Source organism: Marivirga lumbricoides, from assembly GCF_014636295.1.
Lineage (GTDB): Bacteria > Bacteroidota > Bacteroidia > Cytophagales > Cyclobacteriaceae > Marivirga > Marivirga lumbricoides.
Window position 1 is genome coordinate 115,344 of record NZ_BMEC01000012.1, and the last position, 57,671, is coordinate 173,014.

The 57,671-nt window shown below is 35.1% G+C and carries 52 protein-coding genes (2 of these 52 cut by a window edge); 28 read left to right on the forward strand and 24 right to left on the reverse strand.

Annotated elements, in window-relative coordinates:
* The 3 genes from IEV85_RS17935 to IEV85_RS17945 all read right to left on the reverse strand — a co-directional run.
* A protein-coding gene (locus IEV85_RS17935; RefSeq protein ID WP_188466022.1) for a DKNYY domain-containing protein crosses the window boundary here: on the reverse strand, nt 1-967 show its 5' portion. The gene continues 86 nt to the left of window position 1, outside the view; 967 of the gene's 1,053 nt are visible here — the first part of the coding sequence; the start codon lies at nt 965-967; its stop codon lies beyond the left edge, outside the window.
* Nucleotides 968-1,096: 129 nt separating this feature from the next.
* On the reverse strand, nt 1,097-1,489 hold the full coding sequence (locus IEV85_RS17940; RefSeq protein WP_188466024.1) for a hypothetical protein: 393 nt from the start codon (nt 1,487-1,489) through the stop codon (nt 1,097-1,099).
* 269 nt (nt 1,490-1,758) lie between these two features.
* Nucleotides 1,759-2,250 carry a hypothetical protein gene (locus IEV85_RS17945; protein WP_188466026.1) on the reverse strand — a complete coding sequence of 164 codons (492 nt, stop codon included), beginning with the start codon at nt 2,248-2,250 and terminating at the stop codon, nt 1,759-1,761.
* 157 nt (nt 2,251-2,407) lie between these two features.
* Here IEV85_RS17945 and IEV85_RS17950 point away from each other — a divergent pair, with 157 nt between their 5' ends.
* The 3 genes from IEV85_RS17950 (at nt 2,408) to IEV85_RS17960 (ending at nt 6,064) form a co-directional block, all read left to right on the forward strand.
* Nucleotides 2,408-4,561, forward strand: coding sequence for a tetratricopeptide repeat protein (locus tag IEV85_RS17950; protein WP_188466029.1), 2,154 nt, complete (start codon nt 2,408-2,410; stop codon nt 4,559-4,561).
* A gap of 37 nt (nt 4,562-4,598) precedes the next feature.
* Complete coding sequence (locus IEV85_RS17955) at nt 4,599-5,252, forward strand: response regulator (protein WP_188466031.1); 654 nt, start codon at nt 4,599-4,601, stop codon at nt 5,250-5,252.
* Between the two features lie 113 nt (nt 5,253-5,365).
* Nucleotides 5,366-6,064, forward strand: coding sequence for a hypothetical protein (locus IEV85_RS17960; RefSeq protein WP_188466033.1), 699 nt, complete (start codon nt 5,366-5,368; stop codon nt 6,062-6,064).
* Nucleotides 6,065-6,147: 83 nt separating this feature from the next.
* On the opposite strand, the gene IEV85_RS17965 is transcribed toward IEV85_RS17960, so the two are convergent.
* Nucleotides 6,148-7,443, reverse strand: a complete 1,296-nt coding sequence (locus tag IEV85_RS17965) for a T9SS type A sorting domain-containing protein (RefSeq protein ID WP_188466035.1) — start codon at nt 7,441-7,443, stop codon at nt 6,148-6,150.
* Between the two features lie 131 nt (nt 7,444-7,574).
* Between IEV85_RS17965 and IEV85_RS17970 the strand changes: the two genes are divergently transcribed.
* Nucleotides 7,575-7,943, forward strand: coding sequence for a carboxypeptidase regulatory-like domain-containing protein (locus IEV85_RS17970; RefSeq protein WP_188466037.1), 369 nt, complete (start codon nt 7,575-7,577; stop codon nt 7,941-7,943).
* Between the two features lie 74 nt (nt 7,944-8,017).
* Here the strand turns inward: IEV85_RS17970 and IEV85_RS17975 are convergent, their stop codons facing one another.
* The 6 genes from IEV85_RS17975 to IEV85_RS18000 form a co-directional block, all read right to left on the reverse strand.
* Nucleotides 8,018-8,830, reverse strand: a complete 813-nt coding sequence (locus IEV85_RS17975; RefSeq protein WP_188466039.1) for a DUF2705 family protein — start codon at nt 8,828-8,830, stop codon at nt 8,018-8,020.
* Between the two features lie 2 nt (nt 8,831-8,832).
* Entirely contained in the window at nt 8,833-9,729 is an 897-nt protein-coding gene (locus IEV85_RS17980) for an ABC transporter ATP-binding protein (RefSeq protein ID WP_188466041.1), read from the reverse strand.
* Nucleotides 9,730-9,746: 17 nt separating this feature from the next.
* Nucleotides 9,747-10,370, reverse strand: coding sequence for a DUF4252 domain-containing protein (locus IEV85_RS17985; protein ID WP_188466043.1), 624 nt, complete (start codon nt 10,368-10,370; stop codon nt 9,747-9,749).
* An 82-nt stretch (nt 10,371-10,452) separates the two neighbouring features.
* A complete protein-coding gene (locus tag IEV85_RS17990) occupies nt 10,453-10,980 on the reverse strand; it encodes a DUF4252 domain-containing protein (RefSeq protein ID WP_188466045.1) in 528 nt (175 codons plus the stop codon).
* A gap of 3 nt (nt 10,981-10,983) precedes the next feature.
* Complete coding sequence (locus IEV85_RS17995) at nt 10,984-11,529, reverse strand: hypothetical protein (RefSeq protein ID WP_188466047.1); 546 nt, start codon at nt 11,527-11,529, stop codon at nt 10,984-10,986.
* Nucleotides 11,498-12,031, reverse strand: coding sequence for an RNA polymerase sigma factor (locus IEV85_RS18000; RefSeq protein WP_188466049.1), 534 nt, complete (start codon nt 12,029-12,031; stop codon nt 11,498-11,500). Before IEV85_RS18000 ends, IEV85_RS17995 begins: the two co-directional genes overlap by 32 nt.
* 266 nt (nt 12,032-12,297) lie before the next feature.
* Here IEV85_RS18000 and murI point away from each other — a divergent pair, with 266 nt between their 5' ends.
* Entirely contained in the window at nt 12,298-13,110 is an 813-nt protein-coding gene (gene murI, locus IEV85_RS18005) for a glutamate racemase (RefSeq protein ID WP_188466051.1), read from the forward strand.
* Here murI and IEV85_RS18010 read toward each other — a convergent pair.
* Entirely contained in the window at nt 13,097-15,085 is a 1,989-nt protein-coding gene (locus IEV85_RS18010; protein ID WP_188466053.1) for an ATP-binding protein, read from the reverse strand. The genes murI and IEV85_RS18010 overlap by 14 nt on opposite strands.
* 248 nt (nt 15,086-15,333) lie before the next feature.
* Here IEV85_RS18010 and IEV85_RS18015 point away from each other — a divergent pair, with 248 nt between their 5' ends.
* Complete coding sequence (locus IEV85_RS18015; RefSeq protein WP_188466055.1) at nt 15,334-17,208, forward strand: amidophosphoribosyltransferase; 1,875 nt, start codon at nt 15,334-15,336, stop codon at nt 17,206-17,208.
* A 269-nt stretch (nt 17,209-17,477) separates the two neighbouring features.
* Nucleotides 17,478-18,815, forward strand: coding sequence for a sugar porter family MFS transporter (locus IEV85_RS18020; RefSeq protein WP_188466057.1), 1,338 nt, complete (start codon nt 17,478-17,480; stop codon nt 18,813-18,815).
* A gap of 8 nt (nt 18,816-18,823) precedes the next feature.
* Here the strand turns inward: IEV85_RS18020 and IEV85_RS18025 are convergent, their stop codons facing one another.
* From IEV85_RS18025 to IEV85_RS18035, 3 genes are all read right to left on the reverse strand, one after another.
* Nucleotides 18,824-19,354 (reverse strand): hypothetical protein, encoded by a 531-nt coding sequence (locus IEV85_RS18025; RefSeq protein ID WP_188466060.1) that lies wholly within the window; start codon nt 19,352-19,354, stop codon nt 18,824-18,826.
* 190 nt (nt 19,355-19,544) lie between these two features.
* Nucleotides 19,545-19,871 carry an iron-sulfur cluster insertion protein ErpA gene (gene erpA / locus IEV85_RS18030; protein WP_188466062.1) on the reverse strand — a complete coding sequence of 109 codons (327 nt, stop codon included), beginning with the start codon at nt 19,869-19,871 and terminating at the stop codon, nt 19,545-19,547.
* Nucleotides 19,872-19,938: 67 nt separating this feature from the next.
* Nucleotides 19,939-20,349, reverse strand: coding sequence for a hypothetical protein (locus tag IEV85_RS18035; protein WP_229712644.1), 411 nt, complete (start codon nt 20,347-20,349; stop codon nt 19,939-19,941).
* Between the two features lie 121 nt (nt 20,350-20,470).
* Between IEV85_RS18035 and mce the strand changes: the two genes are divergently transcribed.
* Nucleotides 20,471-20,872 (forward strand): methylmalonyl-CoA epimerase, encoded by a 402-nt coding sequence (mce, locus tag IEV85_RS18040; protein WP_188466064.1) that lies wholly within the window; start codon nt 20,471-20,473, stop codon nt 20,870-20,872.
* Nucleotides 20,873-21,059: 187 nt separating this feature from the next.
* On the forward strand, nt 21,060-22,100 hold the full coding sequence (gene thiL / locus IEV85_RS18045) for a thiamine-phosphate kinase (RefSeq protein WP_188466066.1): 1,041 nt from the start codon (nt 21,060-21,062) through the stop codon (nt 22,098-22,100).
* Between the two features lie 466 nt (nt 22,101-22,566).
* On the opposite strand, the gene IEV85_RS18050 is transcribed toward thiL, so the two are convergent.
* From IEV85_RS18050 to IEV85_RS18060, 3 genes are read right to left on the reverse strand one after another with little or no spacing between them, the layout of a single operon-like run.
* Nucleotides 22,567-23,091 (reverse strand): hypothetical protein, encoded by a 525-nt coding sequence (locus IEV85_RS18050; protein ID WP_188466259.1) that lies wholly within the window; start codon nt 23,089-23,091, stop codon nt 22,567-22,569.
* Nucleotides 23,018-24,196 carry a DUF4221 family protein gene (locus tag IEV85_RS18055; RefSeq protein WP_188466068.1) on the reverse strand — a complete coding sequence of 393 codons (1,179 nt, stop codon included), beginning with the start codon at nt 24,194-24,196 and terminating at the stop codon, nt 23,018-23,020. Before IEV85_RS18055 ends, IEV85_RS18050 begins: the two co-directional genes overlap by 74 nt.
* A 56-nt stretch (nt 24,197-24,252) precedes the next feature.
* The gene (locus IEV85_RS18060) at nt 24,253-24,426 is read right to left on the reverse strand and encodes a hypothetical protein (protein WP_188466070.1); all 174 of its coding nucleotides are present in this window, start codon (nt 24,424-24,426) and stop codon (nt 24,253-24,255) included.
* 541 nt (nt 24,427-24,967) lie between these two features.
* Between IEV85_RS18060 and IEV85_RS18065 the strand changes: the two genes are divergently transcribed.
* Entirely contained in the window at nt 24,968-28,876 is a 3,909-nt protein-coding gene (locus tag IEV85_RS18065; protein ID WP_188466072.1) for an AsmA family protein, read from the forward strand.
* A gap of 11 nt (nt 28,877-28,887) precedes the next feature.
* Here IEV85_RS18065 and IEV85_RS18070 read toward each other — a convergent pair whose 3' ends face one another.
* The 3 genes from IEV85_RS18070 to rpsT all read right to left on the reverse strand — a co-directional run bounded on the left by IEV85_RS18070 (nt 28,888) and on the right by rpsT (nt 30,333).
* A complete protein-coding gene (locus tag IEV85_RS18070) occupies nt 28,888-29,256 on the reverse strand; it encodes a hypothetical protein (RefSeq protein WP_188466074.1) in 369 nt (122 codons plus the stop codon).
* A gap of 23 nt (nt 29,257-29,279) precedes the next feature.
* Nucleotides 29,280-29,981, reverse strand: a complete 702-nt coding sequence (gene radC, locus IEV85_RS18075; RefSeq protein ID WP_188466076.1) for a RadC family protein — start codon at nt 29,979-29,981, stop codon at nt 29,280-29,282.
* Nucleotides 29,982-30,078: 97 nt separating this feature from the next.
* Nucleotides 30,079-30,333, reverse strand: coding sequence for a 30S ribosomal protein S20 (rpsT, locus tag IEV85_RS18080; RefSeq protein ID WP_188466079.1), 255 nt, complete (start codon nt 30,331-30,333; stop codon nt 30,079-30,081).
* 221 nt (nt 30,334-30,554) lie between these two features.
* Between rpsT and IEV85_RS18085 the strand changes: the two genes are divergently transcribed.
* Nucleotides 30,555-31,541, forward strand: coding sequence for a phospholipase C/P1 nuclease family protein (locus tag IEV85_RS18085; RefSeq protein ID WP_188466081.1), 987 nt, complete (start codon nt 30,555-30,557; stop codon nt 31,539-31,541).
* Nucleotides 31,542-31,595: 54 nt separating this feature from the next.
* On the opposite strand, the gene IEV85_RS18090 is transcribed toward IEV85_RS18085, so the two are convergent.
* The 3 genes from IEV85_RS18090 to IEV85_RS18100 form a co-directional block, all read right to left on the reverse strand.
* Nucleotides 31,596-33,041 (reverse strand): trypsin-like peptidase domain-containing protein, encoded by a 1,446-nt coding sequence (locus IEV85_RS18090; RefSeq protein ID WP_188466083.1) that lies wholly within the window; start codon nt 33,039-33,041, stop codon nt 31,596-31,598.
* A 283-nt stretch (nt 33,042-33,324) separates the two neighbouring features.
* Nucleotides 33,325-35,766, reverse strand: coding sequence for a TonB-dependent receptor (locus IEV85_RS18095; RefSeq protein ID WP_188466085.1), 2,442 nt, complete (start codon nt 35,764-35,766; stop codon nt 33,325-33,327).
* Nucleotides 35,767-36,076: 310 nt separating this feature from the next.
* Complete coding sequence (locus IEV85_RS18100; protein ID WP_188466087.1) at nt 36,077-37,435, reverse strand: aminotransferase class I/II-fold pyridoxal phosphate-dependent enzyme; 1,359 nt, start codon at nt 37,433-37,435, stop codon at nt 36,077-36,079.
* Between the two features lie 422 nt (nt 37,436-37,857).
* Here IEV85_RS18100 and IEV85_RS18105 point away from each other — a divergent pair, with 422 nt between their 5' ends.
* The gene (locus tag IEV85_RS18105; protein WP_188466089.1) at nt 37,858-38,268 is read left to right on the forward strand and encodes a hypothetical protein; all 411 of its coding nucleotides are present in this window, start codon (nt 37,858-37,860) and stop codon (nt 38,266-38,268) included.
* 100 nt (nt 38,269-38,368) lie between these two features.
* Here the strand turns inward: IEV85_RS18105 and IEV85_RS18110 are convergent, their stop codons facing one another.
* Nucleotides 38,369-38,980, reverse strand: a complete 612-nt coding sequence (locus IEV85_RS18110) for a hypothetical protein (RefSeq protein WP_188466091.1) — start codon at nt 38,978-38,980, stop codon at nt 38,369-38,371.
* Between the two features lie 134 nt (nt 38,981-39,114).
* Here IEV85_RS18110 and IEV85_RS18115 point away from each other — a divergent pair, with 134 nt between their 5' ends.
* The 16 genes from IEV85_RS18115 to IEV85_RS18190 all read left to right on the forward strand — a co-directional run.
* Nucleotides 39,115-40,932, forward strand: coding sequence for a glycosyl hydrolase family 18 protein (locus IEV85_RS18115; RefSeq protein ID WP_229712645.1), 1,818 nt, complete (start codon nt 39,115-39,117; stop codon nt 40,930-40,932).
* A gap of 69 nt (nt 40,933-41,001) precedes the next feature.
* Nucleotides 41,002-41,538, forward strand: a complete 537-nt coding sequence (locus IEV85_RS18120; protein ID WP_188466095.1) for a Pvc16 family protein — start codon at nt 41,002-41,004, stop codon at nt 41,536-41,538.
* 11 nt (nt 41,539-41,549) lie between these two features.
* The gene (locus tag IEV85_RS18125) at nt 41,550-42,611 is read left to right on the forward strand and encodes a hypothetical protein (RefSeq protein ID WP_188466097.1); all 1,062 of its coding nucleotides are present in this window, start codon (nt 41,550-41,552) and stop codon (nt 42,609-42,611) included.
* Nucleotides 42,612-42,630: 19 nt separating this feature from the next.
* A complete protein-coding gene (locus IEV85_RS18130) occupies nt 42,631-44,220 on the forward strand; it encodes a phage tail sheath family protein (RefSeq protein WP_188466099.1) in 1,590 nt (529 codons plus the stop codon).
* A gap of 47 nt (nt 44,221-44,267) precedes the next feature.
* Nucleotides 44,268-44,705, forward strand: a complete 438-nt coding sequence (locus IEV85_RS18135; RefSeq protein ID WP_188466101.1) for a phage tail protein — start codon at nt 44,268-44,270, stop codon at nt 44,703-44,705.
* Between the two features lie 10 nt (nt 44,706-44,715).
* Nucleotides 44,716-45,228, forward strand: a complete 513-nt coding sequence (locus IEV85_RS18140; protein WP_188466103.1) for a phage tail protein — start codon at nt 44,716-44,718, stop codon at nt 45,226-45,228.
* Between the two features lie 4 nt (nt 45,229-45,232).
* Nucleotides 45,233-45,394, forward strand: coding sequence for a DUF5908 family protein (locus IEV85_RS18145; protein WP_188466105.1), 162 nt, complete (start codon nt 45,233-45,235; stop codon nt 45,392-45,394).
* Nucleotides 45,395-45,424: 30 nt separating this feature from the next.
* Nucleotides 45,425-46,099, forward strand: coding sequence for a CIS tube protein (locus tag IEV85_RS18150; protein WP_188466107.1), 675 nt, complete (start codon nt 45,425-45,427; stop codon nt 46,097-46,099).
* Between the two features lie 4 nt (nt 46,100-46,103).
* Nucleotides 46,104-47,891: a type VI secretion system tip protein VgrG gene (vgrG, locus tag IEV85_RS18155; RefSeq protein WP_188466109.1), complete on the forward strand. Its 1,788-nt coding sequence runs from the start codon at nt 46,104-46,106 to the stop codon at nt 47,889-47,891.
* A 9-nt stretch (nt 47,892-47,900) separates the two neighbouring features.
* The gene (locus IEV85_RS18160; RefSeq protein WP_188466111.1) at nt 47,901-48,194 is read left to right on the forward strand and encodes a PAAR domain-containing protein; all 294 of its coding nucleotides are present in this window, start codon (nt 47,901-47,903) and stop codon (nt 48,192-48,194) included.
* Nucleotides 48,195-48,209: 15 nt separating this feature from the next.
* Nucleotides 48,210-48,638 carry a GPW/gp25 family protein gene (locus IEV85_RS18165; RefSeq protein WP_188466113.1) on the forward strand — a complete coding sequence of 143 codons (429 nt, stop codon included), beginning with the start codon at nt 48,210-48,212 and terminating at the stop codon, nt 48,636-48,638.
* 55 nt (nt 48,639-48,693) lie between these two features.
* Nucleotides 48,694-52,434, forward strand: coding sequence for a baseplate J/gp47 family protein (locus tag IEV85_RS18170; protein ID WP_188466116.1), 3,741 nt, complete (start codon nt 48,694-48,696; stop codon nt 52,432-52,434).
* 24 nt (nt 52,435-52,458) lie between these two features.
* Nucleotides 52,459-53,193, forward strand: coding sequence for an adhesin (locus IEV85_RS18175; RefSeq protein WP_188466118.1), 735 nt, complete (start codon nt 52,459-52,461; stop codon nt 53,191-53,193).
* A gap of 7 nt (nt 53,194-53,200) precedes the next feature.
* Nucleotides 53,201-53,374 carry a hypothetical protein gene (locus tag IEV85_RS18180; RefSeq protein WP_188466119.1) on the forward strand — a complete coding sequence of 58 codons (174 nt, stop codon included), beginning with the start codon at nt 53,201-53,203 and terminating at the stop codon, nt 53,372-53,374.
* Nucleotides 53,375-53,396: 22 nt separating this feature from the next.
* Entirely contained in the window at nt 53,397-56,261 is a 2,865-nt protein-coding gene (locus tag IEV85_RS18185; RefSeq protein WP_188466121.1) for a hypothetical protein, read from the forward strand.
* A gap of 9 nt (nt 56,262-56,270) precedes the next feature.
* Nucleotides 56,271-57,671, forward strand: the 5' portion of a protein-coding gene (locus tag IEV85_RS18190; RefSeq protein ID WP_188466123.1) for a contractile injection system tape measure protein. Its footprint extends 1,353 nt past the window's final position; the window shows 1,401 of its 2,754 coding nt (coding positions 1-1,401); it begins with the start codon at nt 56,271-56,273; its stop codon lies off the right edge, out of view.

Below are 57,671 nucleotides of genomic sequence, written 5' to 3' on the forward strand. Positions count from 1 at the left end.
TAAAATTTTCAGGTTTTACTCCCTCTAAAAGTTTAATGTGACCTCTATAGTAGCTATAATGGTACACATGTGAATCATCTACCGCATAGTATTCTCCAATTGGCTTAAATGTAGCCGGATCAGCTTCAGGAAATATTTGCAATGGATTGGATGAATTATAGAAAACAGCATAAACATGTCGCTCGTCCTTACCAAAAAATTCTTCATCAAAACGTATGAGTTCAAAGCTTTTATTATCTATATCAGTGTCTGCTTTGTAGTATCTCACAAAAACAGAGTTTTGATCCTTTCCAATATAGCTTTCTAAGGCTTCAAACGAGTTAGGATCGGCATTATCAACGACATACTGATCAAAATATACATTGTTTTTATCTTTTGCGTAATTATGTCCTACCCATTCAAAAGATTCTCCATCTGAGTTATCGATAATCCCCCATTGAGTGTAGGCATTATTTTTATCTTTATAATATAATCCATTACTACCCTCTACTACTTCAAAACTAGGAGCGTGAGCACTTTCTATAATCTTGTAATCTGCATACACGTAATTTGAATCTTTGCTATAAAACAAAGTACCCTCAATAGCTGTAAAAGTATCTGGATCTGCATCCTTTAACGGTATACCATTCTTATAAACTTTTTCGGTAGTGATGTGATAGCCCTCGTTAGAAATATCATTACAGATGTTATACAGCATTCGTGGTAAGCCATACAACTGAATAATTATGAGCACAACTACAGAAAACCCTAAAACCCATGCTAAGGGTTCAGTACCATAAAACTTAAAGCCAAAAAGCTTTATAAGTAAAAATAAAAATATTGGATAGCTAAAAAATAAAAGTGCAGTAACAATAGAAGATTTACTATCACTAAATCCCCTGGCTGCAATCATCATCGGAGACATGATAACAATTGCGGGCCATGGGACGAGAAAAATTGTTGCTACAATATTTACAGCATAATTCATTCTTATATTTTTTCAATTTAAAGTATCAAAATTAGGTAATTTAAATTGCATGAGGATCACCTAATTTACCTAAACAAAACTAACCCTGTTAAAATATAAAAAGTATAGTGTAAATATTGATAGGAGCCATTATAACTGACCTTCTACATAAGAAGCCATTTGAGAATCGGTATAAGCTCCGAAAGAACTTCCTGCTAATTGCAGCTTAAGGAAGAATACCTTATCAGTTAATTCCATCTTTAATTCCTCCGTCTTATCCATATTTACAAGCTTAATGGTCTTCATGGATTCACTCAATGCTTCTTTGCCTATGTCATCCGAGCAAATCTTTTTCAAAAAACCAGCAATATCATCAAATACAATCTCCAACCTGCTTAACGGATAGCTATCATAAGCAGTAAAAGTATCCCAATCAACATCTACATTGATTTCGTAACCTGCTATTTCTTTAATCTTTGCTTCGAAAGCAGGTAATTTTTCTGTCTGAATTTCTTTAGCTAAACGCTTTTCCTGTAATCCCATTTAAAAATTATTTTGTGGTGTATTAATTAATTTAAAGCAAAGCTATCCGTTAAACACTCTCCATAAATCACCAAAAAAGCGCATTGAAAAAAATCATTATAAATAGTGAGAATAAATGAAGATTAGAATTTAGCTATAACTATAAAAGTCTCTGTACCTACATTATTTTAAGTAGCCGCTTTTCTGTAAAAGGAATAATAGTTGGAGATGCACAGCCTTCAAGCCATAATCAGATCAAATAATAAAATACTTTGGCGCAGGATTTCACTTTACTGTTTCTTTCTCATTTCTCTCTGTCTGAGATATTCTTCATAAATCACTTTGGGTTCCAGATTTACAGGAGAACCAGCAGGGTAAACCTGGAAACTTTCTTCAGGCCTTGCAATCAAATACACTCTAAATACCTGCTCATCAAACTCATTTTCCGATTTAAAAGCAGTATGTTTCCCGTTACCCGGTATCTGATAAGTAACATATTCATACTCTTTCAGTCTTTCTTTAGTATTTTTACCTACTTTTTTATATCTATAGATTTGCTCATTCAGAGGATCATCAACTCCGGAAATCCTTATAAGCATTTCTTCAGTATCTACTTCCCCAATTTTCAGTAATTCAACTTTCAGGTCTCTTGAGCCAACCTTACATTCAAATTGCTCTACATAAGCTCCTAATTTTTGAGCATACAGGGGAGCTTTAGACCAAAGCATACTGAAAAGACAGAAAGTAATAAAGAACCAATAACTTTCATTTCTCCACATCATTTTATTTATTAAGAGCCTGATTAAATTTTAAATAGTGCAAACTTACTCTGTGAGCTTCTGAAAGTAATCACCACAAAATAGCAGATAGCAAAATCCTTATAAATGGTGATTGAACATCATGCAGAAACAGGTAACTATGTAGCATAATTTTTTATGTATGTTTAAGTTGAACTACTTACTCCTTTCACTTTTGAAAAAGAAGGTATTCCTTGCCCCAATGGCGATGCTTTTCTTTTTAAGTAATGGTTATGCTCAAGCTTTTGAAGTAAATGAAGCTACAAAAAATAGAATAGAGGCATTAATAGATGATTTTGATGATCTCTATACTACGGAACCCACTCGCGCAAAAGGATTGATTCAGCAAGCTTTAGTAATTAGCAAAAAATATCAAATGCCTGTAAAAAAAGCTGAAAGCTATTACCGCCTGGGGAAGTGGTTCTTAAATGTAGGGGAATCTGACTCAGCGCTACATTATGTAAATAATGCTCTGAAAATATTCTCGAGATTCAATCAATTTGAAAATATGAGTCTGTGCTACAAAGAGCTAGGAACCATACATGATGAAATAGGTCAAAGAGAAGAAAGCATGAACTATTACACCGAAGGCCTTAAACTTGCAAGACAGCACGGGCTGGAAGATCAAATCGCCCCTTTCATTAATAACATAGGAATTATATTTTTAAAGCAATCACATTATGATAAAGCTTTAGATCATTTTAAAGAAAGTGCACAATTAAGCAAAAAAGGATATCAATACGCTATTACCCTTAACAACATGGGAGTGGTAAAATATCAGCAGAACCAGTTTAATGAAGCTGTTATTTATTATGAAAAGAGCCTGAAAGCTTGTAATGACATTGCTGATGAATACTGTAGCTTAACACCATTGAATGGACTGGCCAATATTTCCTTACAAGAAAAAAAATATTCAAAAGCCTTATCCACTACCCGGGAGATTATTGAGATACAAGAAAAGCTAGGCCTTGAAAAAGACTTATTGGTTAGCTTTAACCGGATGGGGTTAATTTACAACGCAATGTCAAATTTTGAGATGGCTATTGAGTATTATATGAAAAGTTTAATCATAGCTGAGAAAATCAGCTCTGTGCATACACCCTACATACATTCTAATATTTCCGATTGCTATCGAAACATTGGAAACTATAAAAAAGCACTTGAGCATATGGAAATTTTCTACCAAAAGTATGATAGCATCAACTCCGGTGAATATAAAATTAAAACCGAGGAACTGCTGACACAGTATGAAACTGAGAAAAAAGAAAAAGAAATTGCCTTACTGAAAAAAGATAAAAAGCTTAGAGAAATTGAGCTGGAAAAGAATAAAGCACTTTACGAACAGGAGTTGCTAAATCAGAGTCTTGCTGAGCAGAGAAATAAGTACGAGCTGCTTGAAAGAGACAGAAAAATCGATTTGCTTAACAAAGATAGTGAGCTTCAAAAAGCGAATATAATTAATCAAAAAAATGAGCTGGACAGACTTTCTTCCATTCGGAACATCACTATCACCAGTGCTATTCTGATCTTAATACCTATAGTAATATTGTTGATTGTTTACAGGCAAAAGGTAAAAAACAAAGAAATGCTGGCGCTTAAAACAGAGGAAGTAAATCGGCAAAAATCTCTGGAAATGATTCGCTCTTTTGAAATTAAAACCATCCGCGCCCATATTGAAGGACAGGAAATAGAAAAGAAAAGAATTGCCAAAGAGCTGCATGATGGAGTGGCCGGGAGTTTAGCTGCCATTAAAATGAGGCTACAGGCATTTGGTGAAACATTAAATGGTGAACCCAAATTTAGCAATCTGCTTATGAGTGTGGACAATGTTTATAAAGAAGTAAGAACAATCTCCCACAACCTTACCCCTCCGGGAATGCTGAAGCATTCCTTTGTAGATTTTCTTAAAAAATACCTGAATGAAATTTCCCAGGCAGGCCATTTCGATATTGAATATCTCTTTCATGGAGAGGCAGGACTGAATGAAATAACAGATGAACTTAAAGTGGAAATCTATCGCATTCTACAAGAGTTAATCACTAATGTAGTTAAACATGCTCAGACTAATTTTGTGGAAGTTCAACTGATTAAAGATAAAAATCATATCAACCTCATAGTAGAAGACCATGGAAAAGGTTTTGACCTGTCCGAAAAATCCTATGGACTGGGTCTTTCTAACCTTCAGTCAAGAATTAAAACATTGGGAGGCAGATTAGAGATCGATTCATTTAAAGAGAGAGGAACGATAGTAAGCATCGAAATTGAGCTAAAAGAAAAAGATGTTGTGTTTAGCTAGCTGACAAAAAATTTCTATACAAATAAGACAATAACGCATGAGCAAAAAAATTAATATTCTAATTGTTGATGACCATCAAATATTCTTGGAAGGCATCTGTGCACTTTTGGAAAGTATTCCTGAGCTTAACATAGTGGATACTGCCCTCAACGGAAAGATTGTTCCCCAACTTATTAGCCAGCATGAAATAGACATAGTAGTCACTGATATTAACATGCCTGAAATGGATGGGATAGAACTGAGTAAATTACTGAAAGATAAGTATCCGAAAATCAAAACATTGATCCTGAGCACTCATAATGATTCAGCTATGATCAGCAAATGTATCAAAAACAATGTGGACGGCTACCTTCTAAAAAATGCAGAAAAAAAAGAACTCCTCAAAGCATTAAAAACTATCTATGATGGAGAAAAATATTTTGCGGAGGAGGTTAAAACTGAGTTTATGAACCAGACCTTTTACCAGAAAAAGGACAGGTACAACACCATTCAATTAAGCAGAAGAGAAAAAGAAGTTTTAAAATACATTACTTTAGAATATACTACTCAGGAAATTTCCGATAAATTATTCATTAGTCAAAATACCGTAAATACTCACAGAAAAAATTTACTAAGTAAACTTAATTCAAAAAACACAGCAGGGTTAGTAAAATACGCTATGGAAAATCGACTTCTTGATGAAGAGGATTAATGATTTTTCAGTACACTCAGGTTTAGAAAAAATTAATAATATATCTCAACCCTCATTTTTATCAGTGGTTAAAAATAATATAGGGACTTTTTCTAATTTTAACTTTTTGAACTATGAAATCTTTATTGAACATTTATTTATTGGCAATTGCAACGTGTGCGTTCACAGCTTGTGATGATCCTTCAGGTGTAGATACCAATAACTTTACATACGATTTTGAAAGTAGTACAGAAGGATGGACAGCTAATTACTCTGATTATCCTGCAGAATGGGACAAGGATCGTTTCGAATTCACTTTTGAGAGAACTGATTTACCTGAAGAGACTAATGAAGACAGTAAGGCTTTAATGCTTTCGGGAAGAAATATTAGCGATGACTTGTTCATGTTCGTAAAAACTAAAATTACCGGACTGGAACCCAATAAAAATTACTCAGCAATTTTTGAAATAGAACTCGCCTCTCAATACCCTGAAGCATCAGTCGGTATTGGTGGAAGCCCGGGTGGAAGTGTATTTCTAAAAGCAGGAGGCTCAACCATTGAACCCGATACTATTATGGAAGATGGCAGCATCCGAATGAATATTGACAAAGGTGAACAAGCACTCAGTGGTAGCCAAATGAAAGTTTTAGGCACTGTAGGTATTGAAGGTAATGAATTTAATTACCAATTAATAACGCTGAGTAACACTAACGACCCTCTTGAAATACAATCAAATGCTTCAGGAAGCTTGTGGGTAATTGTTGGTACAGACTCAGGCTTTGAAGGAACCACCACTTTGTATTATAACAGAATTCACGTGAGGTTGCAATAATATAGAAATTAATAAAAGAGCAACATACCGATGATATGTTGCCCATTTTCTATTACCTCATTAAATGAATTATCTTTTAACTATTAAAGTATTACAAATTTTCGGGTAACAGTTGCTGTTTCTCTCAGCACATGCAAATAATAAACTCCTGACTCCAGAGTATGAGGTAAATTAATAGTAATCTGTTTTTCCTGATATAAAATCCCCTCCCATTTAATCTTTTTACCGAATGAATCATAAATTAGTATATTATCCAGTGTCTTTTGATCCACTTCATCCATAACAAAATTTAATTCATAATTCGATTTTACTGGATTGGGGTAAACAGTATAAGTAATGAGGGTGACTTCAGGCTCTTCAGGCTCCTCTTTGCACTCATTAATTTGTGCAGCCACTTCACTTCTTATAAGCGGTAGTCTATCGTAAACAAATTGGCCTGGACAACTTGTACTACAACCATCTCTATGTCCTGCAATTACTCCTAAATCATCATTTAAAGGATGGGGATTTTGCGCTTCCACATTTAAGTTATCTTTAGACCCTTTCCAGGCCAATAAGCCTTTTAATGTAGTATAAGCCTCTTCGGTAGCATCCTGCACTCTAAAATCACCTAACATACATGCTCCCATTGTAGTACTATTTGATCCACAAAAATGAGCCCCCAAAACCTGATCCTGAGGACCATCACCAGGGTCTCTGCCTGCAAACAAAGTTCCGTCAGGAGCTACTAAATAATTATAACCTATGTCCGACCAGCCATTTTCTTTAGTATGTAAAATATAAATATCCCTTACTGCCTGTACATAATCAGTAATGCTATTAGGATAAGCAGAATGGTGTACAATCATATTCTCTACAACAGTAAAGCTGCGCTCATAATTAGGAGCAGGCAAACCACTCCTCCATTCTGATTGCTGCACCAAATTGGGTAATTCGCAATTATTAATTGCTTCATAATTGGGTTTCCTTTCCCCGATGCCTTTACTTCCTCCAGAGCCATTGATTAAAACCAAATGCACTCCTTCAACTCCTTGCGGATGTATTAAGTTAATCTGAGTTTGAAGTTCATCAAAATGAATAAGTGTAGAATAGAAAAATCCTGAACCTTCAGGAGCATGAATTTCATTATCAAAATAAATTGTGTCATCCTCTGCTACAATTGCAAATTCAGAAAAATCCAATTGCTCTTCACTCTTTAAGGCTAAAGCTGTATATTCAAAATTGATTTTTTCAGTTAACCTTTGCCGGGAAGCATTCAAATTTAAATAAGCATTAGCATGTATGCCATTTTCATCCACCCGCAGGGTACTTATATCCTGCGAAGAGACCTTTAAAGCAGCTCCGACAATAAAAATAATTAGTAAAAAGAAGTATTTCATGTATTTAATATTTGCTTTATGCTATTTTATATTTGCTAATGTAGTCTAAGGAACACAATCAATTACCTTATGCTTCAATAACGAACAAAACGAAAAAGCTTACGTATTTATCAAAAATAAAATCAAAAACTATGAACAAAGTTAAAGTAAGTTTGCTGGCATTAACCGTTATTGCCTTTACTTTTTTTCAGTTTATTCCAAAAGACACTCAGTTTTTAAAAACTAACCTGCGCATTACTATTCAGGATGATTTAGGTAACGTGCAGGAAGGGGCTACTGTAACTCTTTATGAAAACGAGGAAGACTATAGAAGAGGAGAAAACCAAGTAGCTGAACCACAGACAACTGATTCTAGAGGAAGGGTTACTTTTAAAGATTTAGAAGATAAAATCTATTTTGTTAATGCTACAAAAGGCGATATGAACAATAACATGCTGGGCGTACAGACGGCCAAATTGGAAGATGGAAAACTTAATAAAGTAGCTATAGTAATTCAGTAAAATAAACATTTAAATCATAAAAAAAGAGCAAGGAGGATAGACCTTCTTGCTCTTTTTATTTATTGCCATTGCATTTAAGCTATATCACGCTTAGCAATTAACAAGTAATTGAAAAATAAACATAGTCCATACCATCCTAAGGCAATTATAAGACTGCCTATTGCTACATAATTTTGAATTTCCATAAATACATAGCGTTGAAATGGCACTTTCACTAAATTATTAACAGCATTTATAGGGAAAAGAGTGATTAACCAATGATCGTCTGATTTATAATTCAGATAAGCCACTAAAGAAGGCTCCACAAACAAAGCATAAAAGCACAAAGCAATTATTGCAAAACCGGATTTCTTCAATAGTAAAGAAATAAGCATAGCCAGGTTTAGGAATGTGATCAATTCCAGGAAATGGGCCAGCAAGAATTCGATGCCGGTGAAAAACAAATGTGGCTCAAAAGTATAAGAATGGATCAATCCCATAATAGTTCCTGCCACAAATAACACCAGCATATTCACCAGGCTAAAGGTAAAAATCATCACCTGTTTGGACCATAGAAATGATTGAGGGGACATGCCATCAATGATATTCTGGCGGATAGTTCTAAAAGAGTATTCATTAGTAACTGAAATAATGACTATAAAGGCCAGAAAAAATTTCAGATAAGACGCTAAATAAGTCAGGTTCTGCCACACATCAGGGAAATCGTAGAAAGGAATAATATTAGGACTTATTCCCTGAAACTCAACCCCGGAGTTTTCCATCCATGAGAGTATCAGTTTTACACTACTTAGTATTAATAGCAACAGAATAAAATATAAAATCGCTAACCTGTTAAAAGTTTTATAATTTTTGAGCTTTAACCACTCTATTTGCAATAATTTCCACATAATCAGGCTGATAAAAGTTCTAAGAATTGTTTTTCCAATGATTTATTGATGTAGGCCAGATGATTTAATACTATTCCTTTTTCTATCAGATACTGATGAAATTCCAGAATATTTACCTGATCATCAAACTGTACTTCCAAACGGTTTAAATTGTTCTTTTTAATCTGCTTCACTCCTTTATAAGCTTTCGCAAGCTCTTCCAGCTGCTCTATATTAAATGAACTAATCTCTACACCATCATTGCCTGATAAACTTTCAGCCACACTTCCTGTAAAAATCTTTTTACCGTTTTTGAGTACTGCAAAATGGGTACACACTTTCTGTACTTCATCTAATAAGTGGCTTGCCAAAATTATAGTTTTTCCTCCGGCTGCAATTTCAAGAATCAGCTGTCTGATTTCAGCTATCCCTTGCGGATCCAGGCCATTAGTAGGTTCATCCAATATAAGCACTTCAGGATCGGAAAGCAGCGCAGAGGCAATGGCTAACCTTTGTTTCATTCCAAGTGAATAGGTCTTAAAAGGAGATCGGCCCCGCTCATACAAGCCTACAATTTTTAGTACCTCATCAATTCTTTGTTGGGGTACATCCTTAATTCTACAAACTATTTTTAAATTTTGTACGCCAGACAGATAGGGGTAAAATGTAGGGCTTTCTAAGATGGCACCTATCCTTTTTCTCTGTGAAGCTATGGGTTGTTGATCAAACCACTGATACTCTCCTGAACTTTTTTGAGTAACACCTAAGATAATTCCTAAAGTGGTACTTTTCCCACTTCCGTTAGGGCCTAAAAGACCAAAAACGTTTCCTTTCTTTATTTCCAGATCTAATGCATTTACGGCCGTAATTTTGCCATAATGCTTTGTCAGGCCTGAAATCTTTAAAATATTTTCCCTCATAGATTGGTTGTAATGATTTAAATGGCTTGTTCAGTATTTTCACTAGAATCTATTTCATTCTCATTCTGAAGGGAGTCTTCCTCCTCCAACTCATCCATCTGCTTTCTCATTGATTTCATCTTCTCCCTTTGCTTCTCAGTTTCCTTTTTATCATTCAGAAAATCAGTAACAGGCCCAAGATTAATACCATTTTGCATGATTTGTGTCACCTGGTTAAGGTCTACCTGGCCTTCAAGAAAAATAAGATTGGCCATACCATTGGAAGTTATCGATGCAAAATAGAGATCTTCATTTTCTTTAGGAGTGTAAATGCTAACAAGAGAGCCGCTCATCCTTGCGGAAATAAGTTCCTCCCAGTCGGAGAAATCCTGCTCCTTTTGCCACTTTTCATACACAGCTGTTTTTTCCGGTGTATCCAGGTTTATTTGAAGATAATGTGCCTTCTTCACATTTTTTGTCGCCTTGAAAAAACTGGAATCATTGGCAATATTCACCATTCGAATGGTACTGGGATATAAATGAAGAGACAGGAAATGAATTTTCTCCTCCTCCAGGCTTTTTAGAGGGTCTGTCACATTATTTTTGCATGAAAGCAGAAAAGAGCAACATAAAAACAGGCAAAGTAAAGTTTTCAGGTTCATAGTTTTGTAGTTACTAACAGATAAGAATAAAGACTAAGCTAACAAAAGCTTAGTCTTTATGAAAATTTTATGTAAAAGATGATTATTTATTCTCATCCATATCTTCTAACTTCTCCAGGTTCTCCATCCCCGATATATTAAGTCCTTTAGCAATTTTAGACATTTGCTTCAGATCAATATTCCCGAAGATACTTGCTGCAACAAAGCTGCTGTCACTTCCTACTAACATGATCAGTTCATTGATCATGCCGTCTTTTTCCTTGATCAGGAAGCGCATATCAGAATCTCCATCGCGTACTGTCATTAATTCATCGTAGCCCTTGTTAAAAGATTTCTGTGCCTCTGTAAAGAGTTGTTTGCCTTGAGTTGTTTTCTGATTAGCAATCAATTTAATCCCTTTCAGTTTAGAAACAGCATCCATCACTGCTTTCTCTTCCTCTCCCTCTACCTCAAAATTCGAAAAAAGGGAGATCATTCTCTCATTTACTGATACTATTGTAAAATCGGTATTGCCTGAATACTTATTGTAAAAATCTATAAAGGCAGTGTTTTGTGCCGATACTAAAGTAGCTGTTAAATACAATGCGGTTAATATGATTATCTTTTTCATTTCTTAAATATTTTTTTGCGTGTCTTCCTTTTTTTTCTTCTCCTGTTTGAAAGAAGTTTGAATTTTATCCTGAGCTACCTGAAACAGCTGTAATGAGTTAAGATGGTCTTTTCCTGAATTCATCATATTCGCCATTAACTGTAAAGTAGCTTTGGTTTCTTCAAAAGCCTTTTCAGGATTTTCTTGTGTATTTTCCATTTCCACCAGTTGGTTGGTATCACTCAACTTACTCTGTGGTAATAGCCACCCCATATAAGCCAGGGTAATAACAACCAGAACTGAAGCGGCAATTTTCCACCAGCTCCATTTGTTTTCTCCAGATTTTGTCGATCGAATTTTTTGAAGAACCTCTGCGTCAAAATCATCCTCAAGACTTAGCTCGTGCTTTACGCTTTCGGTAGCTTCAAACCACTCTGCCAAAGACTGTAGCTCACCAGATAGCGACTCCCTATTGATTTTCAGCTCGCTTCTGAATTGCATTTCTTCTACATGACTGAGTTCACCTTGCCAGTATTTTTCAAGCCATTGATTGAGTTTTTCTGATGCCATGATTATTAATTTTTAACATTGTCTCCTTCAAAAATTTGCGCGATCTGAATAAATCTGATTTTACCTGCGCCTCTGAAATCTCGAGTGTTTCAGCTATTTCCTGATAGCTATTCCCCTCAATTTCCCTTAAAATGAATACTGTCTTTTGCTTCTCGCTCAAACGATCCATCACCTGCTGCAGTACATTCCACTGATCCTGCCATAAGGATATGGTGCCCGGGTTTTGATCAGTTGAGTGTACAACTTGAAATGATTCCTGATGTTTCTGAGCAGTTTTACTTTTTCTCAACCTATCCAGGCAGTTATTCTTTATAATTTGCATGCTCCATGCATCAGGGTTTTCTACCTTATCCCACTCTGCTCGTTTATCCCAAATTTTAATCAAAGTTTCCTGAGTTGCATCTTTTGCCTCGTCTTCCTGCTTCAGGAAAAAGTAAGCAAAGCGATACAGCTTATTCTTCTTGCTTAAAAATGTGGTCTTAAAGTAGATTTCTTCGCTCATTTCAATAGGAAGATGTACAACAGGACTAAAAGTTACAACAAATCAAAAATAATTTTATAAAATCCGAAACAAATAATCAAAACTATCTAAATTACAACCACTTACACACCTCATTTATTTGAATATTTTCTGTGCTAACTCATTTTTATAGTCCGCCTACATCACAATTACCAGGTAAAACCTGAAGCAATTCTTCCTGATTAAGATTTCAAAAAATTTAGAAGAAAGAAGCCTGAAAAACCTAATCATCTTTACATATTTGTGGTATGATAAAAAGTAACTCAGCTCCAATAGGCATTTTTGACTCCGGAATAGGAGGCCTTACAGTGGCGCATAAAGTAAAGGAATTAATGCCTAACGAAAGCATGGTCTATTTTGGAGACATTGCTCACTTGCCATATGGAGATAAATCAGCCGCTGCCATTCAGGCCTATTCAATTAAAGTAACTGATGTTTTACTTCAGCAAGGATGTAAACTTATATTAATTGCCTGCAATTCTGCATCATCCGCTGCTTTTGAACTTGTAAAGGAATATGTAGGATCAAAAGCAAAAGTTTTCAACGTAATTGATCCCGTAGTAAATTATGTGGCCCTGAATTATAGTAACAAAAAAATTGGACTAATTGGTACCAAGCAAACTGTAGGATCCAAAGCTTACGAATTAAAATTATTCGCTTTAAATAAATCTATCATATTAAAAAGCCTGGCCACACCACTTTTAGTACCTATGATAGAAGAAGGCTTTTTTGAAAACAAAATCAGCCATGAAATAATAGATAACTATTTAAAAGAAGAAGAATTACAGGACATTGAGGCCCTGATTTTAGGATGCACTCATTATCCTTTAATTAAGAATGAAATAGTCTCATTTTACAAAAATGAAGTGGACATACTTGATTCTGCAAGCATTGTAGCAGAAAAGTTAAAGGAATACCTGGAAGAAAACCATTTACTTTCTACTAAAAATCAACAAAGAGACCGCTTTCTTGTGTCGGACAAAACTGCCTCTTTTGAAGCTTCAGCCAAAATGTTCTTTCACGATGAAGTTAAACTTGAGCAATACGCTATTTGGGACTAACCGGTATTTTAATCGTAAAATGAGAGCCCATATTTATTTGTGATTGAATAACAATCTCGCCATCCAAAAAAGAAATGGCCCTGTGCGCAAGAAATAAACCCAGTCCGGAACCCTGTGTTTTATTGCTTATCTTAAAATAGGCTGTAAAAATTTTATCAAAGTATTCAGAAGGAATACCATAGCCATTATCCTTTATATGTATGTAGAAAAAGTACTTGCCAATATCGGTACTTATTTCAATTTCCGGATTTCCATGATTTTGATAAAGCATGGCATTTTCCAGTATATTTTCAAGAACAATCCGCATTAATGCATTATTAGCCCGAACTAAAGCTGCTTTTTCCGCAATATCAATTTTTATTTTAGCATTAAAAGACTCCACTTCTATTGCCATATCTTTCAGGCATTTATTGAGCAACTCTTTCAGGTTAACTAATTCAATAGGGTGGTCATTGTTTAGATCATAGGCCATCTGAAGCTTAAAAAGCATTTTATCCATACTTAAGGCCGTAAAATGTACCTGATCAAATAATTTCTCAAGTTCTTTCTTATCCTGATTAAGTTTAGACACATTATTAAGTCCTAATAATGTTCGGATGGGACGTCTGATATCATGTGAGGCACGGTATAAGTAGGTGTCTAACTCTTTATTTATAGCCAGCAAACTATTGGTACGCTCAGAAACCTTGGCTTCCAATAATTCATTCAACTTATCTATTTTGTTATTCTTCTGCCGCAGCACAAAAACATACCACAGCACTATTATTAAAGCCAAAGCAATAATTATTAAAAGAGCTGTTCTCAATTTTAAATGTGTAGCTTGCAATTGATTACTTTTCTCAAGCAACTCCAATTTATTAATCTCCCTATCCAACATGTACTTTTCCTGCAAATGAGCTATATCATTCCCTTTATTTACAGAATCGCGAATTTCATCAAGCCTCATAAATTTTATCAGGTACTCATTGGCAGCTTGTACATCATTATTAAGCAAAGCTAAATCAGCTCCAATTTTATAATATTCTATTCTGGAGTTGTTGTTGCTAATGCCATGTTCTTCAAAAATTTTTGTTATTTCATTAAATTTGGTTTGCAGCGCCTCTTTGTTACTTTTCTTTAAATAAATTTTACACATATAAATACCGGCATTAAAGGCACTATAATAAATCTCCGCTTTTAAACTTGTATCATAATCTCTCTTTAGCAAGGGTAGTGCTTCATCATATTTGCCAAGATTATAGTAATTAACAGCTTTATTTCCATAAGAAATATCTGTTATTACAGAGTCTTTCATTGCCAAAGAAAATTCAATGGCTTTATTAGTGCTATTTAGGGAACTCTCATAATCCCCCATTCTTCTTTGCAGAAGGCCTTTCACACTGTAAAGACTTCTTACAATCTCAGAATCCTGCCTATTAATCAATTTCACTGTTTTCATTAACTCCAGCCCCTGCGATGAGTAGTTAATACCAACTTTCTCATTACTACCCATTAAATTAACCATAGAAATACGCAAGTAGGTTTTAGCCAGTTGCTTAACCATGTCCTCGTTTTCAAAAAGCATAGCAGCTTTTAAATATTGCTCGATGGCAAGTACTAGTTTTCTCTGGTTTAAAAAATACTCCCCTAGTTTATAATGTAGAAAAGCTACATATACTGATTTTTCATAAACCCAAGGAATAGTACTTTGTAAGAGGTAAGCGGCTTCATCCAACTTCTTCATCTTCTCGCCTTTAGCAGCCAATACTAAAACATCCGCCATTTCTCCATCTGAAATCTCATTATCCCTATAGATCTCCTCCAGAAACCTTGACACCAATGATTTATATGGCATTTGGCCTTCCACACTATCTACCTGTTTAGCAAGTTGATTTTCATAAATCGCTATGAGAGAATCATAGGAAAGCTGTCCAAATGATATCTGAGGAATGGTGTAAAGCAAATAAATTAAGATACTGATAACAACCTTACGCACAGCTTAATAGTTTTGGTGAACTTCTTAAAACAATAAATTTTTACCGTTTTAGATGAACTAAATTATTGTCTCTACAAAAGTACCATTAAATTCATATGAATTAATGTGGAATCTCAACTATTAGTCGTACAAAAAGTGTACATACATCGAATATATTACTCGCACTTTTTAAAGATTATACTTGTTAACAAGAAAAATATTGAACTACAACATTAATAAACTTAACTTTGTAACTTAATGGTGAAAATATGAGTGACAGCATCAAACATGAATGTGGAATTGCCCTAATCAGATTAAGAAAACCACTTCAATTTTATATAGATAAATACGGCCCTCTGTATGCTATGAACAAGCTTTACCTGCTAATGGAAAAGCAACACAACAGAGGTCAGGATGGTGCAGGAGTAGGAAATATTAAGTTAGATGTTGATCCGGGTCATAGGTATATCAGCAGGTACCGATCGATAGATTCCCAACCGATCACCCACATATTCAAGAAGATTTCAAAGAAATATAAAAAAGCCAGGAAAGAGGGCGGAAAATGGTTCAACCAGGCCCAATGGCTTAAACAGAATTGCGCTTTCACCGGAGAACTCTGGTTAGGCCATTTGAGATATGGTACCCATGGTCAGAATGCCATAGAAAATTGCCATCCTATGCTTAGGCAAAACAATTGGAAAAACAGAAGCTTGATGGTAGCAGGTAACTTTAACATGACCAATGTTGAAGAACTGTTTGATATTCTTACCGATTTAGGACAGCACCCGAAAGAGAAAGTAGATACTGTGACGGTGATGGAAAAGATCGGCCACTTTCTTGATGAAGAGAATCAAAGAATTTTTGACCTTCATAAGGAAAACTATAATAACGCAGAAATTACTCAGATCATTGAAAATCAATTGGACATGCTGAGAGTATTGAAGAGAGCATGCAGAGATTTTGACGGAGGATATGCAATGGCGGGTATTACTGGTGCAGGGCATGCTTTTGTTGCGCGTGACCCATCAGGCATAAGGCCTGCCCACTATTATACAGATGATGAAGTGGTAGTGGTAGCTTCAGAGAAAACTGCCATAAAAACAGCCTTTAATGTAGAGTATGATGAAATTAAGGAAGTAGCCCCGGGAAATGCTTTAATTGTAAATAAAGACGGAAGCTACTTTATGAAAGAATTCATCAAACCTTTGGAAAGAAAATCTTGTAGCTTTGAGCGTATATATTTCTCCAGAGGCTCTGATCCAAACATATATCATGAAAGAAAAATGTTAGGTAAACTTCTGGTGCCTAAAATTCTTCAAACCATAGATTACGATTTACAAAACACTGTTTTCTCTTACATTCCTAATACTGCGGAAACTTCATTTTTAGGAATGATGGAAGGAATGGAGGAACACCTGGCTAAAAGGCAACTTCAGGAGCTTCGTACCGAACGAGAAGATGACCGAGTACTTGAAAAACTACTTTCCTTCCGCCCGAGAGTAGAAAAACTGGTTATTAAAGACGCTAAACTCAGAACTTTTATAACTGACGATGAACATAGGGATGAATTAGTAGCTCATGTGTACGACACAACCTATGAAGTAATAAAAAAGAATGTTGACACGGTAGTAGTGATTGATGATTCCATCGTTAGAGGAACCACATTGGAAAAAAGCATTTTAAAAATGCTGGATAGGTTAAGCCCTAAAAAAATAATTATTGTTTCTTCCGCACCTCAGATAAGGTTTCCGGATTGCTACGGTATTGACATGTCCAAAATGAAAGAATTCATTGCCTTCAGAGCGGTCTTGGCACTTTTAAAAGAGACTAAGCAAGAAAATATTCTGGAAGATGTTTATCAGAAATGCATTAATGGTGATGATTCGGAAAACTATGTGAAAGAAGTTTTTGCACCATTTGATTACGAGCAAATTTCTGCTAAAATTGCTGAGCTGGTAAAAGCAGATTTCATTAAAGCTGAAGTAGAAGTAATTTATCAAACAGTGGATGATTTACATACTGCTTGCCCTGAACATTTAGGAGACTGGTATTTTACTGGAAACTTCCCTACCCTTGGTGGAAACAAAGTAGTAAACAGAGCTTTTGTTAACTTTATGGAAGGCAAAGAAGTAAGAGCTTATTAATTATTGCAGATGAATTAGTTGGTGGCTTAAATTTGCCACAACTAATTCATCCTTACTTTTCTTTACTATTCCACCAATTCCATATCCAATTAAGCTAAGCATCTTCTCAAGACCTTAATTCGGTTTCCTGATCTAATTTTTCCATTTGTTACTTCATGTAAGACACATGAATCAAGAGTTTGTCATAGTATTTATCTCTTTCAAATAAAAATCCCTATTTTTGAAACACACCAGTTCAGTATAAAAGCTGAATGCAAACGATTGAATTTATGAAGCAGAATTCCTATGTTTTTTTTCTTGCACTAGTAGCTGCTTTGGGCGGTTTTCTATTTGGTTTTGACACGGCTGTAATCTCAGGAGCAGAACGTTATATTCAGAATATTTGGGAATTAAGTGATTTAATGCATGGTTTGGCTATAGCCATTGCGCTGTATGGCACTGTATTAGGAGCAATAGTAGTGGGTTATCCTGCCAATAAATACGGTAGGAAACCATTATTGATAGCAATAGGAATACTGTATACGGTATCTGCTTTAGGGTCAGCATTAGCCTGGGATGTTAACTCATTCATGCTTTTTAGGTTTTTAGGAGGCATTGGTGTGGGTGCATCTTCGGTGGTAGCACCTATGTATATCAGTGAAATTGCTCCGGCAAAAAATAGAGGAATGCTTGTGGCTCTTTTTCAATTCAATCTGGTTTTTGGTATTTTAATGGCTTATGTTTCTAATTATTTTATTGAAATAGCTGCAGTAACAGAAAGTTGGAGATGGATGCTGGGTGTAGAGGTATTACCCGCAGTAATTTATACTTTATTAAGTTTAAGAGTACCTGAAAGCCCAAGATGGTTGATAAATGAAAGAAACGATTATGACAAAGCCCGTTCTATTTTAGGAAAAACAGATCCCGAAGGAGTAGACAAAGCCATCTCTCTTGCAATTGAAGAAGCAAAAAAAGAAAAATCAAAAACCAGCTTTACAGAACTATTTAAGAAGAGATACTTACGCATAACATTTATGGCAATTCTAATTGCTTTCTTTAATCAATTATCCGGAATCAACGCAATTATTTACTTTGCGCCACGAATTTTTGAAATGGCCAATATCAGTGCTGAAAACAGTTTACTTTCCACTATGGGAGTGGGTGTCATCAACCTAATATTCACTATGGTGGGATTATCATTAATTGATAAGTTTGGGAGAAAGAAGCTGTTATACATTGGGTGCATAGGATATATTATTTCTCTTGCTCTTATGTCAATTTCCTTTTTAGGGGATTCCATACCCACTTCTATTTTACCCTTTTTTGTGTTTTTGTTTATTGCTTCACATGCCATAGGCTCAGGATCAATCATCTGGGCATTTATCTCTGAGATTTTCCCAAACAGTATTAGGTCATACGGACAATCAATTGGTAGTTTGACCCACTGGGTTTTTGCTGCCATAATTGCCAATGTTTTTCCTTTTTTCGCAAACACTTTCGGAGCATCAAGCATCTTTCTGTTCTTCTGTGGCATGATGGTGCTACAATTAATTTGGGCCATATTCATTATGCCTGAAACAAAAGGAAAAGCATTGGAAGATATCGATCAGGAAATTATTGAACATTAAATAATTTATTAAAAGCAAAATCCTACGCCTACATATATTGCTTCCGGAAAACTAATTCCTGTCCGGACAATAAAACCGGTTTCCGGGTTTTGATACCTGTAACCTAGGCCACCTGCTGGATGATGGTTTAAATAATCTCCTCGTGAAGGTTTAACATTTCCTACTATTTCGTAGGATTGCAAATCTTTTTTGTAATCTGCATAGTTGTACAAACTGACAAACCCTACACTAGCTTCTATATGATGATTTCCTGTTCCGCTTAATGCTGTAATGCCAGCCATTGCATGGGGGCCTCCCGAAGAAAACTCCACCCAGTAGCCACCACCTACCTTCGCCCACAAAGAATTAATAAAAGCACTGTTAGTTTTAAGTAATCTACGCTCATATGCGGCATTAATCACACCCCAAACTGGCACAAAGCCAATGTTCGCATAAATAGCATTCTTATTTTCCTTATCAAGAGTGTTTTTATAAAGAGTCTGGCTAAAACAGTTTATACTGATAAGTAATATTATAAATAGTGCTTTAAAAAAACGCAAGAATTTAGAAGTTTCAGGTTATTCTAAATTATACGTCTATGGTTTCTATAAAGTTGAAAGAGGTATAACTCTTAATGAGAAGAGAGCTTTTAAATATTTTAAAATTTATTAATAAAAAAAACCGAATCATTAAAATAATTCGGTTTTCAAATTCCAAAAGAATATTATTTCGTTGGAGGATTATTTCCTTTTATATAGAGAAACTCTCTCCACAACCACAAGTACGGGTAGCATTCGGGTTAATAAATTGAAAGCCTTTCCCATTTAACCCATCTGAAAAATCAAGTGTAGTACCTAGAAGATATAACATGCTTTTTTTATCAACAAGCAACTTCACCCCCTTATCTTCAAATACTTCATCTCCATCTTTAATGCTATCATCAAAGCTTAAGTCATACATCAAACCTGAACAACCACCGCCTTTAACCGATACTCGCACATTGTGATTAGGCGTATGTCCTTCTTCTACTTTTAATTTCGACAACCTGTTTTTAGCACTATCTGTAACTGTAATCATGTTATTTTCAATTTATATTTTTGCAGATATTACTCCATTTCCCGGAGCAACCTCTAATTATTTTTCTTTAAGACACAGGGTTTAGTACAACACTAAAGACCGTGATGGTATTACGATCCCTCCCATAATAAAGTTTATCCAATGAATCAAGTATGTTGCTGGCTCTAAAATAGGAAGTATGCAACTGCTTTTCATCTTTTGTCATCCACTGAATAGTATAAGAACTCTCTTGCTCCCTATAGTTCTTTACGTAATCCATCATCCTCTTCAAAGCATCAATTTTATCAAACCCATTTTCAGAATGAAATAAAAATGACTGATTGTGCCTTGGGTTAATTGTAATCAAGTCCAGTTTGGTTTTCCCATCCTGAAGGCTGAATTCAAAAACTAATTCGCTGCTGTTAAGGCCAAGGTAATCTTTAATTTCCTTTTGTATTCTGGCACTTTCTATATGTACATCTGTGGATGTCTCCATCATCAGTTTTAATTTAATAATTAAGGTATTAATTAAATGTTAAGCAATCAACTTTTTTATCCGTCAAAAAGTTTCTGCATTTTTGCAAAGTTAATCAATATCAACAAAGATTATATATAGCAGGATGTTAAAGGTAGAACATATAGGAATAGCAGTTAAGAATATAGAGGAATCCAATAAACTCTTTGCTAAACTTTTTAACAAAAATGCCTACAAAGAAGAAAGTGTCTCTTCAGAAGGTGTAAAAACTTCCTTTTTTCAAATGGGAGAAACAAAAATCGAACTCCTTGAAGCCACTGCTGAAGATAGCCCTATCGCCAAATTCATCAATAAAAAGGGAGAAGGCATCCATCATATTGCTTATGAGGTGGAAAATATTGAAGCTGAAATGACCAGACTAAAAGGCGAAGGTTTTACATTGTTAAATGAAAAACCCAAGCATGGTGCAGATAACAAATTAGTATGCTTTTTGCACCCTAAAGATACAAATAGCGTACTAATAGAGTTATGCCAGGAAATCAAATAGAGATCTACTGATGCTGAATTGAATTATAATGATTCAGTTTTCGCTTCCCTTTTCTGGTTTGAAAAGAAGGCTTATTACAGGCTGAAAAAAGAAACGCGCCAAGCAATAAAAATATAAGGGTCTTAAAAAGTTTTGATTTCATTGGTCAAATTTAATTATACATTTTCGTAAACACAAAAGATTTCAAATGAGTGCCACGGATAGAACAGAAATAAAAAAATTAGGAGAATTTGGTTTGATTGATCAAATCTCTGAGAAATTTGTAAATAAAAACAGTAACACGGTTAAAGGGATTGGAGATGATGCTGCTGTAATTGATATGGGCACTCATTATCAGTTAGTTTCAACTGACATGTTGGTAGAAGGCATCCATTTTGACCTTTCTTACTTTCCTTTACACCACCTGGGCTATAAATCTGTAGCTGTAAATGTTTCGGATATTGCAGCAATGAATGGAATAGCTGAGCAGATTACTGTAAGCCTTGCTTTAAGCAACCGCTTTTCTTTAGAGGCTGTGCATGCATTTTATGAAGGTGTAAAAGCAGCCTGCGAAGCGTATAATGTTGATTTAGTTGGTGGAGACACTACCGCTTCAAAATCCGGGTTAGTGATTTCAGTGACAGCCATTGGTAAGGTAGAAAAAGGCAAGGTAGCTTACCGATCTGGTGCTAAACTTAATGACATTATTTGTGTAACAGGTGATTTAGGAGCAGCTTATATGGGCTTGCAGGTGCTGGAAAGAGAAAAGCAGGTTTTCCTGGAAAATCCGGATATGCAGCCGCAACTTGATAAATACACTTACATTGTAGGGCGCCAGCTAAAGCCTGAAGCACGTATGGACTTAATCCACGAGTTACTTGATCTTAACATTGTACCTACTTCTATGATTGATATTTCTGACGGCCTTGCTTCGGAACTTCACCATATTGCCACACAATCTGGTGTAGGATTAAATATTCATGAAGATAAATTGCCATTTGCCACTGCTATGCAAGAAGCTGCTCTTGAATTTAAATTAGATCCTAACACGGCTATTTTGAATGGCGGAGAAGACTACGAACTTCTTTTCACTATCTCACAAGATGACTTTGAGAAAGTAAAAAAGCATCCTGACATTCATTTTATTGGCTACATTAATGAAAATTCAAACGGCTTAAACCTAGTAACCAATAATGGAAACCCTATTCCATTAAAAGCTCAAGGGTGGAATCATTTTGGAGAAAATTAAACTACAAAAGAGGCAAAAAAAACTAAATTACAGGCAATCTACTCCGGTTTGTTGGAAAGTCTGTTTTTCAGCAAATTAGTTCTCAAAAATTAGTAGGAGGGCATCAAGAGGCAAGTATTATGATAATAGTAGCCCCTGGATTGCATTTTTCATATAAGTAAACTTTTTATAAAGCTGGCACTACACATTTTAAAATAACATGTATTATTCTCTTTGAAGTGTTTTGTTTTTTGTAATAAAACAAGTTATTGACGAGCTAAAAGTTCTCGCCAGCCGGCAATTATTCAAAATGCGCTTTACTATTTTTCCGGTAAAAGGTAACAGCTCTCTACATTTAAGTAATGCGATTTATGATAAAAACCGAAGTAACTTGAACTATTTGAAGCGCCAGTATAAACAAGGTTTATGATCCTAAAAGATTAAATCAAACATAGATTTTCTAAAATATTGCAATTGCCGCTAACGGCTATTTTCTTGTATGATTCTCTGCAATCGCCATAATTTCTTTCAAATCCCCTTCAAATGTTGAACCTGTAATTGAAACGCTTATTACGTTTTGCTCTTTATTTTGAAAGTAAATGACAGGATAATCAGTGACCACTCCATACCTCTTAGCTAAAAATTTAGAATCAGTCAGCACGTTAGGATTCTTCAAGATTTTATCTTGCACGTTTAACCGGATATTTTTGATGGTATTATCAGAGATGACAATTTTTATACCCTCTATGGTTAAAAAATAGGGTATGCTGTCTAAAGTCATTCTTCTACAGCTTGAACAGCTATTGTTATTTGGAATTACTAAGATAGCAGAGGCATTTTTCAAGGCATTTGAAGGAAAATGATTTACAAAATCTACGAAATTTTTATCCTCATAATAATGTAATTGACTACAACCTACAACCATGATAAAAATGATGCTATAAACTATCAAAAGTCGGTTTGAATAATTGAAAGGACAAGAAATTCTCATTAGCTTTTTTATTTTCGTCATGGTTTATTGATATGAATAACCCTGCTGGTGTAATAAATGTATTTCGCGTATAATACGTATTTTCTGGCAAGTCGTACTCTCCAACTTTTTCAAACTGCTCATTCAAAATTATAATTGAAGGTATTTTGTAATCCCAGTTGACTCTCCTATTATTTTTGTCTAGATATTCTACTTTTCTATAAGCAAGCCTATAATAGAGCTTGTTCCATTTGTCATAAAGGATTTCCCTATATGAATTAGATTCTATATAAAATTTCTCGCTTTTCCCAGCTGCTGGATTCTCCCAGCTTGGAATTACTGAAAAATATTTAGAACCCGCATATTTCCATTGTACATTATTGCGTTTAGGATTGAATAGCAATATGTCTGAATGTATTGGAAAAGATACTATAATCTCTTCCCCATTATATAACATAGAATGATGGGAGAAGAATGCCCCATGAACTTTCTCATCAAATTTCTGAGGACCAGGTAATTCATATTTGTATTTTTTGCTCTCCAAATTAAGCTCTAGTAACAGGTCGCCTGACCACCAACCCTTTTTATTGTAATCCTTATCAGGCTTAGCCACTATATAAACTACAGGTTTCGCATACATAATAGGTCTATAGTCATAAACTACTGGAACGGAAATTTCCTTCTCACTTTTGTCTGGAAATGTTGAATATTTCTGGTATGCATTACCCTTACTATTTACCAGGTAAAACTCATACCTTTTATTATTAGTAACCAATAATGAATCTTTACTTATATACTGAAAACCAGTAAGTTTCCCTCCTATTCCTTCCGGCCCTTCTTTCTTCACTTTCAAGCGTTTCTCCAGCTTTCCTAGATTAAGATCGTAAATTTCTATTGCGTTAATTGCCCTATTTGACCACAGGAGCAATTCTTTACTCCCTCCTTCTTCTTGCACATATTGAGAATTGTAAGTTCTATATGGAGTATATTGATCAATCGGTATTCTTAAAATGGAATCTAGTTTAAATGAAACTAAATTTTCGAAGTCTTGAGGTTTTTGAGTGTCACCTATACTTTCCTTCTTTTCCGAACAAGAAACTAATACTATACATATCAGTAAGTGACAGAAATGCTTTTTAAAAATCATTCTTAGTTGGTGTGATTTGAATAAAATAATTGGAGGGTTAAACCCTCCAATTTTGATTAGCAGTCTCCGTCAGTTCCGTTAACCAGACAATTTCCAAGACCTGAACAACAATCGTTTCCATCGAATTCTCTGTCTGCTGCAGGTGCATCTATACTTTTATAGGCCATAGCGCTACTTGTTAGAAATGCCAATAAGAATAGTGCAGAAGTGATTTTCTTGAACTTTTTCATAAGATTATTTTTTAAAATTTAGAAATTATTAATCACTTTAATGCAAAACCAAAAATGAAATCTAATTCATGCAATATGCCTAAGCTAGCATTAGCATTCTACAGTCAAAAGAGGTGACATTGTTAGATTTTGATTAAAACATTAGCAAGATAAAAAAAAGTGGAGGGGAGGCAAAAAAATTATTGAAAATATATAAATAATTTGTTGCTGGAAATTTTCATTCAAAGTCAGACGCCCGATGGTGTGAACTTCCAGCTCATACCACTTCTTTCAAATAGTAAAAAATGTATTTTTATTAGCAGATAATACCTCAGAAGACAACCCGCCTCAATCTATTGAATTGATCCATTCTTTTAGTCTAAGGTCTTGCAAATAGTTATTAGCTACCCAATACCAGTAATCTTTTCTATTCAAAAACCAATATCTCTACAGTATACTCCATATTTACGAAATTCATTAGTTGTAAAAAACCTAAAACAAGTCTCAATACGTAGACATATATCTAGCACATTAGTTTGTGCATCATTTTTTAATCTACCAAATGACTTCATCAAAGGAAAAAAATGTAGGAAAAACTATACTTAAAGTTATCGGAATTATTTCTACAATTTTAATTGGCCTAACTATTATTATAAGCGTACTCCTCTTAACAGTATTAGAGCCCTACTCCGAAAGCTTCCTGAAAAACAAAGTGAGTGAAAGTACCGAAGGACTGTATGAATTAGAATTGGATGATCTGGATATTAATTTACTGGCACTCACAGTACGTTTAAAGGACATCCACTTAAAATATGACTCAGCAGTTCATCAAGAACTAAAAAAAAAGGGGAAGGCCAGCCCTTTTCTCATCAGCCTTACCACCAAAGAATTAGAAATTTCAGGTATCAACGTACTGGATTATCTCTTCAGCTCAAGCATTGATATACTTTCAATAAAAATTGACCATCCTAATGCTAAAATATTCCATGATGAAGATGTGCCAAAACAGAAAAAAAAACAGCAACAGAAAATCAGTGAAATCATCAATTCCATTAAGCTTGGCAGGTTTACTCTTGCGGATGCCAGCCTTTCCTATTTTAATTATGCAGAACAAACAGAGGTAGTTCACAAAATCCCTCAGTTAAATATACAGTTAAGTGATTTCACTGCAGATTCCCTCGATAGAAAAGATATAAGAAAGATGGTTGATATGAAGGATCTTTTGATAACTCTAAAAAACCAATCGTTCGAAACCAGCAATAAATCATACACTTTTTACTTTGATCTTTTCAGATATTCTATGGCAGAGGAAGAATTAACTATCAAGTCTTTTTCAGCTATTGGTGACCATTCTAAAATGTCAAAACCAATGATAGTACCTGAAATCAGGCTTCCGCTTTTCAAACTATTCGGACTTGACCTGATGAAAGCCCTGAAGACCCGGAAACTCTACCTAAAAGAACTGTTAATTGATAGCACTTATGTAAAGCTTCTTGAAATTCCTGACCTGGATGTAACTGTTGAAGATGTTTACCGAGGGGTGGCTCCCTTCTTTGAAACTACTAAAATAGATCATTTAAATATTGATCGCAGCGCAGTGAGCATGTACTCAAGACAAAACAGGGATATGCTCATCCAAAAAATAGAGAAGATTGATTTATCTATTGAAGATGTTTTCTTTGACTCCCTAAGTGTTTTTGATTCAAGAAATAACCTGGCGTTACAGGATTTAGAATTGAAGATTGAAAACTATCTCTTTACCCCGGAAAACAACCCTTATACTTTCAAATTAGGCAGGATGGAGATGAGAACTAAAGAAGACTTTCTTATTTTAAGGGATTTCGCCCTTATACCTGACATAGAACAAAATAAAGCTTTGGGGTACCAATCGGGGCAGGCTAGTGCAAAATTAATTAATATTGATATCCCTGAAATTAGTTTTGAAGGTATAGATATGATCCGTGCTTTTGAGCATTCCAATCTCGATATATTTAAGATAGCCATTCCCGGCTCTGATATATCTGTTAGCAAAGCGTTTGAACAAAGCTCTTCAGGAAGTGGCTTCTCTCCTGAAGCGATGTATGAAAGCTTTTCCTTTTATGTCAAGCAAATTAATATCCATAATTTCTTAGTAGGCAATACTGACTTAACAATTTATCAGTCAGAACAAAAAGAATTAAAGCAGCATCAGGCACAAAATGCAGAATTAAGGCTAACAGAAATTCATTTCGATTCTTTGATGGCTTATCAAAGCAAGAGAAAAGCTCCCTTGAAGGAGTTAGCTTTTGGCCTGCATAGGTACAGCTACCAATCACCGGACAGCTCATTCTTTTTAGAAACTGGACCTATAGAGTATAAAAATGAAAATTTCGGCATTAATCACATTCAATTAAAAAACTTCTCAACACAAAATGGCCTCGAAAAGGATTCCCTGACAGCCTCTTTAAAAAATCTTTCCATTGCTAATATTGACCTAGTTGAAGCTTTTAATAAAAGCAAACTTGAAATCGAAGAGATTTTAATTCAGCAACCGGATTTATTTGTGAGTAGAGAAATTAAAAAAGATACTTCATCTTCTGATAAAAATAAAGAAGCTCAAGAACTTCCTGGAAAATCAATCTTCAATTTTCTCAATCCTATCACTGTAAATGCGATAAGAATAGAAAAAGGAGAAGCTAAGTATGCAGAAAGACTGCAGCATGTAACCAATTTCCAAAAACTGAAAAATTTCACTATTGAAGTACAAAAACTAAATTTAAGTCCTAAAAGCATTAAGAATATTGAAGAAACTATTCCTGTTGAAAATATTCTGATAAATGCAGAAAATTACACTTTCAATTTCCCGGACAGCATCTACACCATCACCTTAGACAGCCTTTTTTACACATCAAAAAACACAAATTTAATAGCGAAACAATTCCAAATGAGTCCTGATTACCAATTGCACAAGTACCGGGTGCAAGATGACATAAAGAATGCTCACCGTAACTTATTCGAAATTTCTACCAACCAATTCAGCATTAGCAATATTGACTTAATTGATGCTTACAAAACTGGTAATTACAGATTTGGAGAAGTGTTGCTTAAATCTCCTGAGCTCACCATTCTTCAGGATAAAAATGTGGTAAATAGTAAGCAGGAAGAAGATAGCAAAAGTAGTAATCAAGAGGGACAGGAAACTGACAAAAGCAATGGAGAGACATTGAGTGCATCCATGCAACAACAGATCAATGAATACATTGATGTTTTCACTATTGATAGTTTAAATATAGAAGATGCCAGGTTTTCATTCGACATCTTAAAAAATGGTAGCATAAGACAAAGCCAGGATTTAGAACACCTCTCATTATTAATTGAAAGTATCAGGCTCAAAAGCCTGGACGCAAATGACCTGACAGATTTGCTGGCAGTAGATGACATTAGCTTGTTACTACAAGACTATAGCTTTGTGATGCCTGACAGTTTATATAAGCTAAGAGTAAAACAGTTAAGAGCTTCTCTTGCTAAGAAATTCATCCGAATTGATAGTGTGAATTTTGAACCGCTTTTCCTTATTGACGAATATGCCGATAAGCTTGATTATGCGCAGGATCGTTTTGATTTAAAGGCTAACAACATTAACCTTGAGGGGATTAGCTTCTATGAGTTTTTCAACTATCAGAATTATATAGTTGAAAAACTGGAAATAGATGGTTTTAATGGAAATATTTATAGAGATAGCCGTGTAGAGCAATCCCCTAACAGAGCTCCACGTACAGTTCAGCAATTGGTGAAAGATTTACCGATTCCCATTCACCTGGACACCCTTAATCTAAAAAATGCCAGCATTATTTATTCTGAAGTCTCTAAAGAGGGTTCACGCCCCGGTATTACTGCCCTTACAGATACAGACATTCAAATTACAAACATTACTAATGATTCCATCGCTTATACAGTGAATGATAAAATGAAAGCAAGCGCTGTAACCAGCTTTTTAGGAGATAGCAAGCTTAAAGTAAATTTTGTTTTTGATATGACACACCCTGATGACCTTTACACCTATGAAGGTCACCTTGAGCACATGAAGTTTCAGGACTTCAACCCCTTATTCACTAATCTATTATTTGTAAAGATGGAAAGTGGAGAAATTGAAAAAATTGACTTTTCTGTAACGGCCACTAAACACAAATCTGTGGGGATGATGAAATTCCCTTATGAAAACCTGGAATTTAAAATACTCAATAAAGATGATCCCGGCAACCCTGGTTTCTGGCTGAAAGCCACTAACTGGACCTTAAATAATCTTGTGATTAAGTCGAACAATCCGGGTAAGCTGTTTAACAGTTACAGGGAAGGCAAAATAGCAGTGGATAGAAATTATAGCAAGTCAGTTTTCAATCATATGGGAAATTCGCTTCTAAGCGGATTGATCTCCAGCACTATTCCGGAACCCCTTGAATCTATTTTAGATTGGTTTACTGACCTGCCTTAAATATTTAGTTTTTAATCTTCAGGATAAGGAATAAAAACAAAGTTGGTGAAGTCATTATCTATTACAAAAAGACAGCAGAATTCATCAGGATCTTTGTATGATTCTTTAAAAGCATCTACTTTTTCTGATGAAATAATCTCTCTTTGCACAAATTCATCTAAATAAGTGATATTGTAATTCCATTTCAAATTGAGTTCCTGCGCTCCAATCAATAATTTGCCAATAGGCTGTTCCACTCTACAGATCGGGAAGATAGGGTAATCTGAAAAACCTCTTTTTCGCACTGCATAAGAGGCTTCTTTTAAAGTATCTGCCACAAAAACGAAGTCTTCCGTGATAGTACCTAAATATTTTCCGCTTATTTCAGGGTTATTGTCCATATTTAATTTAATTCTTAAAACTTTTACATCATCGCATTATCTGCAAAACTAAAAAACTGATCATCGGCAAAAATAATATGATCAAGAACAGCTATTTCCAGTATTACTCCTGCCTCTTTCATTTTCTTGGTGAGAGAAACATCCTGACTGCTGGGTTGCTTATTGCCAGAAGGGTGATTATGTGCTAAAATAATTCCTGAAGCCAACTGCTCTATAGCTTCTTTAAAAATCATTTTCACATCCGCTACGGTTCCCGAAATACCTCCACTACTTATTCGCTTCATTTGAATCACCTGGTTGGCTCTATTCATCAGAATAATCCAGAATTCCTCATGAGGCAAATCCAATAAATGAGGTTTTAAAATATTAAAAGCATCGGTAGAGCTGGTGATCTGAGGCCTTTTCTTAGTTGCTGTCTCTTTTCTTCTTCTCCCCAGCTCCAAAGCTGCAACAATTGAAATAGCTTTTGCTTCCCCTATCCCTTTAAATTTCATTAAATCCTTTACAGTGTATTTAGCTAAAGCATTTAAATCATTCTCGGTGGCACTTAAAATATTCTTTCCTACATCTATTGCTGAAAGTGATTTTGTACCCGATCCAATTAAAATAGCAATTAATTCCGCATCGCTTAAAACCTCCCGGCCTTTTGTAAGTAATTTCTCTCTTGGCCTGTCAGCCTCTGCCCACATTTTAATGGCATTTACCTGATTATACTCTTCCTGCATTTATAAAGTTTTAGTTGCCAGAAGATAGGTAATTGCCACAAACTAAAAAAGCCTCAACCGATAAAGTTGAGGCTCCAAATATTTTTAAAGCGAGAATTTAAGCTAAACTAGCTACGTGCTTTGCTAATTTAGATTTATTATTATCAGCTTTTTTCTTGTGGATAATATTTTTCTTAGCCAATTTATCCAACATAGAAGTAACGCTCTTCAATAACTCTTCAGCTTTTGCTTTGTCAGTAGTGGCTCTCAACTGACGTACATAAGTACGAGTAGTTTTCGCCTGGTAACGATTACGTAAACGCTTAGAAGCGCTTGATCTGATTCTTTTTAATGCTGACTTGTGATTTGCCATGTTATTATATATTCAAATGAATTTCTTGCTTACTTTTTAGGATTGCAAATGTAACAGTTTCTTATTTATTTAACAAAATCAATTTAAATTTTAATAAGATTTTGAGGTAATTCTATTCTTTTACTATGCAAAATAATTGCAAAGTTAGTTTATTACCATAACTCTTACACTATAAAGTCTATCTTTTTGTATCTTGATTCTGTCAACCAAAACATTGAATTATGAAAAAAGTTTTACTTCCCTCCCTTCTTGCCGTGACAAGTTGCCTTATTCTACTTTCATTCAAATTCAAAAGTACTACACGCTGGGGTTTTTACGCACATCAGAAAATTAACAGAATAGCTGTATTTACACTTCCTCCTGAAATGCTTACATTTTACAAAACAAATATTCAGTACATTACTGAAAATGCTGTAAATCCTGATAGAAGAAGGTATGCGGTTAAAGGAGAAGCCCCAAGACATTATATAGATTTGGATGTTTATGGCGACAGCGCTGTTTACAAACTCCCCCGTTACTGGTATGATGCCGTAGAAAAGTTTACTGAAGATACTTTAAAAGCTTATGGAATTGTACCCTGGCATGTACAGTTCATGACTTATCAACTTACTGAAGCCTTTAAAGAAAAAGATCCGGATAAGATACTGAGGTTATCGGCCGATTTAGGTCATTATATTGCAGATGCTAATGTACCCTTGCACACCACTGAAAACTATAACGGTCAGCTAAGCGGGCAATATGGCATTCATGGTTTTTGGGAATCCCGGCTGCCAGAATTATATAGCGATGATTACGATTTCTTTGTTGGAAAAGCTTCTTATATTAAAAATACACAGCTTGAAATATGGAAAGCGGTAGAACAAGCGCATAATTGCCTGGACTCTGTATTCACTACTGAAAAACATTTGACAGAAAAGTTTAAGGCTGATGAGAAATATAGTTCTGAACTGAGAGGAAATGTAAATACGAAAGTATATTCTCGCGAGTTTTCCCTAGCCTACCATCGTCAGTTGTCAGGACAGGTGGAAAGGCAAATGAGAAAATCCATTAAAATGGTAGGAGATTTCTGGTATACCGCATGGGTAAATGCCGGGCAGCCCGATTTAAATATGCTTTTGGACTATTATATAGCAAAAGAAGAAATTGAAGAGTCAACTACTCCTGAAAAAACCTTCCCGCTTAGAAACCATGAAAGTGGGATTGAATGAACATATAAAAACACTCTTCCTGAAAGTCTATTTCGGAAGAGTGTTTCATTTTTTTTAGAAGTAGTATGAATAGTAGCCTTTTACACCTTTCTTATTCACGCCCTTAATAATTACTTTCCCCTTAATCTCCTCTAAAACTGACGCAAGTCTTTTAGGGTCATCAATAGGTTTTTCATTAATTGCAGTTATAATAAAGCCTTCTTCAATGTTCAATTTTCTGAAGAAACCATTTTTAATATCCACCACACGTACACCACTGGTAATATCCAATAGATTTTGTTCCACACGTGGCACTGCCTCGAACTCTACACCCAAAGCCTCAGAAAAATAAGCCACACGGTTTAATCTTTCCGTAGTATTTTGGCTATTCGTTAAGATCAGCTCCTTTTCTATTTTTTTACCATTCCTCTCTAAAGTAATGTATAGTTTATCTCCCGGGGAATGCAAACTCAGCTTTTCTTCAAATTCTGCATGAGAGCCAATTTTTTCGCCATTAATTTGCCTGATGATATCACCTTTTTGCAGTTTCATTTTATTAGCTGCACCTTCTTCCTGAAGATAGCTAATAACTACCCCATCCAAATCTTTCACATTGAGTTTATCCGCCAACTCAGGTGTTAGAGAAGCTACTTCAGCACCTAAAAATGCTTTCTGCACTATGCCATAAGTTATAATATCATTTGCTATTTTCTTAGCAATATCTATTGGCACTGCAAAACCATATCCAGTATAAGAACCTGTTTGAGACAAAATGGCTGTATTAATCCCCACCAACTGACCATCTACATTTACCAATGCACCACCACTGTTTCCGGGATTAATGGCGGCATCTGTCTGAATAAATGACTCAATCGGGAAATTACTTTTTAATATATTAAGTTCACGACCTTTGGCACTTACTATACCAGCGGTTACTGTAGAATTTAAATTAAAGGGGTTACCAACAGCTAAAACCCACTCACCTACTTCCAAATTCTTTGAAGAGCCAATTTCCATTACAGGTAAATTATTGGCATCAATTTTCAAGACCGCTAAGTCAGTAGAAGGATCCCTTCCTATTAAGCTGGCCGAATAAACTCTCTTTTTATATACTACTTCAATATTATCAGCATCCTCTATAACATGATTATTGGTAAGTATATAGCCATCTTGTTTAAAAATAACTCCTGAGCCTGAGCCTACCTGCTGCATACTGCCTGAACCGCCCAGCCACATGTCCAGCCATGAGCTTCTGCCGTATCTTTCAGAAACTGTTTTTATATACACCACACTTTCAGTGCTCTTTTTTGAAGCCACTACAAAGTTATCCACCGGAATTCTTTCGTAGTTATCAACTGAAGGTTCATGCTCGTGCTCGTAATTTGCTACGTACCCAGATGGAATTAAAAAATCATCCCCATCTAAATCAGAGAAATTATCAGGCATTAACTGAAAAACTAAGAATGCTCCGGCTAAGCCTCCGAAGAATCCGATAAATAATGTTTTCAAATTTGATCGCATAATTTATTTTGTTTATTAAAAGTAACTGTCTGCTTTATACAAAAACTAATCCAAAAAAACGATTCTTGTCTAATATGGTTTTGAACCTAATTAATACTACCAAAACTCACTTAAAATTATTGCATAAAATTAACCGAATCGAGCTATTTCTTTAGCCATACTAATATCGATTACTTCTTCACAACTACCTATAATAAAAAAAGATGCCAGATAATATCCGACACCTTTCTGTTAACATTATAACCTAAACTTTATAATGAATTCTTTAAATGCTTTTGTTTGATCAACCTCCTGCTCTATTTAATTCGTCCAGATTTGTGTTTCGTTGGTTAGACTTAAAGTCCTCTCCTTTGCTAAATCTGTATCTTAGAGAAATACCTACACTTTGCTGTCCGAAATACTGGTTTATTTCATTTATATTTCCCTGAAAGTTGGCTGACCCTTTAAATTTTCTTGTCCTGAAAATATCAGAAAAACTTAATGAGGCTTCCAGTTTCTTATCCATAAAACTCTTTTTTACTGCAAAATCCAATCCCCACTGCGCCTCTATTGAATATAAACCCCACACTGTATTTGATCTGTAATCCCCATTTAATTCCAACTTAAAATCTTTCGGAAGCATAAAAGTATTTCCTATCTGCGCCATACCTGTAGTAGCTTCTTTTATTTCGTTTTTATTGTTTATAATGGTTGAAAACTCCTGATAAAAAGCAGTGAAGTTTGCATTTACTGCCCACCACTTAAAAGGTTGTAGAGGCACAACCGCTGTAGCACTATAGCTTAGTTGATCATCCACATTGCTTTCTTTAAAAACTGTGGTGCCATCTTCAGGATTTTGCAAAGGAATTTCAGCAATAAAATCTTTTGTTAATCCATAATTTAATACCAGATTATATTTACCCATAAAAGTTTGAGTTACACTTACCGAATGTGTGTATTGAGGTTGCAGGTTCGGGTTACCTTGAGCCCATGTATAAGGATCCAGGTACAAAATAAATGGATTCAAATCACTATACTGAGGTCTGTCAATTCTTCTGCTGTAGTTATAATTTACCTGGTAAGCATCTGAAACTTTGTGTTGCAGAAAGAAACTAGGGAAGAAATTAAGATAATCTCTTTTGTTTACCTGGTTAGTAGTCAACAACTCTCCTTTAGAAACTGTGTTTTCAGCTCTTAAGCCTGCTTTGTAAGTTATCTTTTCGTTAATAGCCCCCGAAAAGCTTGTATAGGTAGCAAAAATATTTTCTGTATAGATAAAGTGGTTGGATCTGGTTTCATCCAGATTTTTTCCGGATTCTTCAATTTCATAAAACTGCAGGTTATTATCTGATATTACTGAACTTGCTTTTAAACCTGCTTCCAATTTCACTTTCGGGAAAAGTTTTTTCTCAAAATCTACCTGTGCAGAATAAATATCATACGAGAAAGGATTGTTAGTTTCCAGCCTCTCTATTTCAGAAGGAGAAGTGTCTCCATTGTAGAAATATCTATTGACGAAACTGGAATTTCCGTCATTGGTTAATTGAATATAATTGAAATCAGTAGTAAGCTTTGTTCCGTTAGTATCCAGCTTATATGTATAATGTAAATTACCCTGAGCATTCAGGAATTTATATTCCATATTGTTATCAGATTCTATTTCAAACATTTCACCATCCTGATTTAATTCTGATATAAAATCAAAGTCATGGTAAACATCTTGTCCGTAAAAATTAACCATTACACCTATGGAATGCTTATCATTTATATCATAATCAGTACCAGCTCTTAGCGAAGGAATTGTTCTGGCATTTAACTCTTTAGCATCCTGATCAAAAATAGTTCTAACACCTGAAGTTTGTTCCACCTCTCTATAAAATTTGGCATCTCTCACCCTTCCTCTTTCAGAAAAATCCGCATTTAAAAATGAGTTCCATTTATCCTTTTTATAGTTTAGCTGCACTCCTGCATTGTAATTCTGCATTTCGTTGTAGCGGTAGCCCGCATTTACACTCCCGTTCATACCTACCATCGTGTTCTTCTTTAAGGTAATATTGATGATACCTGAATTACCTTCAGCATCATATTTTGCCGATGGATTATTAATAATTTCAATATTCTTAATATTATCAGCTGACATTCCCTGAAGCATGTTTTGAAGGTCAGTTGCTGAAAGGTAGGTTCTTCTTCCGTCAATCATTACAAGTACTCCTGCTTTACCATTTAATTGAATATTTCCATCCTGATCTAAAAATACACCAGGTGACTTTTCCAGTACCTCGTAAGCTGTTGTTCCGGCCGCCATGGCTGTTCCTTCTACAGAAACCACCATCTTGTCAGCCTCCATTACCACCTGCGGCCTTAGTGCCTTTACCTCCACGGCATCCATCACCTGCACATCTTCCATTAGGATGATTTCATCCAATTTCAATTCAGGTGAAGTGGTGGTTAATTTAAAAGGCCTGGAGAAATAGTTATTAAACCCCACTGCTGAAATTTTTGCATAAAATTGCTGATCAAGCTTTAACTTTAATGAGAATTTACCTGACTCATCAGTAACCGTTCCTGTTATCATACTTGAATCAGCCTGGTCGTATATAACAACATTACTATAAGGTAAAGGGGTTTTCTTCTGATCTTTTATCGTCCCGCTCAACTGGCCGGACTGTGCCTGTGCCAATGCTTGAAAGCCAAAAATTAGTAGTAGGCTTGCTAAAAATGTTTTCATGTTCAATAAGGTTTTCATTATTCTGTAGTTTAAATGGTAGATGCACTCATGCCATCATTCGATGCACGATTAGTGCCATATTCTTTCAATGGCCTAAAACTTGTTTAAAAGGCATTTTTATTTAAACTATAAAAAGAATGTGTTCATTAGTGAACACGCTATGGTCATATTTCCGAACAGTGATGCATTTTTAAGACGTCAGGCAGATAGGGTAAGAAAATGAGATCTCTTATCCTTCAAATAGTAAAGGGGCTTTTAGTATAAAAACAGAAAAGCCTACTGAAATAAATCAATAGGCTTTTCTGTTTTTAAGGAAAAATTTATTAAGCTACTGAGGAATAACTCCTAATTCCTTTCCAACTATTTCTACTTCATCAAGAGCGTATTTAAGTTGTTCGCGACTGAAGCCTGCCGTAACTGTCATCCGCACACGGGTAAGTTTTCTTGGTACGGCAGGGTAAGGCACCGGATTTACAAAAATATCTCTCTGATGCAATTTGTATGTCATCTCTTTCACTTTATTGTCATCGCCAATAATAATTGGAAAAATTGCTGTTTCAGCATTCCCTATATTAAAACCTGCAGCAGTTAAGCGTTCTTTTACATATTGTATGTTTTCCCAAAGCTTATCTACGCCAGCTTTTTGTTCAGTAATTAAGTTAAGGGCCTCCTTTGCAGCAATTATAGAGGGAATATATGGCGCAGTAGAAAACATGAATGATCTACTCGTATATTTTAGATAATTTACAAGGCGCTTGGAGGCTGTAACATATCCACCTATTGAACCCACTGCTTTACTTAGTGTTCCAGTAACTATATCAACCTTACCCTCCAAATCTAAATGCTCCAGGGTTCCACATCCTGTCTTCCCTATTACTCCTGTAGCGTGTGCCTCATCTACCAAAACCCAGGCGCCATAATACTTAGCTACATCCAAAATCTCATTCAGATTAGCTATATCGCCATCCATTGAATACACACCATCAACAACTACTAATTTATTGATGTATTTGTTTTGACTAGCTTTAAGTACTTTTTCCAGAGAAGTTGAATCATTATGCTGAAAGAATTTCTTATTTGCACCTCTGCTACCGTCAATAAGGCTTGCATGGGCAAACATATCATATATTGCAACATCTTTATGTCCTAGTAAACCAGCTATTGTTCCGAAATTAGCTCCATAACCCGAATTATAAATAATTGCTGACTCCATCCCTTTCATCTGAGCAATTTTTTCAGCCAATTCATTTATAACTCTCATAGTTCCACTTAACAGTGGAGCTCCACCTGCCCCTCCGCCATATTGCGGTGATAGCTCTTTTACTTTTTCCCAAATTCGTGTATCCTGAGTTAAGTTCAGATAGTCATTTGAAGCAAAATTAAGCATCTCCCTCACTTCCTTCGTTTCCGGGTCAACTACCTGTGAAACTACTTTTGATCCATTTAGTGATTCTCTTTCATATAAAAACCTATTCTCGGACTTCATATCTGTGAACCAGCTATTCATCATATCCATCCGGCTCTCCCATTCTGCATATTCGAGTTTGGGGTCTCCTGTAAAGTTATAGAGCGAATATTTATTAGCATCTATTTCTCCATTTTTTGAAATATCGAAATATAAATGGTCTAAATTTTCATCATCAAAAAGGTGATAGTGTTTTCTTGGATTTGAAGTTTTATCTGACATTATGTAATAATTTTGGTTTGGCAATTTAACAGAATAAATGTAATGGTTTATTTTATCACATGTTAAAACATATTTATTTTAGAAATGTATTAAATCATACGTTTTTATCCCAAAATTCAACTTTACACTACATTTAACTACATCCAAACGGTAAAACAATAACATTATAAAGAATTGTTTATCAAAGCAATACCCCCAACAGAAGCCAGTCATTAATTGTTCTTCAAAACTTATTTTAAGTAAAGCAAATCCTTTTACCAAGTACTTTTTTATACAAATAAGTAGTTTCATATTACTTATTTTATTAATATAAATTAAAAAGCACCATTGATGTCGCTTTAGAACAAGTATATTGGTAATGATATGCGCATTTTTCCTAATACATTTGTACTTTTACATGTATCAAAAATAAAATTTATCATATGAAATTTGAGACCAAAAACAACCTTAACAGAGTAATCTGTAAAACCGAATTTCAACCAGACAACAATTTGATATTTTGTGACTGGGAAGGATTCGCTAATGTGGACGCTATTAAAGACTGGGGGCTAAAATTTGCCGACCTGGTAAAAAAAACCAACTGTGCTTATTTACTAAATGATGACAGTAAATCTACCGGCCCCTGGACACAAGCAATGGAATGGATTGAGTCTGTACTCATCCCAAAAGTAATGGACGCAGGACTAAAATATTATGCGCATGTTGTTTCAGCAAATACCTTTTCAGAAATGTCTGCTAAAGAATTAAATATTAAGATTGGAGGTTCTTTAGAAATGGCGACATTTAAAAGCTCGGAAGAAGCAAAAGAATGGATTAAATCAAAACAAAAATAAAATACTGTTATAGTAATTGTACAATTACTTTTACAATCTTTCTATATTCAACAAATCCTGAAGTTTACATAAATAAACTTCAGGATTTTTACTTTGTGCGTTATTTACTTAAGCCCTCCTCTACCTTGGACTCAGCTGCATCTTTTGCCTTTTGAATACTTTCTTCAAAGTCCCTCTTCAAAGGTGCTTTTTCTTCCAACTCCTCTTTCTTTTTTATAAATGGTTTAAAAAGGAAGAAAGGCTCTGATTTTTTAGTGTCAGGTAATTCCAGCAATAACAAACCTTTCATCACTTGTTTACCTCTTTTTGTCAATTTGTAGAATGGATAAATTTCAATGTCATTAACAACTTTACGTCTGTTTTTTTGATCGTAATAATTGGTATTGGGAATTATTCTACTTAATCCATCAAGCAGATAATCAGAGGCCACATATAGCTTTTCTTCAGTGCGGGGTGGGTTGGTTACAAATAATGCAAGATTTTGTCCTTCCATCATCACTATTAACCAACTCTTCTTATGCTTAAATGCATATACATCATATGGTATACAATTTTGGGCATTTCCACTAAAACTAACAGTAAGTGTTTTAAGATGCTCAATAATCTTTTTCTGACTCGCAATAGAATCTGACTCCTGAGAAAATGACAAAGTAGAAAATAAGTTAAAAAAAATTAAAGCTAAAATAAGTTTAAAAGAGGTTTTGGCTTTCATCAAACAATGCTATTTTTTATTAAAGTGACAATATAAATATATAAATTAAAAAATTATAGAATATTAAATAATCTTATACTATTTTAGACTTTTATTACAGTATTTCAATTCAAATAACCAAGACCTAAGGAATTTTGCAGTCAATAAGTAAAATAAAAGTATTTAGAAGTTTTCCATTTTTGTGTTTAATTATCATCCTAATTTTTTCAGTTTGCGAGAATTCAAATGCACAGGATGGCCTAAAGAATCTTATAAATCAAAAAATTGAAGAGGCTAAGAGAAATGACTCTGCTAAGCAGGTAATTATACCTCAGGAGAAAATCGAAAAAGCTAGCAATGATCAATTAACTGACTCACTTGCTCTTGCTGATTCCTTAGCTACCGATTCTGACCTTGCTTTTGACATGGAGGTTGTTCAGGATGAAAATAAACAAATTGACACTAGTTCTTTTGTAAGAAGAGCACTTTCTGTTAAAAAAAGAAAACCTGTAAAGAATTACAAATCCGAAAAAAGTTGGGACAAGTACTATTCAATATCTAATAATAATATATATAAAGAGGAACACCTTCTTGATGAAAACTTTAAAGTATTTGGTTGGCACCCTTACTGGATGGGTTCAGCATATAAAAGTTATAATTTCTCGCTCCTTTCTGCAATAGCCTATTTTAGTTATGAATTAAACCCTTCTACCGGAGGATACTATAATATACATGATTGGAAAACTACTGATCTTGTAGATTCTGCTCATAAGCATGGAACTAAGGTTTTGCTTAGCGTGACTAATTTTGGAATAAAAAATAACAATACATTTCTATCAAGTGCTGATGCCCAGAGAAACTTTATAGATATACTCATCTCCCTATTAAAAGAAAGAAACGCTGATGGTGTAAATATAGACTTTGAAAGCTTATCCTCTTCCAATAGAAATGAACTAACTAATTTTATCATAGACCTCTCTAACAGGTTAAAATCCAGTGATAAAAAATATATGATTACGCTGGCTTTACCTCCCATTGATTATAACAGAGTATATGAATTTGATCAGCTTAATCAGTATGTTGATTTATATATTATAATGGGTTACGAATTTTATGGAATAAATAGCTCAGTTGCAGGACCAGTTTCTCCGTTAGAAAGCGGGCAAACCTGGTGGGACTACAACCTTAATGTAGCTTTAGATGAATACCTGCTTGAAGGTGTCGCTAAAAAGAAAATCCTGATGGGACTACCTTATTACGGAGCTGAGTGGGAAACTGAAAGCCTGAAATTCCCTTCCAAATCAAAGAAATTTGTGAATTACCCTATGTACAGAAATATTCAGAAAAAACATGGTGATTTACCTTGTTGCGAGGACGAACCCAGCAAAAGTAAATTCTATGTGTATAGAGATGACAATAGCAATTACAAACAACTATGGTATGAAGACAGCCTGTCCTTAAGCAAAAAGTACGATTGGATTAAAGAAAAAGAAATTGGAGGTGTGGGGATCTGGGCACTTGGATACGATAATGGTTATGATGAGCTTTGGAGATTATTAGCGGCTAAATTTGCGCTATCACCGGATGAAGCAAGAACTGCTAATGTCAGAAATTTTTGGGCGAGATATACTCCAAGAAGAATTTTATCCCTCACTTTAAGAATAATTAAAAATCCAGCATACCTGCTAAAAAACCCCAGACCTCTTTTTGGATTATTCGGAGCTATATTCGGTGTAGGTTTACTAAGTTTTTACTTCCTTTTCCGCTTTGGTCACAGAATAAACAGATCATTCAATGTTGCCATTAAAGGCAGTTTAGCGCTTATGATTATCATTTTGATAGCGCTAATTTTTATAGGAATGAAATACATCGCATTTGATGCTTTTATGTATCTTATTTTAGGATTTATCATTGGAGCAATAATAATATTTATTCTTAGTAAAAGATTTTTATCGGAGAAGGATTTACCTTAAAAATATAATTATTATGATTATTTTTTTAAAAATTTTTGCTCACTTTGTATTTATTAGTATATTTAAAAAATGATTTATTCGGCAATTTCAACCATTTCCCAGGTCATCAATGACTACATCAGAAACAGATTTGCTACTGTGGAAGATAAGGTAGTTGTATCAAATCTGGTTAATCCTGACGGAAGTGTTGCAGTAACAGAGCCTGATAAAATCATACTAAGTTTGATAAACCTTCAACAGGAAACTGTAAGCCAACGAGGCAAAGGAGGAACTAACAGACCAGTTAACCTTAATATTTTCATTTTATTTTCAGCATCCTTTGAAGCAGAAAATTATCTTGAAGGACTTAGGTACCTATCAGGCGTTATTTCTTTTTTTCAGTCGAACAAAATCCTGAACCATTCCAATACGCCAGACATGGATTCGGAAATAGATAAGCTTTCATTTGAAATTGTGAATCAGGACCTCCAGAATTTAAGCCATTTATGGGGCACGGTTGGCAGTAAATATATGCCTTCTATATTATATAAAGTTCGAATGATTACTTTTAACGAAAGCTTTACCAATGATTTAAATGCACCTTTTACAGGCTTCGGCACTAATTAACCATTACCTTCATGATTGACTTATCATTTCAATACCGTCCCCTGCTCAAAGTTGATATACAACATGAGTATTTTGTAGAACAGCCTGCAAAAAACCTGCAGTTTATACCACTGCAGAAATCATTAAATGTTATTAATAAATTAGGTCTTCTATTAAAAAGCAGCGAAAGAGGCTTTGAATTGCTAATTGATCATAGAAGAAAAGACGCACTTAAAATGATATTAACTTCAGAAGAACATATTTCTTTGGACTTCTGGATGATATCAACCAATCCTTATTTCAATAATATCACTAAAAGCAGTGACCTTTCTCTTAATACTATTTTCTCTTTTCAAAATAAAAAGGCAAATGTTGAGAAAGTGACCTCATTGCATAAAAAAGAGTACGCCTCAGAAGCAGATTTAGTTTATTTATCTGACAATGAAATATCATTGAATAATACTTCGGGGATTAAAGTACTGGAAATAAAAGATGAAGAAAATACTGTGGTAGAGAGGTTAGAAAATCTTTCTGCCAGTCATAAGTTTATTCCAAAGTCGTTAAGTGAGGGTTTGTACAAAATATTTGCTGAAGGTAAAGAAATAGCTAATTTTGTTAGCCTGCCTTATAAAAGACCAAAGTACCCTGCGGCATTTATAAATCTTTTTCTTAATAGTACAATGAAGGAGGAAATAATTCAATCAATAGATGAAGGACTTCCCATTCCTCAGTTTGATTTTGTAATTGCATTTAATGCGCGTGAAACCTATTGGCGTTATATGCTGGTCTCAAAATATATTAAGGGGCTTGAAAAATCGGTAATTCTACAAGACAACAAAAAGGCTGATTTTAAAGGCCCCATGGAAATGAAGCTGCCAAATGGACAGGTGGCTCAAATGTTTGAATCATCCAATCCTCTAAAATTATTTGAGTTTTCACCACATGCTTTCCAGCTTACCAGAAAAAACGGTCAGCTTAACGCCACAGAAAAAATATTAATGAAGAGGCTCCCAATTCCGGCTATTGATAGTTTGAGGAGTCAACAGGATAAGAATAACAATAATTTTTTTTCAGATATAATAGTTTATTTATGATTTTATTAAACCCTAAATTATGGCAACAAACTTAGCAACACCCGGCGTTTATATTGAAGAGAAAAACGCCTTTCCAAACACAGTAGCGGGTATCCCGACATCAGTACCAGCTTTTGTCGGCTATACTCAGATTACTAAAAAAGATGGCAGGTCTCTTATAAACAAGCCTGTTAGAATTAATTCGCTTACCGATTATGTAAATACTTTTGGTAGAGGAATTGTTACAAAATTCAATATCCAATCAGCTGATAATGAGGAAGGAGCTGTAATTTCTGTAGCGGATAAAGAGTATAAACTTACTCCTGAGAATCCAAGCCGGTTTTTACTTTTTGATAGTATCAGATTGTATTTCGCTAATGGCGGAAGCACTTGTTGGGTGGTATCAACAGGTGGTTATCAAAAAGAAAACAATCCTGCTCCTACTCCTGCTAAAGATGATAAAGGAGGAAAAGGAAATCCGCCAGCTGCAAAGCAGGAAAGCGGAGTTGAATTAAATGCTATCTCTAAGAAAGCCCTATTAGATGGTATTCAGGCACTAATTATGGAGGAAGAACCTTCAATGTTAGTTGTTCCTGAATCTGTAATGTTAGAAGAAGCAGATTGCTTTGCTGTTCAGCAAGAAATGTTGACGCATTGCGGTTTCAAAATGAAAAACAGATTCGCCATTCTTGATGTGTATAACGGAAGCAAGCCAAGAACTTACGACAAAAATGATGTAGTTAACAGGTTCAGAGAAGGTATTGGACTTAACCAATTAGCTTATGGTGCTGCTTATTATCCATGGGTACATGCTTCAATTGTTGATAGTGAAGAAATCGGCATCAATTACATTTCCAATTTAAATGTTTTGGAAGATATTCTTTCAAAAGAGGCTGATGAAATCAGTTCTAATCCGAAAAAAGCAGAAGAGGTTAAGAATGAGCTAAAAAGAATCAATCAAAAAGATCAGGATATTGAGAAGCTTACTCAGATGCTTAATGTTATAAGCCCTTCATTCAAGAAGTTAATGTCAGGCATTAAAACACATTTAAACATTTTACCTCCTGCTGCCGGAATGGCTGGCGTTTATTGTATGGTAGATAATGAAAGAGGAATTTGGAAGGCTCCTGCTAATGTGAGTGTAAATTCTGTAAGTTCTCCTACTGTAAAGTTAACGCATGATGACCAGGAAGATTTGAATGTGACAGTAAGCGGAAAATCAATTAATGCCATTAGAGCATTTGTAGGTGATGGTACTACCGTTTGGGGAGCCAGAACCCTGGATGGAAACAGTGGCGACTGGAAATACATCAACGTAAGAAGAACCATTACTTTTATAGAGCAATCTATAAAATATGCTGCTAAAAAGTATGTATATGAGCCAAACACAGCAAATACCTGGGTATTGATCAGAAGTATGATCTCTTCTTTCCTTGGAGGAATCTGGAGACAAGGTGGATTAGTAGGTTTAACATCAGGAGAAGCTTATGATGTACAAGTAGGCTTAGGTTCTACTATGACTTCGAATGACATATTGGATGGTATAATGAGAATTACAGTGAAAGTTGCTGTTTCAAGACCTGCAGAATTCATCGTAATTACATTCCAGCAAAAAATGCAGGAATCTTAATTCAGTAAATTATTAAATAAAATATTCACTTATAATTATATAAAGTTATGGCAGACGAATTATGGCCAGTTCCTAAGTTCCACTTCACTGTTGAGTGGGGTGGCTTAGATATAGGATTTCAGGAAGTTTCCGGTCTGGAAATGGAGACTCAGTTCATTGAGTACAGAGCAGGTAATGATGCTGAATTGGTAACCCGCAAAATTCCCGGGTTAAAAAAACATGGCACTATTACTTTGAAAAAAGGTGTGTTTGAAGATGACACAACCTTTTACGATTGGTTTGCAGATGTTCAAACAAATACCGAAAGAAGAGAGGATGTTACCATTTCTCTTTTAAATGAAGAAAACACCCCTGTAATGACATGGGTTGTTAGAAATGCATTTCCAGTGAAAATTTCAGGTCCTGACTTAAAAGCAGATGCCAATGAAGTTGCTTTGGAAACCATTGAGTTGGCGCATGAGGGTATAGAACAATCAGCAGGTTAATACATAGTAAATGGCTGAGAAAGAAAGTGTTCAATTTCCAGTTCCCGGTTTCCGCTTTTCTGTACGAATAGCCGGAGCAGGAAATAATGACGCTGATGCCAGTTTTCAGGAAATTTCAGGAATTTCTACTGAAGTACCTGTTGAAGAAATACAAGAAGGTGGGGAAAACCGATTTGTTCATCGGGTTCCCCAACCTCTTAAATATTCTAACCTGGTTTTGAAGCGTGGAGTAGTAAACGAAAGTTCTGGTTTAACAGAGTGGTGTAAGAGAACCATCAACTCCGGTTTTGCCACACATGTTGAGCTTAAAAATGTTGTTATCACTTTACTGAGTGATACTAACAAACCAATTTTAACATGGACTTTCATTAATGCCTATCCCGTAAAATGGGAATATTCAGGTTTAGATGCGTCTAAAAATCAAATATTTATTCAAACAATAGAACTATCATTTCAAAGGTTTGAAGAAAACATACAAAATTGGAGAGCTGCTGTACAAAAATTAGCTTCTCTAATAAATTAATCTTATGCCAATAGAAATAAAAGAGCTTACAATTAAAATGACGGTGAGAGACCCTCATAATATACCTTCTGGCAAACGAGAATATGATCCGAATATGGAAAAAAGGATTATTGATGCCAGCGCTGAAAAAGTCCTGCGAATTTTGGAGAGAAAAACAGAAAGATAAATTGATGTTATACTTTTTTAATTAACTACTATGATCAATGATGCGACTCTTACTAAGGTTAAAATAATTGCATATGAAGATAGTGAAGGAAATAAGGCTAAAAAAGATGGTACTTATGAAGTAATGATTAACCCTTCATCTATTAGCCACAGTCATGGTATTACTTATCAAATAGATCAACCTCCAGGTGTTGTAGATGCAAATGCAAAATTTCAGAACATTTCTCCTCAAAACCTTAGCTTTGAAATCATATTAGATGGAACAGGAGCAACAGGTGTAAAAAAAGACGTAGACAAAGAAATTAAGAAACTAAAAGGCGTTACGTATGACTATTATGGAGAGTCTCACGAAACTGCTTATGTAAAGATAATGTGGGGAAGCGCTGTAAACTTTGCTGGAAGATTAACCAGCATGGATATAACACATACTTTATTTGCTCCTTCCGGAAAGTCACTGAGGGCTAAAGTTGCATTAAAGTTTATAAGCACGTCAGATCTTAAAAAGCAAATGAAAGAAATGGAGAAGGCTTCTCCTGACCTTACCCACTTAGTTACTGTTAAAATAGGTGATACGCTACCATTAATGTGTGAAAGAATTTACAAGAAAAGCCATTATTACCTCCAAATTGCCAGAATTAATAACTTAGTTGATTTCAGGAAGCTTGAACCTGGCCAGGAATTGATTTTTCCACCCATAAAGAAATAAGATAATGGCCCTTCAGCCTAATTTAGATAAGAGTTTAATTACCTATTCAGTATCAGCCGGTGGGAGTATAATAGACGGCACCTTTGCCCCTATTTCCATTCGGGTATCAAAAGAAATTAATAAAATACCTTCTGCCCAAATAGAATTTTATGATGGGAGCCCTGCTGATAATGAAGACTTCAAAATATCACATTCCTCTGCATTTAAACCGGGAACAGAAATAACTATCAATTGCGGATATGAATCTGAAGAGCAAGTTATTTTTAAAGGAATAGTAACAAAACACCAACTTAAAATCAGAAATGGTTCAGCTGTTTTACAAATAGAGTGTAAAGATAAGGCCTTAAAAATGACTTACGGTAGAAAGAACGAGATCTACCAGAAAAAAAAGGACAGCGATATTATCTCAGATCTTATAAAAAATAATGGTTTACAAGGAAAAGTAGAAGCTACAGAAGAGCAGATTGAGGAAATTGTTCAGCATTACACTTCAGATTGGGATTTTATGATGCTTAGGGCTGACATTAATAATCTTGTGGCAATAGTTAATGATGGAGAAGTTAATGTAGTTAAACCTAAAGCCGATCAGGCACCACTATTTGATGTTGATTATGGTACCAATCTGTATGATTTTGATGCTGAAATGGATGTCAAAAATCAATATAATGAAATTAGTGTTGTAGGTTGGGATCCAAACAATCAAGAAATCATTGAAGTTAGCAGTAAGCAAGCTCCGGAAATTCAACACGGAAACCAGAAATCTTCCGATTTGGCAAAGGTATTAGGTAATGGCAAAGCAACTCTACAAACAGGAGGCAAATTATCTGTTGCCTCATTAACTGCATGGGGTAATTCAATGCTTTTGCGTTCCAGGTTAGCTAAAATAAGAGGTAATGCCACTATTAGAGGAGATGCCTCCGTTAAACCTAATACCATAATCAACTTTAGTGGTATTAGTAATACATTTAATGGAAAGGCTTACGTAAGCGGTGTCTACCATATAATTGAAGAGGGCGACTGGAAAACAGAACTGCAAATTGGTTTAAAAGAAAGATGGTTTGCTGAAGATACCCCGGGTATTGAGGCTCCAAATGCCGCAGGCCTGAATTCTGGTATGCAAGGACTACAGGTAGCCATAGTAAAAAAAATAAATGAAGATCCTGCAGGTGAATATAGGATACAAGTTACCATTCCTACCCTGAAAAAAGACAACCTTTCCATTTGGGCAAGATTATCCAATTTTTACAGTACGAAGGAATCCGGTCTTTTTTTTATGCCGGAAATTGGTGATGAAGTAGTTCTGGGATTTCTGAATAACGATCCTCAATTCCCAATCATTTTAGGTTCTGTCTATTCTGCAAAAAATAAACCCAACTATACTCCTACAGATAAAAATGAAATCAAATCTTTATTAACGAAAAGTAAACTGGAAATTCAGTTTAATGATGAAGATAAAATTATTACTATCTCCACTCCGGGTGGGCATAAAGTAATTATGGATGACAAAGAAAAAGCTTTGACAGTAATGGATGAAGCAAATAAAAATTCCATCATTATGTCAGACAAAGGCATAACGATAGAAGCTGAGAAAGATATAATTTTTAAGGCTAAAGGAAACATTAGTATGGAATCTAAAGGTAAAACAGAAATTAAAGCCACTCAGGATTTCGCCAGTGAAGGAATGAATGTGACACTGAAGGGTAAGACCAAATTTGCCGCTGAAGGAGCGCAAGCTGAACTAAAAGGTTCAGCCATGACCACTATTAAAGGGGGAATTGTACAGATAAATTAAATAGTTAGTATGCCATTTGCCGCAGTAATGACCGATAACCATGTATGTCCTATGTCAACAGGACCTGTACCTCATGTTGGTGGGCCAATTATTGGCCCATGTATTCCTACTGTATTAATTGGAGGAAAACCTGCTGCTGTCATGGGAGATATGGCTGTTTGTACGGGTCCACCAGATTCTATCATATTAGGCTCTACTACAGTACTGATTGGTGGTAAGCCTGCGGCAAGAGTAGGTGATACTTGTGCGCACGGTGGAACTATAGTGGGGCCAGGTGTACCTACTGTAATGATTGGAGGTTAAAATTAATAGACTTAGATGAATCATAAGAAAACATTTTTAGGAATAGGCTGGAAATTTCCACCAACATTTGATAAAAAAATGGGAAGTGTAGTATTGGTTTCCGAAGAGCAAGATATTAGAGAAAGCTTACTCATTTTACTTTCAACCAGGCCGGGAGAACGATTAATGGCTCCTGATTATGGCTGCGCTTTGTCTGATTTCTCTTTCGAAAACATGGACTTTACATTAGTTAATCAAATTAAAAGCCGCATTGAACAAGCTATTTTATATTTTGAGCCACGCATAAATGTTGCTGATATTGAAATAGAGCAAGATAAGAGCGTAGATGGGCTTCTTAATATCAATATTGAATACATTATTAGAAAAACTAACAACAGAAGCAATATGGTATTCCCATATTACATTATTGAAGGAACAGATGTTCGGTATAAGCCCAAAGCTTAGTTACATCATTTAAAATATTCAACTCTTAAGGAGCAATAAATAATAGAGTACTTATATGCAGGAAAGTAAATTTAAAAATACAGGCACATCACAGCAGAAAAGGATGTTCGAGGCGCTTAAAGCAGACTATGTCAATATTGACGAGAAAAGCTTTGAGGATTTGCTTGTATTTACTTCCAGACTATCCAAACTGATCAATTTTTATAATGAAAATAACCAGATTGATGGAGACTGGTCTCACTTCTTTTCTGATGAAACAGTTATTTTAGCCACCATTATCGATTCAGAACCCACTGAAATTGAAAAGCGGTTTAAAAGCTACATTAAAAAAATCTCTCTTTTCAAACAACCTGCAAAAAAAAACAAATACATATTAAAATGTTTTGAAGAGGTTTATGCGATCGCTACAAAGTTTGAACATTGGTATAGCCGATTAAGAGAAATAGAAGAGTTTACACGCTTTCAGCTAAGTGTAAGAAGTGAAATCTCCAATGCTATCAGCTCGAAATTGGCAATAGCACTCAAAAAGCTGCATAAACTTTACGAGACAAAACTGGAATATTATGGAGTTGCTTCAAATCAACTTCTAACATTTACTGAATTTAGTTCCATATGGGAAGTGCAGGAGCCTCTTATTGATGAAGCATTTGAAGTCACTGAGGCTGAAAGCGACAATGCGGAGGATTTTCTCTTAAAAGAGCTCGAAAAGATATTTCAAAGCTTCTATGAAACATTACTTTACCTAAAGTCTAAAACTCCGGAGTACCTTAAGCAATCAATGGAAAGTGACATTCATTATCCGGAAATCGCCTTGTTCCTGGCGTTTTTAAAGCTTTATGAACATGCCAAAGATAACATCAATCAGCTTACTAGTAAACACATAGAGTTTTACTTTAAAGATATTCTAAGACAAGTTCCTAAAGAAAAAAAACTCGATAAAATCTATTTGCAGTTTCTTTTAAATGATGAAGCTTTATTCACCAAAATTGATGAAGGAACTCAGTTTATAGGTGAAGATCCTGCAAGTAATGAGGATATAATCTATGAAACAACAGAAGGTATTTTAATCAATAAAGCGCAGGTAAAGCAGATATTTTCTGTTTTCATAGATAAAGAATTATTGAACGTTGAGGGGAAAGCTGTTAAAAAGATTAACAACATACTTGAAGCAAAGTTACCTATCGATCAACTTTTACCTAAGCAGAAAAAGGAAAATGAGCTTTTAGCAAAATCCTATGCCGCTTTTGGAGAAAGTCAAAACAAAAAAGGTATTTCAGAAAAAACGATGAGCAGTGCCAAACTCGGTTTTGCCCTCAGCTCTCCCAATCTGTTTCTAAAAAGTGGATTTAGAGAAGTAGAGATCGTAATTCAATTAAATACTAAAAGCTTTGAGGATTTAAATAATGACCTGAATGCAATATGCAAAACAACGGGTGACAAATTTGATGAGCTTTTTATTAAGGCCTTTACCAATTCATTCAATTTATCCATCACGAGTGAAAAAGGGTGGTTGAAAATATCAAAGTATGTGGTTAAAAGAGATGAAACGCAGAATACGCTGACCTTTGCTTTTGATCTTCTTAATTCAGATCCCGCTATTATTTCTCATACTGCAACACTTCACGAGGGAAATTTTGATTCTGCACTTCCGATAGTAAAGTTTGAGCTAAATAGTGATTCATTCATTTATCCTTACACACTTTTATCCAGAATAGTGATAAATCAGGTTTGGTTTCATGTGAACGTTAGCAACATGAAAGAACTAAAGCTTTACAATAATATAGGACAATTAAGTCCGGATTCACCATTTTTACCATTTGGACCACAACCTAAAGCAGGCGCTTATTTTATTATAGGAAATAATGAGGTATTTAATAAGCCTCTTGAAGACCTGAAAATTAATATAGAATGGTTTGATTTACCTGTTCATAAAGGAGGTTTTGAGGAACATTATGCCAGCTACGGACTATCCATTGACAATACTTCTTTTGAGGTTGCTATTTCTGTTTTAGAAGATGGCAGATGGATGCCTGCAGCAAAAAATGAGCAGCAAAAGCTTAAGTTATTTCGAACTGAGGAAAAAGGAATGCACAAGGACCCTTCCGCTAAGGGTAAACTGATTGACACCTCCATTTTCTCTACTATAGATATAAAAAAAATCAAGCAATCTGCTAATTATGAAGAAATCACTGAAGAGCAGGAGTTGAATTCTACTTCCAGAAGAAGTTTTGTCAAATTAGAGTTAAATAACCCTCCAAATGGTTTTGGACATGATGTATACCCTTCCATACTATCAGAAACAGTAATGGAAAATGCACGCGGAGGCTTGTTAAAAAACAAGGAAAAATCTAAGAAATCTATTCCTAATCAACCTTATACCCCACAGATAAAAACTATTTCGCTAGACTACAGTGCTTCTTCTGCAGTTTCATTAATTGAAAACAGCAAAACCAGCAGTGCTTATTCAGGCGAACTTTTTCATTTACACCCCTTTGGACTTAAAAAAATTCAGTCGAAAGGAGGAAGTCAAAACACCTATTTATTACCAGACTATCATTTTGAAGGGGCTATGTATTTGGGATTTGCAGACCTAGCTCCTCCTCAGCAACTCTCCATATTATTTGAGATGATAGATGAGTATACTGAATCTTCAGAAGAAGATTTACCTGTGATTGAATGGAGCTATCTGGTTAACGATGAGTGGTTAACTTTGGCGCCTTCGCGCATTTTAAGGGATGAAACCAATCGCTTTTTACGGACTGGGATGATTGTAATTGATATTCCGGCTGATATCAAAAAACACAATACAATATTACCAGCTGATTTGTATTGGTTAAGAATTTCCGTAGAAAAAAATATAGAAACTGCCTCCAGTTTAATTAGCGTAGCTACCAATGTTACTCAGGCAATGCTGGTTGACAATAATCTTCCACAGGGATATCTTGAAAAACCGCTGCCGGCATTTGTAATTCAGAGGTCGATAAACAACATACCCGGAATTAGAGAAGTAAGGCAACCGCTACCTTCTTTTTCGGGGAGAGCAAAAGAGAGTGCAGAAAAATTTTATACCCGCGTAGGCGAAAGGCTGCATCATAAAAACAGGGCAGTTACTGCATGGGACTACGAGCGAATATTGTTAGAGAAATTTCCGGAAATAGCCCATGTAACCTGTTTATCTAACATGACTAGTAAAAGTACAGATGCTCCGGGCAACGTATTAATTGTAGTTTCTCCGCAAGCAAAATACTCTGCGAGCGCAAATGAGCCTATGGCTAGCAGTGAGCTGCTTTTCAAAATAAAGTCATATATCGGCAGCTTCTCTTCACCATTTGTGAAAATCGAAGTAAGAAATCCGAATTATGAAAGGATTAAAATTATTTGTGCAGTTAAATTTACTGATGGATACAATTATGGTTTTTATATTCAGAAATTAAATGAGCAGATTAATCAATATTTGAGAGGTACACTCTTGACACAAAGTAAAAAAGTGGAGTTAGGTGGAAGTATACATAGTTCTGATATTCTTAGTTATATGAGAACACTGCCTTATGTTAACTTCATTACTAAATTTTCGATGGTACAGGTTTCCCGGGACTTAGATGGGTATTACCAGTTGATAGATACGGCAAGAGAAGGGGGTAAATCTTCTTCATTAGTTGCCACGAAACCCTGGTCGGTTTTAGTACCTGCACCGGAGCATCAAATCTCTGTACTAATTGAAAAATCAGAGGAGCGATCAAGACAAGCTGGTATTGATTACCTTGAACTTGGTCATGACTTCATAATAGAAGAATAAACCAGATAGTAAGCTCAATAATATATGGCATTACAAAATAGAGAAACACTTAGAAATTACTTTAGAAAAGGCAATTTGCCTACTGAACAAAATTTCTATGACTTAATCGACTCCATCATTAACAGGGTGGATGACGGTATGTCAAAAACTGTAGATGAAGGTTTAATGCTTTCCCCTATCGGAAATTCCGAAAAACTCATCAGCTTTTATAAAAGCATTGAAGAAAAAAGCCCTGCCTGGAGTATAGATATCAATAAAGGGGATGCTAACCTTCATGTGAAAAACAGGTTAGGAAATAGCATTGTAACCATCAGGCAGGAAGGTAAAATCGGGATCAACAATAGCAATCCTGAAGATGAATTAGATGTTGATGGAATAATTGCCCAAAAAGGACGAAGAGGAACTGCCTATCAAGGAAAAATACCCGGAGATGGTCAGTGGCATACCATTGTGGATGAGTTAAATGGCTGCCACGCTTTTGAAATACTGGCGGGTATAGGTAAAAAGAAGACTGGTAAATATGCTTTAATCAGCGCACAGGCTCTAAGTACCTTTGGAAAATCGAGAAGCAGAATACGCTATACTCAAGCTTATTATGGCATGCGAAGCAACAGAATTTTGCTACGATGGAGAGGAGACACTTACAACTTTCGATTAGAAATGAGAACTAAAGCCAACTACGGAGAAGGCTTTTTTCTGAATTATTCAATTTCTCAGCTATGGCACGATCCATTTATGGACAACAGCCTGCAACAATAAAATCAGTATGAGCAAAGAGCAAAAAATACATATTTCCCTGAGCCTGGAAGATACCAAGTTGATATTTAAAGCACTGGGCAAAATGCCTTTTGAAGAAGTGTACGAATTAATTGGCAACCTCAATAACCAGGTAAATGAGCAAAGTTCAAAACCTCAGAAAGGTGACATGATGGACTATTAATTTAAAAAAGGAGAGGAAAGCAATGGAGCAACCAAAATTTATAGATTACCAGAATCCTGACAACAAAGGTTTGGACTTTGACTTTTTAAGGGAAGAAGGAATCCACCTTATTCAAAAATTAACAGGGGCTTTCTGGACTGATTACAATGAACACGATCCGGGAGTGACCATATTGGAACAGCTGTGTTATGCGCTAACGGAAATATCTTACAGAACACAATTTGATATAAAGGACATTCTCTATTCTGAGAATAAGACTGAACAATCTTTTTTCAGGCCTGATCAGGTGTTACCCTGCAATGCTTTAACAATTAATGATTACCGAAAGCTCTTATTTGACTCTGTTTTCGAAATCAAAAATGTTTGGCTATTCCCCGTGATCTCTCCTAATAGTGAACTGAACGGACTCTACAGAATTCTTTTGGATGTAGATGAAACAGTATCTACAGAAAGTAATAAACAAAGAGTTTTACAAAAAGCGCTAAATGTCTTTAATGAAAACAGGAATCTGGGCGAGGATATAGAGGAAATAAACATATTGAATCCGCTGGATATAAAGCTAGTGGCAGATATTGATTTAAATGGAGAAGTTGCAGCTGAAAAAGTACTGGCGCAAATATTCTTTAAGGTTGATGAGTACCTTTGCCCAGAAATAAAATTTTATTCCCTGGAAGAGTTACTTGAACAAGGCTATTCTTTAAATGATATTTTCAATGGCCCTTTATTAAAGCACGGTTTTGTAAAAACAGAAGAGCTTCCTGCTAAAATTGATAAAATACTGATCTCTGAGATCATGAAAATCATCATGCAGATTAATGGTGTATCCAGTGTTAAAAATTTAAAGCTGGTAGCAGATGGTGTAGAATACGAAAATCAAATAAATATTGGGCCTTATCAATTGCCTAAACTTATTTCTATTGATAAAGATCAACAAGAACAAAACTCAATAGAATTTTATAAAAATGGCATTTCTAATCAAACTCTTAATATAGAAGAAGTTAAGCGTACATTGAATGAAATGAAGTCTGCCAATAGAAGAGTTTACAGGCTTTCGGAAGAAACTATAGAAATTCCTAAAGGCGAAAAGCTGGATCTAAAAAGCTACTATTCCATTCAAAATCAATTCCCTACTGTATACGGAATTGGAGAAGATGGAATTCCTAATTCTCCCTCTGAAAAAAGGAAAGGGCAGGCTATGCAGTTGAAAGGCTATTTAATGCTTTTTGAACAATTATTGGCTAATTCACTTGCCCAACTAGAGCATGCCAAAGAACTTTTGTCAATAGGAGGCAGTTATTCCAAAAGCTATTATAGCCAGCCGCTAAGTTCTGTTCCCAAGTCAGATTTGCTGTTTAAAAATACCGATGAATTAGAGATAGATTTGCTTTCTCCTGATAATGAGGCAATACCCATTAATTATATTAAGGGCCTGCCGAAAATAATGGAGATGGGCGAAGACCATCATGACAGAATTCAACGTTTGTTGGATTACCTACTTGCACTGCACGGAGAAGAATTTGGTCAATCCCTCAGTCAGTTCAACTATTACTTTACACGCCATGAGTTTGAGCGTTTTTTAATCAATAACAAAACATACTTCCTTCAGTTCTTACCATTTATCAATAAGAACCGTACAAAGGGTTTCAATTACCAAAAGGGTCTTTCTGAAATAGGCAATATATCCGGAATTGAGGCTAAAATTTCCGTATTGCTTGGCTTGAGTTCTTTTGTTCCTGATGCTGATAAAAAAGACCTCATCTACCAGAAAAAATCATTTTTCAATCATTTTGAGGCTCACCAGCTAAAATTGATTGATATGCTGGCAGACCATGAGAAAGCGGGGGATTTTCGCGCTATTGCTACTGAAGTGGTTGAAGAAAGGTTTGAATTAGTAGATGATGAAGAAATTAACATCGATGAGATCAGTAATGATTTGAAAGTAAAATTAATTGAAAGGTCTGCCTTTAAATCTGCTGGTGTTGTCACTACACAAAACCTGAAAGAAGGACTTTCCATTGAAAATTACAGAGTAGGAAGGTTGAATGATAGTATTAAATCAACTTCAGTTCTTTTCTTTAGTAAAGAACATAATCAATGGATTGAACTGGCAAAATACAGAGATCCTGAAGAGGCCGAAGCTTCAGTATTACTTCATTGTGCACTTTTTAAGGAGCTAAATATTAAAAGCGAAGGCATTCATCTATTGGAGCATATATTGCTCCGGCCAACTGCTGAAGAAAAGAAATTTGGTATCTATATTTTGGATCAGAGTGGAAATAGAATGCTTGGGTCTGACAAAACCTTTACTTTTCAGGAGAGGGTAAAAATTACCGGGCAGCTTCAAACTTATTTAAAGGAATTTGATAAATATTCAGTTGAAATAACTTCTTCAAAAGATTTTGAAATTCAATTAAGTATTGAGGAGCTGGACTTGAAGTTTGTAAGTATTCATGCAGATGAGTCTGTTGAAGCTACACATGAGGCATTGGAAAAACTATATGAATTTCTCATTGATAAACGTAATATAGTCGATTACAACCATAAAATAGGCTTTTTTATCAAGAACAGTGAAGAAAGCCCTCGCATTCCTGAGAATTTCTACTCATACAGGATGAGTGTTTTCTTTCCTGATTGGACAGCCCGTTTCGACAATCCGGAATTTAAATCAATCGCAGAAGAAGTAGTTTTTAAACAACAGCCTGCATCAGTTGCATTAAGCACGCACTGGTTAGATATTAGTAAAATGCAGGAACTTGAAGAAAAATATTTCCGGTGGGCAGATTTAAAACAAAAGAGAACTAAAGAAAGCGAGAATGAAGAGAAGTTTCAACAGGCAGTAGATGAATTGACCCGCTTTATATTTCAATTTTACCATATGGACGCATAACACTGTGGTATGGCTAGTTTGCATCAGATCAGGAATCTATCTTTTGAAATTGAGACAAATTCAGAAGCATCCGCTAAAGAAGATATTCAAACTTTAGAAAATCTGATTAAAAGAAGATTACTATCAACTATTGAAAAGGTTTTTGATGAAATAGCCTTAGAGGATGCTTCTCTAAGAATTAATGCATTAACACTAGACTTAGGAGATATTGATATTTATCAGATGGATTCAGAAGTTGAGTATAAGTTAAGGCATGCACTTTTTCAGCAATTAACAGAAATTGTAGAAGCTAAGCCTGAAGTAATGGATCAGTTTCAGGCAACTCTTGAACCCGAAATAAAAAAAACTGAAGATTGGCTGCAAGTCTATCTTACTACTGGTTTAATTCCTTGGTGGAAGCAGGTTCATCAGCTTACCAAACAGGATATTACGGAAGAAATATACCGATTTTTTGAGGCTTCACCAGATCAGTTCAGGCAATTCATCCTCAAAAACATCTCACTACCTCAAGTATTACAGCGCTTGTTGGTCTATACAGACTATTCATTTCTGGAAAAAGTAACAAAGATTAATGTTGCTACACTGGAACAAATAGTAGTGGCTACCTTCAATCTTATTGATCAAAACTTAGAAGCACCCCAACCCAGTTATTCACAGCTCTTTTCATCAGTAATTGAACGATTCATCTCATCTCCTGTAACATCAGGAAACAAGGAGGGAATTGCTTCAATGGCTATTACAGAAGTTATTTCACAAATCAGCAGACTAAAACAACTTACGGAAGAGGAAGTTATTTTGTACTTATTTTGGATTACAAGCCAAGCGATTAATCCGCTGCCGGATTTACAGCAAACCATTTTAAACCGGTTTAAAACAACCAGGTATTCGAAGGAAAGCTTAGTGGTTTTAAGTGAAAAGACAGCCTTTTTAAGCGGTAAGAAAATATGGTTGTTTGACAGACTGATTAATGAAAGTGATTTTAAAGTATTATCGCAGCAGAAAGCGTTCAGGATGAATTTCATCAGAACACTATCAAATGAGCAGAAGCAGATAGTATGGAAAGTAGTTTTTTCACAGGAAAAGCAAATACTTATACAGACAATAAATGAGTGGGCTGTTTTTTTACAGACTAGCCTCAATTTAAGTAAAAATGCACAGCAAAAATTAGATGTTTTCACTCAGGATTTGTTAATCCTTCAGTTAGGCAAGCAGTGGAAAAGTGATGACCAGCAGGAGCTGTTAAAAGAAGTATTTCTCTTTGTCACTGATGTAATTGCAGAAATTCCATTGGAGGTTATCACAACAATCAAATTGCAAGAAATATCTAATCATAGGCAAATCTCTACGGAAGGCAATAAACAGTGGGAAAAGATTACTACCGAATTATTGCAGGTTTTCGAAGAAGAAGAG

Excerpts from the sequence above, each read along its gene's own strand:
- IEV85_RS17940 (WP_188466024.1), bottom strand. The coding sequence starts at position 1,489 with ATGGGATTACAGGAAAAGCGTTTAGCTAAAGAAATTCAGACAGAAAAA.
- IEV85_RS17945 (WP_188466026.1), bottom strand. The coding sequence starts at position 2,250 with ATGATGTGGAGAAATGAAAGTTATTGGTTCTTTATTACTTTCTGTCTT.
- IEV85_RS17950 (WP_188466029.1), top strand. The coding sequence starts at position 2,408 with ATGTTTAAGTTGAACTACTTACTCCTTTCACTTTTGAAAAAGAAGGTA.
- IEV85_RS17955 (WP_188466031.1), top strand. The coding sequence starts at position 4,599 with ATGAGCAAAAAAATTAATATTCTAATTGTTGATGACCATCAAATATTC.
- IEV85_RS17960 (WP_188466033.1), top strand. The coding sequence starts at position 5,366 with ATGAAATCTTTATTGAACATTTATTTATTGGCAATTGCAACGTGTGCG.
- IEV85_RS17965 (WP_188466035.1), bottom strand. The coding sequence starts at position 7,443 with ATGAAATACTTCTTTTTACTAATTATTTTTATTGTCGGAGCTGCTTTA.
- IEV85_RS17970 (WP_188466037.1), top strand. The coding sequence starts at position 7,575 with ATGAACAAAGTTAAAGTAAGTTTGCTGGCATTAACCGTTATTGCCTTT.
- IEV85_RS17975 (WP_188466039.1), bottom strand. The coding sequence starts at position 8,830 with ATGTGGAAATTATTGCAAATAGAGTGGTTAAAGCTCAAAAATTATAAA.
- IEV85_RS17980 (WP_188466041.1), bottom strand. The coding sequence starts at position 9,729 with ATGAGGGAAAATATTTTAAAGATTTCAGGCCTGACAAAGCATTATGGC.
- IEV85_RS17985 (WP_188466043.1), bottom strand. The coding sequence starts at position 10,370 with ATGAACCTGAAAACTTTACTTTGCCTGTTTTTATGTTGCTCTTTTCTG.
- IEV85_RS17990 (WP_188466045.1), bottom strand. The coding sequence starts at position 10,980 with ATGAAAAAGATAATCATATTAACCGCATTGTATTTAACAGCTACTTTA.
- IEV85_RS17995 (WP_188466047.1), bottom strand. The coding sequence starts at position 11,529 with ATGGCATCAGAAAAACTCAATCAATGGCTTGAAAAATACTGGCAAGGT.
- IEV85_RS18000 (WP_188466049.1), bottom strand. The coding sequence starts at position 12,031 with ATGAGCGAAGAAATCTACTTTAAGACCACATTTTTAAGCAAGAAGAAT.
- murI (WP_188466051.1), top strand. The coding sequence starts at position 12,298 with ATGATAAAAAGTAACTCAGCTCCAATAGGCATTTTTGACTCCGGAATA.
- IEV85_RS18015 (WP_188466055.1), top strand. The coding sequence starts at position 15,334 with ATGAGTGACAGCATCAAACATGAATGTGGAATTGCCCTAATCAGATTA.
- IEV85_RS18020 (WP_188466057.1), top strand. The coding sequence starts at position 17,478 with ATGAAGCAGAATTCCTATGTTTTTTTTCTTGCACTAGTAGCTGCTTTG.
- erpA (WP_188466062.1), bottom strand. The coding sequence starts at position 19,871 with ATGATTACAGTTACAGATAGTGCTAAAAACAGGTTGTCGAAATTAAAA.
- IEV85_RS18035 (WP_229712644.1), bottom strand. The coding sequence starts at position 20,349 with ATGATGGAGACATCCACAGATGTACATATAGAAAGTGCCAGAATACAA.
- mce (WP_188466064.1), top strand. The coding sequence starts at position 20,471 with ATGTTAAAGGTAGAACATATAGGAATAGCAGTTAAGAATATAGAGGAA.
- thiL (WP_188466066.1), top strand. The coding sequence starts at position 21,060 with ATGAGTGCCACGGATAGAACAGAAATAAAAAAATTAGGAGAATTTGGT.
- IEV85_RS18050 (WP_188466259.1), bottom strand. The coding sequence starts at position 23,091 with ATGACGAAAATAAAAAAGCTAATGAGAATTTCTTGTCCTTTCAATTAT.
- IEV85_RS18055 (WP_188466068.1), bottom strand. The coding sequence starts at position 24,196 with ATGATTTTTAAAAAGCATTTCTGTCACTTACTGATATGTATAGTATTA.
- IEV85_RS18060 (WP_188466070.1), bottom strand. The coding sequence starts at position 24,426 with ATGAAAAAGTTCAAGAAAATCACTTCTGCACTATTCTTATTGGCATTT.
- IEV85_RS18065 (WP_188466072.1), top strand. The coding sequence starts at position 24,968 with ATGACTTCATCAAAGGAAAAAAATGTAGGAAAAACTATACTTAAAGTT.
- IEV85_RS18070 (WP_188466074.1), bottom strand. The coding sequence starts at position 29,256 with ATGGACAATAACCCTGAAATAAGCGGAAAATATTTAGGTACTATCACG.
- radC (WP_188466076.1), bottom strand. The coding sequence starts at position 29,981 with ATGCAGGAAGAGTATAATCAGGTAAATGCCATTAAAATGTGGGCAGAG.
- rpsT (WP_188466079.1), bottom strand. The coding sequence starts at position 30,333 with ATGGCAAATCACAAGTCAGCATTAAAAAGAATCAGATCAAGCGCTTCT.
- IEV85_RS18085 (WP_188466081.1), top strand. The coding sequence starts at position 30,555 with ATGAAAAAAGTTTTACTTCCCTCCCTTCTTGCCGTGACAAGTTGCCTT.
- IEV85_RS18090 (WP_188466083.1), bottom strand. The coding sequence starts at position 33,041 with ATGCGATCAAATTTGAAAACATTATTTATCGGATTCTTCGGAGGCTTA.
- IEV85_RS18095 (WP_188466085.1), bottom strand. The coding sequence starts at position 35,766 with ATGAAAACCTTATTGAACATGAAAACATTTTTAGCAAGCCTACTACTA.
- IEV85_RS18100 (WP_188466087.1), bottom strand. The coding sequence starts at position 37,435 with ATGTCAGATAAAACTTCAAATCCAAGAAAACACTATCACCTTTTTGAT.
- IEV85_RS18105 (WP_188466089.1), top strand. The coding sequence starts at position 37,858 with ATGAAATTTGAGACCAAAAACAACCTTAACAGAGTAATCTGTAAAACC.
- IEV85_RS18110 (WP_188466091.1), bottom strand. The coding sequence starts at position 38,980 with ATGAAAGCCAAAACCTCTTTTAAACTTATTTTAGCTTTAATTTTTTTT.
- IEV85_RS18120 (WP_188466095.1), top strand. The coding sequence starts at position 41,002 with ATGATTTATTCGGCAATTTCAACCATTTCCCAGGTCATCAATGACTAC.
- IEV85_RS18125 (WP_188466097.1), top strand. The coding sequence starts at position 41,550 with ATGATTGACTTATCATTTCAATACCGTCCCCTGCTCAAAGTTGATATA.
- IEV85_RS18130 (WP_188466099.1), top strand. The coding sequence starts at position 42,631 with ATGGCAACAAACTTAGCAACACCCGGCGTTTATATTGAAGAGAAAAAC.
- IEV85_RS18135 (WP_188466101.1), top strand. The coding sequence starts at position 44,268 with ATGGCAGACGAATTATGGCCAGTTCCTAAGTTCCACTTCACTGTTGAG.
- IEV85_RS18140 (WP_188466103.1), top strand. The coding sequence starts at position 44,716 with ATGGCTGAGAAAGAAAGTGTTCAATTTCCAGTTCCCGGTTTCCGCTTT.
- IEV85_RS18145 (WP_188466105.1), top strand. The coding sequence starts at position 45,233 with ATGCCAATAGAAATAAAAGAGCTTACAATTAAAATGACGGTGAGAGAC.
- IEV85_RS18150 (WP_188466107.1), top strand. The coding sequence starts at position 45,425 with ATGATCAATGATGCGACTCTTACTAAGGTTAAAATAATTGCATATGAA.
- vgrG (WP_188466109.1), top strand. The coding sequence starts at position 46,104 with ATGGCCCTTCAGCCTAATTTAGATAAGAGTTTAATTACCTATTCAGTA.
- IEV85_RS18160 (WP_188466111.1), top strand. The coding sequence starts at position 47,901 with ATGCCATTTGCCGCAGTAATGACCGATAACCATGTATGTCCTATGTCA.
- IEV85_RS18165 (WP_188466113.1), top strand. The coding sequence starts at position 48,210 with ATGAATCATAAGAAAACATTTTTAGGAATAGGCTGGAAATTTCCACCA.
- IEV85_RS18170 (WP_188466116.1), top strand. The coding sequence starts at position 48,694 with ATGCAGGAAAGTAAATTTAAAAATACAGGCACATCACAGCAGAAAAGG.
- IEV85_RS18175 (WP_188466118.1), top strand. The coding sequence starts at position 52,459 with ATGGCATTACAAAATAGAGAAACACTTAGAAATTACTTTAGAAAAGGC.
- IEV85_RS18180 (WP_188466119.1), top strand. The coding sequence starts at position 53,201 with ATGAGCAAAGAGCAAAAAATACATATTTCCCTGAGCCTGGAAGATACC.
- IEV85_RS18185 (WP_188466121.1), top strand. The coding sequence starts at position 53,397 with ATGGAGCAACCAAAATTTATAGATTACCAGAATCCTGACAACAAAGGT.